The sequence below is a fragment of the Limnohabitans sp. Jir72 genome (assembly GCF_003063575.1).
Lineage (GTDB): Bacteria > Pseudomonadota > Gammaproteobacteria > Burkholderiales > Burkholderiaceae_C > Limnohabitans_A.
This window is the reverse complement of record NZ_NESC01000007.1, coordinates 1-56,927: the sequence shown is the minus strand read 5'-3', so window position 1 is coordinate 56,927 and position 56,927 is coordinate 1. Positions and strand designations below refer to the sequence as shown.

Sequence of the window (56,927 nt, the reverse complement as noted above, 5' to 3'; positions counted from 1 at the left end):
GGTGTCGGGTGGCCACACGCAGCTGATGCGGGTGGACGCGGTGGGCCGCTACGAGCTGCTGGGCGAGACGATCGACGACGCCGCAGGCGAAGCCTTTGACAAGTCGGCCAAGCTGATGGGCCTGCCTTATCCCGGTGGCCCGGGCCTGTCGCGCTTGGCCGAGCAGGGCAACCCGGCAGCCTACAAGTTGCCGCGCCCGCTGCTGCACAGCGGGGATCTGGATTTTTCGTTTGCGGGCCTGAAAACAGCGGTGCTCACGCAGAGTCAGAAAATCGGTGTCGCTGCTCACACCGAAGGTGCGCCCGAGCGGGCCGACTTGGCCGCATCGACGCAGGCGGCGATTGTGGAAGTGCTGGTCAAAAAATCGATGAACGCGCTCAAGGCCACAGGCATGAAGCGTCTGGTCGTGGCCGGTGGCGTGGGAGCCAACCGCGAGCTGCGCGCCCAACTCAATGCCGCCTGCGCCAAAGCCCAAGTGCGCGTGCATTACCCCGAGCTGCACCTGTGCACCGACAACGGCGCCATGATCGCCATGGCTGCGGCCATGCGTTTGCAGTCGGGCGCGCAAACAGCTGAGGCGCGTTACAGCTTCGACGTCAAGCCCCGCTGGCCTTTGCACGAACTGGTTGATTGATCCGGCCCTTGAAGTCTTGAGTTGTTGGCAAGGGATACATTCTTGTAGGAGCCCACCCTGTGGGCGATGGTTTGTAGGCCGTGTGCCACGCTGATCGCCCACAGGGGTGGGCTCTTACAAAAAATAAACGCATGGCTGACCCATACAGGGGCAATTCAATCTTTGAGGGTCGGATCCAGAAGCTGAGCCGTTACACTTCGCGGCTTTTGGCCCTAACCCGCATGGCGTGGGTTCTATTTCTCATATGCGTTTGTCTTACATTTTCAGTTGCGCGTTGCTGTCCCTGAGCGCGTTCATCTTGTTGTCTCCCACATGGGCCCAATCGCCGGCCCCCATCAAATTGGCCCTGATCGAAGGCCTGAGCGGCCCCTTCGCCAACACCGGTGAAGCCGTGGTGCGCAACATCGCCTGGGCGGTGGACCGTGTCAATGCGCGGGGTGGCGTCAAGACCCCGCAAGGCCAGCGCCCCATGGCGCTGGAGCGTTACGACAGCAAGGGCCAAAGCGAAGAGGCCTTGTCGGCACTCAAGTCGGCCATCGACGATGGCGCGCAAGTGGTCTTGCAGGGCAACTCGTCGGCCAACGCGGCGGCGCTGATCGATGCGATCAACAAACACAACGAGCGCGAGCCCGCCAAGCGCGTGCTGTTTTTGAATTACTCGGCCGTCGATCCGGCGCTGACCAACGAGAAGTGCAGCTTCTGGCATTTCCGATTTGATGCGCATGCCGACATGCGCATGAGCGCCTTGATGCAGGTCTTGCAGCAGGACAAGAAAGTCAAATCGGTCTACCTGATCGGGCAAGACTACAGCTTTGGCCAGGCTGTGCTGCGCGAAGCCAAGCGCCAGTTGGCCGACCAGCGCCCCGATGTGCAAGTTGTCGGCGACGAGCTGCACCCGATGGGCCGGGTGAAAGACTTTTTGCCCTATGCCGCCAAGATCAAGGCCAGCGGTGCGCAGGCCGTCATCACCGGCAACTGGGGCAACGACCTGACGCTCTTGGTCAAGGCCGCTCGTGAGGCTGGCTATGAAGGCAAGTTCTACACCTTTTATGGCAATGCCTTGGGTGCGCCTGCGGCCATTGGCGAGGCCGGTGTGGGCCGGGTGATCGCGGTGGCCGACTGGTTGCCCAACGTGTCAGGGGCGGCCAGCGAAGCGTTTTACAAGGCTTTCCGTCAACGCTTTACCAAGCCCTCTGAAGACTATGTGCACCTGCGCATGCAGCTCATGGTCGAGGCGCTGGCGCAAGCGGTCGAAAAGGCCGGCAGCACCGATCCGGTGGCGGTGGCCTGGGCGCTTGAAAAAGCCCGCGTCAGCATGGCCGGTCAAACCGGCACCATGCGCGCGCAGGACCACCAGTTCCAGCAGCCCCTGGTGGTGGGCGTCATGGCGCGCCAAGGCGCTGCGGGCGTGCCCTTTGATGTGGAAGGCTCCGGTTACGGCTTCAAGGTGATCCGCCAGATCAAGCCCGAGCAAGCCAGCATGCCCAGCGGCTGCAGCATGGTGCGGCCGGGTTCATGACAGGCCATTCCCGATCCTGTCGGGGTGGGCTCATAGGCAGCCCCGATGACACTCAAGCGTTAATTCGGCAAGGATTTCCCTAAAGACCTGAGCTGTTCAAGGGCCGCATCATGCAACTGAACGATGGCCTGATTTGTCCAGTCATGTTCAGGGTTTGACCCAATAGGAGTCCAACACACGCACAGATAGCATTCGGTAGCTGATTTCGTTAGTATGCTAACCATATAGCAACACTCGGAATCGTGGACAACCCATGTCGAGATGCCCCGAACCTGCGACCCTCAGGTTGTGGTGGGCACCGGCAGCTCACCGCAAGGCCTTTCACGTGCACCTCGCAGAAAACTACATCCATGGCCAATGGGTCAAGGACCATGCCCCCGCTCAGCGCGGCGATTCGATCAACCCCGCCACAGGCGAAAAAGCCGCGCAATTTGTAGCGGCCAGCGTGCAAGAGGTGGACGCCGCCATCGCCTGTGCTCGCCATGCTTTTGAAACCACGACTTGGGCGCAGCAACCCAAGTTGCGCTCGGATGTGCTGCGTGTGTTTGCTGACCGGCTGGAGCACAACAAAGCCCAAGTGGTGCAGACCCTGGTGCAACTCAATGGCAAGTTGCAGCGCGAGGCCGAAGGCGAAGTCATGGCCAGCATTTCCGAGCTGCGCTATTACGCGGGCTTGGCGCGCAACCTGTTTGGCCGCGTCATCGAGATGGAGCCCGAGGTGTATTCGCACATCGAGCGTGAAGCCATTGGTGTGGCCGCCATCATCGTGCCTTGGAATGCGCCTGTGACTTTGCTGGTGCGCTCCTTGGCCCCGGCGCTGGCGGCAGGCTGCACCGTGGTCATCAAGGCTGCGCACCAGACCGCGCTGGTGCACACCCAAGTCATGGCCTGTTTGGTGGCCGACGAGCGCATTCCGGCCGGTGTCATCAACTCTTTCATCGAGCAAGACATTGTGGCCACGCAGCACCTGTGCGCGCACCCCGAGGTCGATGTCATCAGCTTCACCGGTTCGACCCATGTGGGCAAACAAATCGCCTTGTCCACCGCCAAGAACCTGACCCGCCTGTCGCTGGAGCTGGGGGGCAAAGCCCCGGCCATCGTGCGATCGGACGCCGACCTGAGCGCCGCTGTGCGCGGCATTGTGGGTGGCGCTTGTGTCATGGCCGGGCAAATGTGCACCGCCATCAGCCGGGTGCTGGTGCATGAATCGGTGTCAGCAGATTTTTCGGCGCAACTGGCCCAAGCTTTGGCGCAGGTCAAAGTGGGGCCGGGCGACCAGCCCAGCTCGGGCATGGGCCCGCTGATCGATCAGCGCAACCAAGCCCGTTTGCTGGAAGAAGTCAGGGCTGCCGCTCAAGACTGCCGCGTGCTGCTGGCAGGGCATGTGCCCGATGACACGCCCCGTGGCGGCGCGTTCATCACGCCATCGCTCGTGGCCACGCAAGACCTGAACAGCCATTTTGTGCAGGACGAAATCTTCGGCCCCTTGCTCACGCTGGAAACCTTTGCCACCGACACCGAAGCGGTCGATCGGGCCAACGCCACGCGTTACGGCCTGGCCGCATCGGTCTGGACCCCGGACCACCGCGCCGCCCGCAAGATCGCCCGGCACATCAAGTTTGGCAATGTGTGGGTCAACGCCCACAACCGCTTGTTTGCCGAGATCGAAACCGGGGGCTACCGCCAAAGCGGTTTTGGTCGTTTGCACGGCGTCGAAGGCCTGAACGACTTCATGGAAACCAAGCATGTGTTCATGCCCTGCAACGATTGACCCCCACCGATGACCGATTCGACCACACCTGCGACACCACACACCACCGCCCGGTATTTTCTGGAGGGCTTGCAAGAGACGGGCATCCGTTACCTCTTTTCCAATTTGGGCACCGACCATGTGACCCTGATCGACGAGATGGCGCGTTTGCAAGCCGAGGGCCAGGCCATGCCCGAGGTGGTGCTCTGCCCGCATGAAAACGTGGCCATCCACATGGCCGGGGGTTATGCGGCGGTGACCGGTCAAGGGCAGGGCGTCATGGTGCATGTGGATGCGGGCACCGCCAACGCGGCCATGGGCATGCACAACCTGATGCGGGCGCGTTTGCCGGTGCTGCTGATGGCCGGCAAAGCCCCATACGCTCTGCATGGCGAAGTGCCCGGTGCCCGCGACAACTATGTGCACTACGTGCAAGACCCCTTCGACATCGCCTCGCTGGTGCGCCCCTACGTCAAGTGGGACTACAACCTGCCATCGGGCGTGGTGGCCAAAGAGGTGGTGCGGCGCGCCCACAGCGTCATGCACACCGAGCCTGCCGGTCCGGTCTACATGACGCTGCCCCGCGAAACCCTGGCCGAGACATGGCCACGTGAGCAGGTCAAGTCGTATTCCGCCGCCCGCTTTGGCGCGGTGCGCATGGGGGCCTTGCCTGCGGAGGCGACGCTGCAGATCGCCCGCGAGTTGATGGCCGCCGACAACCCGCTGGTCATCACCTCCTATTTGGGCCGCAAGCCCGAGGCGGTGCAGGCCCTGGAGGCGCTGGCCGAGCTGTGCGGCATCCGTGTGGTGGAGTTCAGTCCGAGCTGGTTGTGCATCTCGCGCGAATCGCCGTGCTTCTTTGGCTTTGACCCCACGCCGCTTTTGCCTGAGACCGATTGGGGCTTGCTGCTCGACATCGACGTGCCTTGGCTGCCGCACCAAACCCGCCCCCGCGAAGACACCCGCTGGGTGCACATCGACGTGGACCCGATCAAGAAAGACTTTCCGGCCTGGGGCTTTGCCAGCGATGTGCGCTGGCCCGCCGATTGTGCGCAGGCCCTGCGCGACCTGCACCAAGCCGTCACGGACTTGGCCGACGAGGCCTTTCACCAACGCGTGGCCGAGCGCATGGCCCGCTGGCCCGCACAGCGCCAGCAGCGCTTAGCGCGTGTGGCCGCCGCTGCACAAAACCCGGGCACTGAAGACGCCCTGAACCCGGCTTGGGTGTGTGCCCAGATTGGCCTGCAGTTGCGCCCCGACGACGTGGTCATCAACGAAGCCATCCGCAATTCGCCCGCAGTCTTGCAGCAAATTCCGCGCTCCCGCCCCATGAGTTTCCTCGGGGGCGCTGGCGGTGGCTTGGGTTACAGCGGCGGCATGGCGCTGGGCGTCAAGCTGACCCGGCCCAATGACCGCGTGGTGCACATCGAAGGCGATGGCGGTTTCCATTTCTCCACGCCCACGTCGGTGTATGCCGTGGCGCAAGCCCAAGGTCTGCCCATCCTCACGGTGGTGCTGGACAACGGCGGCTGGCAAGCTGTCAAGGAAGCGGTGTTGCGCGTGCACCCGGATGGGCCCGCAGCCCAGACCGGGGAATTTCAAGCCCGCCTGAAAGGCGAGCAGCGCCAGTTTGAACAAGTGGCCCAGGCCTTTGGTGCACACGGCGAGCGGGTCGCCCGACCTGAAGACTTGCCTGGCGCCATCACCCGTTGCCTGCAGGCACTGGATGAAGGCCGAGCCGCCTTGCTGGTGGCCTCGGTGGCCAAGATTTGAGGGTTCATTTTTCCCATGGAGGAGACAAAGCATGAAGACGAATAAATTTTTGGCAACACGGCGTCATTGGCTGGCCTGTGCGGCCTTGACCGGCCTGGCATTGACTCCGGCCTGGAGCGGCGCGCAATCGGCTTGGCCCAGCAAGCCGGTGCGCATTGTGGTGCCCTATGCGCCCGGTGGTGCCAATGACATTTTGGCGCGTGTGGTCGCCGAAAAACTGGCCCCAGCTTTGGGGCAGCCCGTGCTGATCGAGAACCGCGCCGGTGCCGGTGCGGCCGTGGGCACCGAGCATGTGGCCCGAGCCACGCCAGACGGTCACACCCTGCTGATGGCGGCCAGTGGACCGATCGCTTTCAATCCCGCCTTGGTGGCCAAGCTGTCTTACAACCCTTTGACCGATTTGGCCCCGATTTCATTGGTAGGTTCCTTCCCCATGATCTTGGCGGTGAACGACAGTTTCCCCGCTAAAAATTTGGCCGAGTTGGTGGCTTATTCCAAAGCACACGCCGACAAGACCAATTACTCGCACCCCTCGGCTTCCTTCCAGTTGGTGATGGAGTTGGTGAAGGCCAAAACCGGTTTGAAAGCATTGAATGTGCCTTACCAAGGCAGTGCCCCGTCCATCAACGCCGTGCTGACTCAGGAAGTTCAGATGACCTTGATCGATTCAGGCCCGATCGCCGCCTTGATCAAATCGGGCAAGCTGCGCGCCTTGGCCGTCACATCCGAGCAGCGCCTGGCCAGCTACCCGCAAGTGCCCACGCTCAAAGAGCAGGGCGTGGATCTTGCGGTCAACTTCTGGAGCGGCTTGCTGGCGCCAGCGGGCACGCCAGCGCCCATCATCAAGCGTTTGCAAGAAGAGATGGCCCGCATCATGGCCCTGCCGGATGTGGCCGAACGCATGGCCAAGCTGGACATCCGTCCCGTGGGCGGCAGCAGTGCCGACTTTGCCAAAACCATTGCCACCGAAATCCCTCTGTGGACCCAGGTGGCCAAAGACAACAACATCAAAGCGCAATGACGGCACCGAAACGCATCGCCATTGCCGGGGCGGGCATTGCCGGTTTGACCACGGCGCTGGCTTTGCTGCAACAGGGCTTCCAGGTCGATGTGTTCGAGCAAGCCTCGCAACTGGGCGAGTTGGGTGCGGGTTTGCAAATTTCGCCCAACGGTTCGCGCGTCTTGCTGGCGCTGGGTCTGGGCGAGGCTTTGCAAGCCTGTGTCAGCCCAGCCCGGGGCAAAGAAATCCGCATGTGGAACACCGGCCAGCGCTGGAAGCTGTTCGATTTGGGCGACGATTGCCTGGCCCGCTTTGGTGCCCCTTATTGGATGGTGCACCGGGGCGATTTGCACCGGGTGTTGCTGGACGCCTTTGAGGCGCGATCAGACCGGCCCGTGCGCCTGAACGCCCGGGTGGTCCAAGCCCGCAGCACCGACGCGGGGGTGTCTTTTGAGTTGAACGACGGCTCACAGCACAGCGCTGCAGCTTTGCTGGCCGCCGATGGGGTGCACTCGGTGCTGCGTGAACAGTTGTTGGGCGAAGACAAGGCGCAATTCACCGGCTTGCTGGCTTGGCGCGGTCTGGTGCCTGTTGAGCGCGTGTCTGAACACCTGCGAGCGCAGGTCGGCACCAATTGGGTCGGGCCAGGGGCGCACGTCATCACCTACCCGGTGCGCGGTGGGGCTTTGATGAACGTGGTGGGCATCATCGAGCGCGAAGGCTGGCGCAGCGAGTCCTGGACCGAGCCGGGCACGCACGCCGAGCTGCTGCAAGACTTTGGCCACTGGCATGCCGATGTGTGTGAGTTGATGTCGGCCATCGAGCAACCCTTCAAATGGGCTTTGCTGGGCCGTGCCCCACAAACCGGCTGGGCGCAGGGCAATATCTGCCTGCTCGGCGACGCCGCGCACCCCACCTTGCCGTTTTTGGCACAGGGGGCCAACATGGCGCTCGAAGACGCCGCCGTCATGGCGCGCTGCCTGGCCTTGGATGAGCCGACCGAACATGCCTTGGCTCGATTTGAAAAACTGCGTTGGCAGCGCACGGCCGACATCGTCAACCGTTCGCGCGACAACGCCCAGCGCTTTCACAACCCCCTGCTGTCGGACCCCGCCAAAGCGGTGGACTACGTCAGCAGCGAATGGGAACCCGAAAAAGTGCGCCGCCGCTATGACTGGCTGTTTGAATACGACCCCTTGAAAGTACCGCTATGAGTGTGAACGCCCCAGTGTTGGTGGTGGGCGCAGGCCCCGTGGGCATGACCTTGGCCCTGTGCCTGGCGCGTCGCGGCATCGCCTGCACCTTGGTCGAGATGCGGCCGGCCGATGCGCTGCCCGACGTCAAATGCAACCACATCTCGGCCCGCAGCATGGAGCTGTTTCGTGCCTTGGGCGTGTCCCAAGACCTGCGTGCTGCTGGCCTGCCCGACGATTACCCGCACGACGTGTCGTACCGCACCAGCGCCGTGGGGCAAGAAATTGCCCGCATCCACATACCCGGGCGCAGCACCCGCCTGACGGACCACAGCGGCCCCGACGGCGATTGGCCCACGCCCGAGCCACCGCACCGCATCAACCAGCGCTACATCGAGCCCATCTTGGCCGCGCATGTGGCCCGGCAAGCCTTGATCACCACGCTGTACCGGCACCAGGTGCTGGACTTTGAACAAACCGACGGCCAAGTGACGGTGCGCATTCAAAACCTGGACACGCCCGATGCGCCGCCGCTGCAACTGCAAGCGGCCTATCTTGTGGGTTGCGACGGTGGCCGCTCGGCGGTGCGCAAAGCCATTGGCGCCAAACTGGTGGGCGACGAGGTGGTGCAACGCGTGCAAAGCACCTGCATCCGCGCGCCTGGCCTGCTGGCGCGCCTGCAGGCCCCAGCCGCATGGGCCATGTTCACCGTCAACCCCCGGCGCAGCGGCAACATCTACGCCATCGACGGTCAAGAAGTCTGGCTCATCCACAACTACCTGCGCGACCACGAAACCGACTTTGACGCGGTGGACCGCGATTGGGCCATCCGCACCATCCTCGGCGTGGGCGAGGATTTTGAATACGAACAGATGAGCCGCGAAGACTGGATTGGCCGGCGCTTGGTCAGCGACAAGTTGCGCGAAGGCCGCGTCTTTTTGGCCGGTGATGCCGCGCACCTCTGGGTGCCTTATGCCGGTTACGGCATGAACGCGGGCCTGGCCGATGCGGCCAACCTGGCTTGGCACCTGTCGGCGCAAATCGAGGGCTGGGCAGCACCCGAAGCCTTGTCGGCCTACGAAAAAGAACGCCACCCGATCACCGAGCAGGTCTCACGCTTTGCCATGAACCACGCACACGCCATGAGCCAGCGCCGACGTGAGATTCCGCTGAACTTAGAAGAAGACAGCCCCGAGGGCCAAGCCGCCCGTGAGGCCTTTGGCCAAAACTTGTACGACCTGAACGTGCAGCAATACTGCTGCGCGGGCCTGAACTTTGGTTACTACTACGACCAGTCACCCGTCATGGTGTACGACGGCGACCAAGCGCCCGAGTACAGCATGGGCAGCTTCACCGCATCCACCGTGCCCGGCTGCCGTGCGCCGCATTTCTGGCTGGGTGAAGGTCAATCGGTCTACGACGCGCTGGGGCCTGCCTACACCTTGCTGTGCCTGAAGCCAGGGTTTGACGATGCGCTGCAGGCCCTGCAAGCCGCGGCCGAACGCCAAGGCATGCCGCTGCGGGTGCTCGATGTGTCGGGCGTGCAAGACCTGCCACCCGAATACCAACACCCCTTGCTCATGGTGCGCGCCGACGCCCACACGGTGTGGCGTGGGCATGGGCTGGACGACAGCTCGGCCCAGGCCTTGGTGGCCACCCTGTGCGGCCGCAACGCCATGGCTTGAGCGCAAGTCCTTGTGTCTACCGGTATTTGTAGGAGCCCACCCTGTGGGCGATGCCCGCAGGCCCACCACCTTCATTTGTAGGAGCCCACCCCGTGGGCGATGCCCGGTGGACCTCTACCTTCATTTGTAGGAGCCCACCCCGTGGGCGATGGCCGCAGGCCCACCCACCGAATCGCCTGCTGTCGGATTTTCAGTGGCCAGCCCTTGACCAAGCCACCCCTGCATCCAGCGGGTAAATCGGCCGACGCAGTTTTTTGAACTGCAGCTCGCTGTAGTCCGATGTGCAGGCCCCGGCCCCGGCGCATTCCACCGTGGCACCGGCAAGATGCCCCAGGCCAGCACGCCAGTGCACCCGGCTTTTGAGCACCACAAAACTCTTTTGTGTCGGGTCGATGCCCAAGCACAGCAGGGCGTTCACGTCAAAGGGCTCCACATGCCGCGAGATCAGCGCCACCTCCACATCGCCCGTGTCGATCACCACCGCCTGGCCCATGTTCTGCCGGGCACCTTGGCTCATGGGGCCTTTGTTGCGGTATTGGCCGTTCGAGATCAGCTTGACCACGCCGTTCAATTCAACAGGTTCGCTGCGGTGCGGCATGAGCGGCATGGCCATCTTGCCGCCGACTTGCAATCGCACCCGCGCCCCGATGCCTGCGGCCATGGCCTCTTGCACCGCCTGCGGGTCAAAAATCGCAAACACCGCCACGTTGCGCAAGCCTTGGCGCAGCACCTCGGCCAGCACGGCGGTGGTGTCCATGGTGCCGCCTGAGGCCGCGTTGTCGTAATGGTCGAGCAGCATGACCGGAAACTCGGTCAGCATTTTGGCGCGGGCTACCGACGCGGCCAGTGGCTCCAGCTCGTACACCCATTGAGCACGGCTGTCCCAGGCCATTTGCATCAGCTCGTCGCGCAGGCGCTGAGCCAGTGCGGGGTCGTTGTCGGTCACCACCACCACCGACATGCCGGCGTTTTCGATGTCGGCATGCGGAAAACCGGTGAACACGCTGGCGCACAAAGCGCCTTCGGCCTCCATTTGCCGGGCACGCGCCTGGATGGAGCGGTTGGGCTCGTCCAGCGAGCTTTGCCGCATGATGTGCGGGATCATGGGCAAGCGCCCCCAAGCCGTGGTGGGCTTGGCCTGCCCCTGGAGCAGCTTGATCAAGGCCGAGCCTGCCCGCACCCCGGTGCCGTACATGTCCACATGCGGGTAGGTCTGGTAGCCCGCCACGGTTTGCGCCAGCTCGACCATGTCGGCGTACACGTTGGCGTGCATGTCGTAGGCCACGCCGATGGGGGTGTTGGGATCGATGGCGCGGATGCGGCGCAGCAACTCACCTTCGCCGTCTTCGTGGCTTTCGCTCACCATCGCACCGTGCAGGTCCAGCAAAATGCCGTCAAAACCGCCCCGCGCCACGGCCTGCAATATCGCCTGGCTCATGGCCTCGTAGGCCTCGTCAAACACCAGCCCGCTGGGCGCGGCGTGCGCACCCAGGGCCAGCTCGAACTCTGCGCCCGCTTGCTCGGCCAAATCAATGAACGCCCCAGTGGCCGTGCCCGTGCCGCGAAACGCCGCAATGGCCGCGTCGCCTCGCGGGGGCGCTTCACCCGGGCCCAGCGCAAAGCGCTGCAGGTCGGTGGGCACCGGCGAGAAGGTGTTGGTCTCGTGCATCATCATCGCGATCAGCAAACGCATGGCAGGCTCTCCAGTTCAACAGCATTTGATGATGAACCCGTCGGCCTGCAGCCCACAGTCACCGAGGTGCCAGCGCGAAGGCGAATGTCCGTGTGTCCAGGTTGACGTGTTCGGTCGTCGGCAGGAGACTCGGTCTTGAACCGATGCCAAGGCAGCTCACCCTGTCGGCGATGGAATTGGACACCCCCTCAAAAACCTGCCGCTGGTCTGATTTTGTAGGAGCACACCCTGTGGGCGATGGGCGTGTACCTGTCTCAAAACCATCGCCCACGGGGTGGGCTCCTACAAGCCACGCTTCATTCGCAGTTCAAGCCATTTCTGGAGACCTTCCCATGTTCCCTTGCATCGACACGCTGAGCTCGGCTTCGGCCCACGAACGCGGCCAAATTTATGGCCAGCAGGCCAAGGACCGCATCCAGCACAGCGTCATCACCTATGCCCGATTGTTTGCCGCCTGTGGCATCGACTGGGCCAGCGCTTGCGAGCGCGCCATGCGCTTTGAGCAGGTGATTGCACAGGTCGATGCGGATCTGATGGCCGAGCTGCGCGGCATGGCCCAAGGCAGTGGCCAGAGCCTGGGCAGCTTGATGGCGCTGAACTGCCGCACCGAAATCTTGCCGTCCACGTTTTTCACGGACACGCCTCAATTGGCCCATGCCGCCCTGGCCGCCAACCGTGCAGCAGGCCTGCCCGACTGGTTGGCCGATGCGCCCTGGGACGACGCTTTGAAGGATGGCGAGTGCACCGCCATGGGCGTGACGGCGGCTGCCAGCCAGACAGGCCAAGCCTGGCTGGCGCAAAACTGGGACTGGATGGGCCGCCAGCGCCAAGCGCTGGTGGTGCTGCACTCCCAAGGCCCCAGCGGCCAAAGCATCACCACCCTGACCGAGGCCGGCATGCTGGCCAAGATCGGCATCAACCAATCGGGCTTTGCGCTGGGCCTGAACATCTTGCGCTCCAACCGCGACGGCACGCGCCTGGGCGTGCCGGTGCATGTGCTGCTGCGGCATTTGCTGGACTGCCGCTCAGTGGCGCACGCCCGCGAGCGTTTGCAGGCCCTGCAAACCGATTTGGGGCTGGGCTTTGGCGCGGCCTCCAACGTGCCCTGCGCCGACGCCGAGGGTCAGGTCGCCTGCTTTGAGGTCTCGCCTGCTGGCTGGGCCGAGGTCACGCCCACCGATGGCGTGGTGGTGCACACCAACCATTTTGTGTGCGAATCGCTGCTGGCTGAGCAAGCCCCCATGGGCCCGGGTTTGTCGAGCCACAACCGCCTGAGCACTGCAGGCCAACACGCTTTGAAAACCCCCATCGGTCGGGCTGATCTGGAGTGCTTCCTGCGCGACGAGTCCGACGGCTTTTTGTCCATCTGCCGCAGCCCCGACCCCAGCGTGCCACCCGAAAGCCGCGTCGAAAGCGTGGCGGGCATCGTCATGCAAACCCAGCCTCCGGCCATGTGGGTGGCTTGCGATGTGCCCAGCCGCGTGGCCTTTGAATCGGTGCCGCTGGCCAAGCCCGTGCAGCTTTGAAACAGGCCAGGCGAAACGTCGTTTTGCAGGAACTCACCTCATGGGCGATGCTCGGCGCAGGTGCTTGACGTGAAATCGCCCACAGGGGTGGGCTCCTACAGGGAGACGCCGGTTTTTTGTAGGAGCCCACCCCGTGGGCGATGGCCAGCGAAGGTGCTTGACGTGAAATCGCCCACAGGGGTGACGCGTAAAGGCAGACGCTGGTTTTTGTAGGAGCCCACCCCGTGGGCGATGGCCACCGCAGGTGCTTGACGTGAAATCGCCCACAGGGGTGACGCGTAAAGGCAGATGCTGGTTTTTGTAGGAGCCCACCCCGTGGGCGATGGCCAGCGAAGGTGCTTGACGTGAAATCGCCCACAGGGGTGACGCGTAAAGGCAGATGCTGGTTTTTGTAGGAGCCCACCCCGTGGGCGATGGCCAGCGAAGGTGCTTGACGTGAAATCGCCCACAGGGGTGACGCGTAAAGGCAGATGCTGGTTTTTGTAGGAGCCCACCCCGTGGGCGATGGCCAGCGAAGGTGCTTGACGTGAAATCGCCCACAGGGGTGACGCGTAAAGGCAGATGCTGGTTTTTGTAGGAGCCCACCCCGTGGGCGATGGTTTGCGGTCTCAGGCCCCCAAATGCCGCACGGCGTCTGACACCCGCATGCCCAGCTGCAGGCCATGCCCCAGAGCCAGCGCAATCGAGTCCAGCACAACCAGTGCGTGTTGCTTTACCGCGTTTCTCGCGCCACATCCTGCTCAAAGCTGGCCTGGCTCAAGGGGGCTTTTTCGGCCATCCAGCCGATGTAGACGGTTTGAAAATCGGCCACGATTTGCGCCAGCGGCATGTCGTCAAAGGTGCCGCGCTGGTTCACGTATTCCATGTGCCGGTTGCCTGCCTTGTCAAACGGGTGGTAGATCGAATCGTTTCGCCCATCAAACTCCAGCGGCAACAGGCCAAACTTGTCGCACAGCTCGATGTTGAAGGCCGGCGTGGCCTTGACCCATTGACCGTCCAGCCAGATGTCGGCATAGCCGTGCCAGATGAACACATCGGTCTGCATGGTTTGGCGCAAGCGCTCGGTGCTCAGGTGGTTGCGCACATCGGCATAACCCAGCCGGGCATGCAGGCCGGCGGCGCGGCAAGCCGCCGCCATCAAGGCTGCTTTGGGCACACACCAGCCCGAGCCCTGGGCAATGACTGAGCTGGCGCGCATGCCCTGGGGCGACAGGTCGATGCGGTACGGGTCGTAACGAAACTGGTCGCGCACCGCCAGATACAGCGCCGCAGCGCGTTCGCGGTCGTTGGCACCTTGCGCATGCTGGCGCGCCAAGGCGATCACATCGGGGTGGTCGCTGTCGATCAGGGTGGTGGCTGCCAAGGTGGCTGCCGAGGGCTGGGTGTTCATGGCTTTCACTGTAGCGCGGGCGGCAGCCCGGATGTGTCACGCTGGCTATAGTGCGCCAATTCATTCTGTATTTCGCTCACTGCCCAAGGATGCCCCGTATGACCCCCGAACAACTCTTGCAACACCACGACCAAGCCCTTTTGTGGGGCCAGGCCCCCGGTGTGGTGGGCGGCCCCGACACCGCAGCGGCCTACCAACAAGCCCTGGCCGTGCGCCAGTTGCGCCAGCAGCGCGGCGAAGTGCCCAAGGGCTACAAAATTGGTTTTACCAACCGCACGCTGTGGCAGCGCTACGAGGTGTTTGGCCCCATGTGGGGCACGGTCTGGGACACGGGTCTGGGCTTTGCCGAGCCCGCCGCATCGGGACCGGCCGAGGGCAGCATCGACCTGACCCCCACTTGCCAGCCCCGGCTGGAGCCTGAAATCGTCTTCGGCATGAAGGCCACGCCCCCAGCCAACGCCAGCCTGCAGCAATTGTTTGAAGCCATCGACTGGATCGCCCCCGGTTTTGAGGTTGTGCAGTCGCACTGCCTGGACTGGAAGTTCACCGCCACCGACACCATGGCCGACAGCGGCTTGCACGCCCGCCTGCTGGTGGGCCAGCGCCTGCCTGTTGAGCAACTGGCCGCCGATGCGCAGGCTTTGCACACCCTGCTGGCGCAGGCCCAGGTCACGCTGTTCAAGAACGGCCAGGCGGTGGAGCAGGGCAGTGGCACCAACGTGCTCGACAGCCCGCTCAACGCCTTGCACCACTTTTTGAAAGAACTGCGCCAATGCCCCGGCGCGGTGGACCTGCACGCGGGCGACGTGGTCACCACCGGCACCTGGACCGACGCCTGGCCCCTGCAAGCGGGTGAAAGCTGGCGGGCCGAGTTTTCTGCGCCATTGGGCAGCTTGAGCGCACAGATGTATTGAACCCCGGGCACCCGCCCAGTTTTGCACACCACCCACCATGCCTTTGCCCCGCCGCCGCCGAGACGACTTTGAAGAAAGTCGTGTCTACGAATACCCCCAGCACCTGCGTGAAGCCATCGAAGACGCGCCCACGGGCGCTGGCGTCTACACCTTCCACGGCCAAGAGGGGGACTTGCCGCTGTACATTGGCAAGAGCATCAACATCCGCGCTCGCCTGCTGTCGCACCTGCGCACGCCCGACGAGGCCCGCATGCTGCGCCAGACCCAACGCATCAGCCACATCCGCACGGCGGGGGAAATCGGCGCTTTGCTTTTAGAGGCGCAAATGATCAAGGCCCAACACCCGCTGTTCAATCAAAAACTGCGACGCAACAAACAGCTGTGCAGCCTGCGCGTGAGCGACGGGGTACCCGAGGTGGTGTATGCCAAAGACATCGACTTTGCAGCGCAGCCCGATTTGTACGGCTTGTTTGCCAGCCGCCATGCTGCACTCGATGCGCTGCGTGCCATCGCTGACCAAAACAAGCTGTGCTACGGACCGCTGGGTCTGGAAAAACTGCCCCCTGGCAAAGCCTGTTTCAGGGCGGCCATCCGCCAATGCGCCGGTGTGTGTCGGGGCGATGAAAGCCCACAGGCGCACCGCGAGCGCCTGTTCACCAGCCTGCTGGCGTTGCGGGTGGAGTGCTGGCCCTATCCGGGCGCGGTGGGCTTGGTCGAGTGCGACGCCGAGCTGACGCAAATCCATGTCGTCAAGCACTGGTGTTACCTGGGCAGCGCCCCCAAGCTTGAGGCGGCCCGTCAGCTCAGCCAATTGGCAAGTCAGGTGGCCGAGGGCTTTGATGCCGACGGCTACAAGATCCTGTGCAAGCCCTTGCTCACCGGGCGGGTGGAGATCGTGGACTTGTAGAAGGCGCGCTTGCACCAGACTGACTCGGCCAGGCCAGCGGGCTGCGGCAGAAGATGGCCACGCGATGGTTTGCGAATCAACCCGTGCATAGAACAAGCTGCCAAATGGTCTTCAGCCCTGAGCACCCTCCGTAACCGTCTCAAAGTGACCGGGCAGCACGATTTCGATCAACTCCAGATCTTCTGAATGGGCGATTTCGCGGTGGCGTATGCCGGGCGGTTGGTGCACGCAGGTGCCCGCTTCGAGTCGATGCTGGCCGTGGCCTTCGTATTCAAAAATGGCCCAACCTTGGAGCACATACACCACTTGCAATGACACCTTGTGGTGGTGCCATTCGCCCGTGGCTTGGGTGCCCTCGCGTGCCCGGATGACGTGCATGACGGCCATGCCTTGTGTGGCTTGTTGAATGCCCAGGTCGCGGTACTCAAAGTACTTGCGCAAGCCATCGTATTTGAATGCGCCATCTTTGGCGTGCTGGATGCTGAATGCCACGTCAATTCCTTTTGGTTGGAGGCGGATGGTGGATGCCGTCAGCTCAAGATGCCAGATCAATCACCACATTGCCAATCAGGCGGCCTTGCTCGACCGCCTCGTGGGCCAGGACAATGTCTTGAAGCTTGAATGTCGCGGCAATGGTGTGCTGCAAGGCATTGGCTTGCAGCAGGCCCGTCAGTTTGTCCAAGCACGCAGAGCGGTCTTGTGGGCTCAGGTCGTAGACCAAAAAGAACTTGAGCGTGATCGAGCTGTACAGCAGGGCACGAAAGGGAATCGGCACTTCCCCTGCGTTGTTGGATCCGTAGCAGACCACGGTGCCGTGGCTTTTCAAGGCACCCGTGCTCAGCAGCGCACTGGTGCCAGAAAAATCCATGTCGATGATCACATCGACGCCACGTCCTTGGGTGATGGCCTGGATGCGCTCGGCCACCGATTCGGTCTTGTAAAAAATCACATGCTGGCAACCTGCCGCGCGCGCGTGGGCCGCTTTGGCGTCAGAGCCAACCGTGCCAATCACCTTTGCGCCTTGCTGCGTGAGCAGTTGCGCAATGTAATGCCCAACGGCTGAAGACGCGCCGGTGACGAGCACCGTTTGCCCCTTCACGTCGCCAGCCAGGTGCACGGCCTGGACGGCCGTCAGGGCCGGAATGCCCAGGCAGGCTGCGGCCTCGTCGCCAATGTGTTCGGGCAAGGCCACGGCTTGTTGCTGGGGCAAGGCGATGTATTCGCAGGCGGTACCCAGGGGGCGTTGCCACTGACCATTCCAGACCCACACGCGCTCACCGATGCGGCTGGATGGGACGCCTTCGCCCACCGCCTCAATCACGCCTGCGCCATCGCTGTGCGGGATGATGATGGGGTCGGTGACCGGGCGCGCGGTGCGGGATTTGACGTCCGAGGGGTTGACCCCTGAGGTGTGAAGCTTGACAAGCACCTCACCCGCAGCGGGTTTGGGCGTGACTTGTTCTCCGAGGCAAAGCACGTCGCGTGCGCTGCCGTTTTGGCTGTACCAGGCTGCTTGCATGGGCTGTTCTCGTTCAGTGGGATAAAAGCTGTGATGCCTGCATGGCGCAGGGCACGGCGGGGTGGATGCTGGAGTGGAAAAAGGACATGCAGCCAGTATTGGGCAAGCCCTTGAGCTGGGCTGTCACCCAGTCGACCAGGCCAGGACAAGGCGGCGTTCAGTTTTTCAAACGTCGGCTTTTCCGGCTTTTTTCAAAAAAATCATGAGGTTTGGTTTGAACCCATTTGATAAAGCGCGCCATTTCCGTCTGCGCTTTCAAGGCGTTCACGCTCGGGTAATGCCGGGCCAGTTCGGTCGCGGTCAAAAGCGCATGGATCTGACGGTGGCAGATGCGGTGCAACACCACGGTCTCTGTCCCGCCGTGGGATTTCGGCACCAAGTGGTGCGCGTCTTGCTGGCGCGCAGGAATGGGGCGCTCGCAAAGCGGGCAGACCGCGTCGCCGCCGCTGGGGGCGGGCAGGGCGTCCAGTCGGGCTTGAATTTGTTTTTTCCGTATGCGCCCCGTCACAACGCTGACCTCTCATTGACCATGTCACAAGACTACAGCAATCTGCGCGCAGTGTGCACCGCTTTCTTGGCTGCGGGTCAATGGGCTGGGCACCTGTGGCTTTCGGCTCACCCTTCGTATCGATGGCGCACAGGGCGGTCAGGGGGCCAAGTCGATCAAGATTTCATTGCGCCGGTTCCAAGGCAGCGTGAAAGGGTCGTCGTAGCGGGCGATTTGGGCTGTGGGGCTCAGCTTGAGTTGGCGCGCCTGCGCCCAAGCCTTCAGCCGCTCGGTTTGCTCTTGAATGCTGGCCTGCGTGGTGAAGCCGCTGAAGCGCACCGCCACCGTCTCGTGCTCGGGCACGGGGCGCAACTCGATTTGCGGGTTGAGCGGCTGGGGCAGGGTCTGCACGCTCTCGGCGGATGGCATCACAAAATGCACACGCCAGCCCTCGGACTCGGGCATGACGGTGACGGGCGCGGTCATCGAAATTTTGCGCTGCGCGCCCAGCCCGGCTTGCAAGTTGTCGCCAAAAATGTAAGACGCGATGCGCCGAAAGCCGCTGCGGCTGGCCGCGTCAAAGTCCCCCTGGATTTGCGTTTGCGCCACCGTGAAGGCGGCGTAGCGGCGCACCTCAAAAGGCGGGTCTGAAACGAGCACGGTGTAACGCGGTTCTTCAACGGCCATGGCGACTCCACAAAAAAGGAACAGAACAGAAAAAAACCAGCGCATATAAGCTCGCTTGCAAACGGGGGGTGAGGGTATTTAAGCAAATGAAGGGGCCGGGCGTCGGTCCGCTGGCACACGCACTTCATGGGATTTGTTGCGCTGCGTGTTTCACTCTCAAAATTTCGACGGTTCGGGTCTCTGACAGCACGCGGTAAAACACGATGTCGTTCGGGTGCACCACCAGCTCGCGCAACCATTTTGGCAAACCCGGCCGACCCTGTCGGCCAAGCTGTGGGTGCTGTGCCAGCATTCCCGTCTTGTCGCGCAATTCTTGGCCAAAGCTGTGGGCTCGCGTGGGGTTGTCCTTGCCGATGTAGCGCACGATGGCGCGCAAGTCTTCGCTGGCCATCGGACGCCATTCGACGCGAAAAAGTGGCTGCGTCATGCGCGCTTGTTCTGAGTCAAGGCATCCAGCTCGGCGGCCATGTCGGCCATGACTTCATCATGGGCAATGCTCGGTCGCGGGTCATCCAGCGATGCTTGAATTTCGCTGGCCAGCCACTGGTTATAGGCGGCCGCTTCGTGTGCGCCGCGCATGGCCTTGGCCCTGCCTCGGTTGCCCGCAGTCGGTTCTTTGTCCGCCGGGTCGTAGTCGGTCGCGTCGAACTGGCCTACGGTGATGCCAATTTCACGCAACACATTGAACGCCGTCAAAGGGTTGCCAAAGCGGCGCGGCTCGGTGCTGCGGGCCTTTGACAGCAGAGCACCAGAGCCGCTGCGGGTGTCGATCTGAACCAGGAACACCCCGCCTTGCCCTTTCAAGATCACACCCGACACACCGCCGGCGTCGTTTGCAGCACGCAGCTGCTCCAGGGTGATGCTTTGCATGATGGGCTCCTTGTTCATTGCGCTTGAAAACAAGGTTGATTGTTCAGCTATTCAAGGATGCGTGCAATCGTCCGGAGGCTTGTTGAATCCCGTGACAGACAAGCCAAGCTGGAGTCATCGATGAACTTCCACGCCAAGGCCTTGCTGGGCTTTGTCGCTTTTCACGCCATCGTCACGGGCGATGGACCCGATCAACCCGCGCCATGGCCACTGCAGGGGTATTGCCCAGCCCCTTGGCCCCACTGCTAGACTCGCTCAGTGCCCCAAAAACAAGACCACCAAGCCCCTGATTCGCCCATCGACATCGTTTATCTGTGGGTTGACGGGAACGATTCGAATTGGCGCGCCAAGCGCCAGGCCGCATTGCGGCAGCTGCCCCACGACTCCAGCGCCGCGATGGCCCGCTACAGCAATGTGGAGGGCCGTTTTCGCGACAACCACGAGCTGCGTTACAGCTTGCGGGCCTTGGAAAAGTTTTTCCCCGATCACGGCCATGTGTACATCGTCACCGATGCCCAGGCCCCAGATTGGCTGCGCTCTTCGGATCGCCTGACGCTGGTGGACCACCGCGATTTGATGCCCGAGGCCTCGCTGCCTACTTTTGATTCGGGCCACATCGAGTCGTGGATTCACCACATCCCCGGTTTGTCTGAACGCTATTTTTATTTGAACGACGACGTGTTTTTTGGCGCGCCGGTGCGCCTGGATGACTGGTTCCATCCCGGTGGCTTTCATGTCACCTGGTCGGACGACCCGGAAGTCACCGACGAAGCCATGCGCACGGACGCCACCTCGCTGGAAAACGCTTGCCGCCTGTCCATCCAGTGGCTGAGCGACAAGGCCCGATCGGGTAAAGCCGCTTGGCGTGCGCAAGACCCGCTGTACCAAAACACCTTCCGCACCTTTGCGCATTCGCCCCGGCCCATGCTCAAGTCCATCTTGCTGGAGTTGGAGGACACGGCCCCCGAGTTGTTTGCTGCCGTGCGGTCCACCGTGTTTCGCAGTTGGGACAAGCCCACCATCGTCTCGGACTTTGTGCTGCGCTGGGCTTTGGCGCACGGCATGGCCAGCATCCGGCCTTATCGCCACCGGTATGTCTCGACGGGCGAGGCCGATCAAGACGCGCAACTGCAAGCGCTGGTGGCCGAATTTGGTGCGCTTGAATTTTTCTGCATCAACGACACCACCGACGATGCAAAGACCAACGACCCGCGTTTGCAGAACGTGCTCACGGTCTTGGAGTCGATCTTGCCCATCCCTTCAGCGTTTGAAAAACCTGCCGCCTTGCCGTCCAGCCTGTCGCGCTCAGAGGGCCTCAGCGCAGAGATTCACGCGTCAGAGGCGATGGCGGCAAAGGAAACGTCTCCTGCGCTTCGCTCAAAGCTTGCTTGAGCAGGGCGCCTGAACCCACGCTGTATTGGGCGTGGTGATCGCGCTGGGCCTTGATTTGCCGGGTCTGGTGTTTGGCTGTGCGGCCTCGAACCCGCATGCGCCAAACCCGAAATGAGCGCGTTTTGAGTGCCGTGCGCATCAATTCAATCACCGCTGGCTCGCTCAGACCAAACTGCGCGGCAATGGCCTCAAACGGCGTGTCGTCCTGCCAAGCCATGGCGATGATGGTGGACACATCGGCCTGTGCCAAGGCATCTGCTGGGGCTTGTTCTGAGGTCATGGGGTCTTGGTTTGAAACAATGGATTCTGAACCTGTGGGACGGACGGTGCGACTTCAAGGCAACAAGGCCGTGGTTTCTTGCCGCAGCATGCGCACCATCTCTTGCGCAGCCGGTGACAGGCTGCGGTGGCGTCGGGTGACCACGCCCAAGGGCCGCTGGATGTCTGGGCCCGTCAGGCGGCGGGTGACCACACCGCCCTGCTGCACAAAGGCGGCGGCCAGCTCGGGCAGGGCCGCCACGCCCAGGCCTGCCCTGACCATGGCGTGGATGGTGGCGATGTGCTCGACCTCGTAGCGTGGCTGAAAGGCGATGCGGTGCTCAATGAAGGCCGCATTGGCGTACTGGCGCACGCTGGCGGGCAGCGGCATCGAGATGTGGGTCAGCTCGGCCACCTGCAGCCAGTTCAAGGGGGTCTTGCCCTTGGCCAGGCGGTGGTTCAGGGGGATCAGCAAGACAAAGCCATCGGCCGACAGCGGCGTGTAGTCCAGGTCCGCATAGTCGGGGTTGGCCGCTGTCAAGGCAAAGTCCACCGTGCCCGCGCGCACCAGGTCAAAAGCGGGGCCGGACAAGGTGTCGTGTAACTGCAGCGCAATGTCTGGGTGTTGTTCGGCATAGCGGGCCATCACGCGGGGCACCACCGTGGCCGCCAACGAGGGCAGGGCCGCCAGGCTCACTTTGCCCGATTGGATTTGCGTGATGTGCTGCACGCGCTGCACGGCCTCATGGGTCTGGGCGTTGAGCAAGCGGGCTTGCTCCACAAACACCAGGCCTGCGGCCGTCAGGTGCACGCTGCGTGTGGTGCGGTCAAACAGGCGTGTGCCCAGGGCTTCTTCCAGGCGGGCGACCACGCCCGAGACCGCCGATTGCGACAAATGGACTTGCGCAGCCGTGCGCCTGAAACTGCCGGTTTCGGCCAGCACCAGAAAGATGTCCAGATCGCGGGGTGTCCAATTGATATGCATAACAGATCAGTTTATAGAAAAAAACGGCTGGACGAAGCAATGCACGCTTCCTAGACTCGCCTCATTCTTTTGACATCGTCAGGACCCATGATTTCTTCACACCCTTCACAATCGCGCAGCGTGGTCGTCGGCGGCGGCACCATGGGCATGGACGTGGCCATCGTGCTGGCCCGTGGTGGCAGCCAGGTCACCGTGATCGAACCCGATGCCGCCAAGCGCCAAGCACTGGCCGCGCATGTGCGCCACAACCTGGAGCCTTTGGGCATGGCGCATCGCACCGAGCGCGTGCAAGCCGTGGCCGACCTGGGCGATGTGAGCTGGCCCGGTGTGAGTGTGCTGATCGAGTGCATCCCGGAAAAACTGCCGCTCAAACAGGCCCTGTTTGCGCAACTGGCGCAGATGGCTGCACCCGAAACGCTGCTGTGCAGCAACAGCTCCAGCTTTCCGATCAGCGCCATCGCCGAGGGCTTGCCCACGGCCGAGCGCATGTTGGGCCTGCACTTTTTCATGCCCGCGCATTTGGTGCCTTTGGTGGAGGTGGTGTTGGGCCCCCAGTCCGACCTGCAGCAAGCCGAGCAACTGTGCGACTTCATGCGCGGCTGTGGCAGCGTGCCGGTGCTGGTGCGCAAGGACAAGCCCGGCTTTTTGGCCAACCGCATGCAGCATGCGCTGGCGCGCGAGGCCTTTGCCCTGATCGACGAAGGCGTGGCCTCGCCCGAAGACGTGGACGCGGCCGTGCGCTTTGGCTTTGGCTTTCGCTTCTTGGCCGCAGGTCCGGTCATGCAGCGCGACCATGCCGGTCTGGAAGTGCACACGGCGGCGGCGGCCAGCATGTACCCCAGCTTGGCGGTCAATGCCGAGCCTGCCCGCGTGTTGCAAGAGCGTGTGGCCCGGGGCGACTTGGGCATGAAGACCGGTCAGGGCTTTTTCAGCTGGACGCCCGAGACCCAAAAGGCCGAGCGCGAGCGCTACGACCGCTTGCTGCGCCAAGGGCTGGATTTGCTGGCCTCAGAGCTGCCGCCTCTTAATCCTCACGATTGATTCCCTCCAAATTGATTTTCAAACAAGGCAAACCCATGGCTGTTTTTTCTCATCCCCTGTTGATCACCGTCGCGCCCAACGGCGCCTACAAGCAGCGCCCTGACCACCCAGCCCTGCCCATCACCACCACCGAGCTGGGCCAAACCGCCAAGCTGTGCCTGGATGCCGGTGCGGCCATGATCCACATGCACATCCGCGACGCCGAAGGCCGCCACAGCCTGGACGTGCAGGGCTACCGCGATGCGCAGCAAGCGGTCAAGTCGGCGGTGGGCAACGAGCTCATCATCCAAATCACCAGCGAAGCCGCGCGTGTGTACAAAGCGCCCGAGCAAATCGCCATGGTCACCGCGCTCAAGCCCGAAGCCGTGTCGGTGGGCCTGCGCGAAGTGGACCAGCCCGAGATCGGCGAAGCCGGACTCGCCCAGTTTTTTGGCTGGTTGGCCAAAGAGCGCGTCATGACCCAGGTCATCGTGTACGACGTGGTCGACCTGCAGCGCTGGCAAGCCCTGCGCGCACAAGGCGTGATCCCCGATGCGCCTTGGTCGCTCTTGTTTGTGCTGGGCCGTTACTCGGTGGGCCAGACCTCCGAGGCCAAAGACCTCTTGCCCTTCGTCATGGCCCACACCGGTGCCGAGCCTTGGTCCATGTGCGCTTTTGGCGCGGGCGAACACGCTTGCGCCACCACCGCGGTGGCCCTGGGCGGCCATGCGCGGGTGGGTTTTGAAAACAACCTCTTGCTCAACAACGGGCAAGTCGCGCCCGACAACGCCGCACTGGTGCGTCAGATCGCCGATTCGGCCCGCGTGCTGGGCCGCAGCCTCTACACTGCCGAGCAAGCGCGTGAAGCGTTTTTGGCCGCTTGAGCCTTTCACATTCCACCAGGAGACACACCATGAAACGCAGCACCTTCGTTGCCACAATGTCCGCAGCATTGCTCTGCGTGGCTTTGCCCGCACTGGCCCAAGACAACTACCCCAGCAAAACCATCCGCTTTGTGGTGCCTTACCCACCGGGCGGCCCCACCGACCTGATGGCACGCATGCTGCAAAGTGAGTTGACCACCCGCCTGGGCGTCACGGTGATCGTGGACAACAAAGGCGGCGCGGGCGGCAACCTGGGCAGTGCCGAAGTGGCCAAGCAAGCCCCAGCCGACGGCTACACCTTGCTGCTGGCGGCCAGTGGCCCTATGGCGGTCAACCCCACGCTGTACCGCAGCATGCCTTTTGTGCCCATGACCGACCTGGCCCCGGTGATCCAGATTTCGTCATTCCCCTTGGTGCTCGAAGTGCACCCCAGCGTGCCGGTCAACAACGTCAAGGAGCTGGTGGCTTTGGCGCAAAAGCCTGACAGCAAACTCGCCTTTGCGTCGGCAGGCAATGGCACGCCTCAGCATTTGGCGGGTGAAATTTTCAACACCCAGGTCAACACCAACATCTCGCACATCCCTTACCGCGGCGCGGGCCCTGCGCTCAACGACTTGATCGGTGGTCAGGTGCAGGTGATGTTTGACATCTTGGGCAGTTCTTTGCCCCACATCCAAGGCGGCAAGCTCAAGCCGCTGGCCGTGACCTCGGCCAAGCGCCACCCCTCACTGCCCAATGTGCCGACCATGATGGAAGCGGGCATTGCCGGTTATGAAATCACCGGCTGGCACGGCATTGCGGTGCGTGCAGGAACACCTGCGCCCATCATCAACAAACTCAACACCACCTTGAACGCCATCTTCAGCGAGCCGGAATTCAAGAAAAAATGGGAAGCCATCGGCACGCCTGTGGTGGGCGGCACGGCGGCTCAGTTTGGCGAGTTGATCCGCAAAGAGTCCATCCGCTTGGGCCAAGTCGTCAAGAAAGCGGGCGTCACGCTGGACTGATCGGCGTATGCTAAAAAACCCGGCCGCGTGGCCGGGTGATGCGCACACAGCCCGATTGACGGGCAGGGTTCAGACCCCGCCTTGCGGATGGGTGGGGTCGATCCAGAGCACGGTCTCTGGTTTTTCGGCGGGCTCGATGTCCATGTTGACCGCCACCGCTTGCCCATCGCTGCGGCACAGCACGCACTCCAGGGTTTCGTCTGCGCTGGCATTGATTTCCTGGTGCGGCACAAAAGGCGGCACGTAAATGAAATCACCTGGGCCTGCTTCGGCGGTGAACTCCAGCGCATTGCCCCAGCGCATGCGGGCACGGCCTTTGACCACATAGATCACGCTTTCCAAAGGCCCATGGTGGTGGGCACCTGTTTTGGCATTGGGGTGGATGTGCACTGTGCCAGCCCACAGCTTTTGCGCGCCAACGCGGGCAAAGTTGATGGCCGCTTTGCGGTCCATGCCGGGGGTGGACGGCACGTTGCCGTCCAGTTGGTCGCCTGGCACCACACGCACGCCATCGTGCTTCCAGTCGGTGTGTGGGTGATCGTGTTTGTCGTGGTGGTCGTGTGTCATGGTGTGGAGCCTTGTGGTGCCAGGGTCATTTGCCCTGCCAGCTTGGGGGCCGGTGGACTTGGAACAGCTGCTCTGGGCCGATGCTGAAATAGTCCGCCGGGCCGCCCGCGCGCAAAACGTGCTGGGCGTTGGCGGTGTCGTAAATGCCGTCTTTGAGCAAGCGCTCGTCGATGTGCACGCCCACCACTTGGCCAAAAATCATCCAAGTGTCGACCTCTTGCCCATCGATGTCTTGCATGCGCAGGATTTGCGTGCACTTGCACTCGAAGCTCACCGGGCTTTCGGCCACCCGGGGCACGCTCACGATGCGCGAGGCCACGGGGGTCAGGCCCGCCACATCAAATTCGCTGACCTCGGGTGGCAGCGCATCACAAGTTTTGTTCATCGCTTCGGTCAGGGGCCGGGTCACCAGGTTCCAGACAAACTCGCCCGTGGCCTCGATGTTGTTGAGCGTGTCTTTGCGCCGGATGCTGGAAAAACCAATCAGGGGCGGCACGTAATTGAAGGCGCTGAAGAAACTGTAGGGTGCCAGATTGAGCCCCCCGTTGGCATTGCGGCTCGATACCCAGCCTATCGGGCGCGGGCCCACGATCGAGTTGAAGGGGTCGTGTTTCAGGCCGTGGCCCAAGCGGGGTTCGTAAAAGTGCACCATGCCTTGACTTTAAACCCGATTGCACACGCCGCAGTCGTGCACAAGACAGGATTCAGACTGTTGTTGGGGTGCAACAAAATAATCGAAAAATCGAAAAATCGTTTAGATTTAACGACTTACTTGACGTTTATGATGAATTTAATGAAAATCGCAAAACGGACACGCCGTGGGTGATATCCGCATCAACCTTAAAAGGAATCGAAATGAAAACTTTGAGTAATATGAGTGCCCGATTGCATGCCATGGTTGCGGCCAAGCCACAAAAGGGTGCCACCATGATTGAGTACGTGCTTTTGGTGGCTTTGATTGGTGTTGTTGTTGCAGTCGCTTTGCCTGACTTGACGACAGCGATTACAAATAAATTCACAACGATCAAGACGTCCATTGGTGTGTAAAGAGTCATAAGCGTGAAGCAGCTTTCATTGACCGCCATGGCCCTCTTGTTGGGGGCTTTGGCGACTTTTTTTGTGGCGCGAGGTCTGGGCTTGGTGGGGCGCGCTGCTTCTGCGTCCGAGGTGACCTTGGTCGTGGCTGCTTCCACCATCTATTCGGGTCAGCCCATCGAATCTGCTCAGCTCAAGCTGCTGGCTTGGCCTAAAGAAGGCGTTCCCGAGCAGTCATTCACCAAATCTTCCTTGGTTGCAGGACGCATTGCCAAGCAGACCATTTACCCTGGTGAACTCCTGCTCGAGCCCAAGCTCGCAGGCATTGACTCCAGGGGCGGTCTGGCGGCGGCCATTGAATCGGGCAAACGGGCGATTTCCGTGCGAGTGAACGACGTGGTGGGTGTGGCCGGTTTTGCCCTGCCAGGCAGCTATGTCGATGTGCTGGTCAGCGCCAAAGATGCCGCCAATATGCCTTTTTCAACGACGGTGTTGAACCGGATCAAAGTCTTGGCCGTGGCCCAAGAGACCGAGGCCGATCCAGCCAAAGCCAAGGTGGTCAACGCCGTGACCCTGGAGCTGACCCCCGTTGAAGCAGAAAAGCTGGACTTGGCGCGCAGCATTGGTGCCTTGTCGCTGGTGCTTCGCAGTGAAAACGATGCGGTAGACGTAGCTTCTTCGGGCACACGATTGGATGACATCTTGCGGTCCGGCAATCGCCCCAGCGCCAGAGTTGTTGGCAAATCTGTTTCTGCGCCAGCTGCACCTGACACCGTGACTTCCATCCGCGGTATCGCCAAACGCCAGGAGCAACCTTGATGTCGAAACTGGCAACGCCCTTGTTTCATACCGCCATTGCCCGAGTGATGGCGTTTTCGTTTGTGGCCTGCGCGGCCTCGGTGAACGCACTGGAGACCAGTGTCACCCCCGCCCACAAAGCACCCACCCACACGGTGGTCAAAGTGCAGCCCAAAGAGCTGGTCAAAGCGGCACATCCGCTGGCCAGCAAGGCCAAAGCACCTGTCACTTTGCTGACGGCTCAGTCTGCCGTCGTCAAGACCGCCTTGCCTGTCAACCGCTTGCCAGTGGTGCTGGACATCGCTGCCGGGCGGGCCCATGTGCTGGTCTTGCCTTTTGCAGCCAGTCGGGTGGCGGTGGGCAACCCGCTGGTGGCCGACTTCACCTTGGTCAAGTCCAACGAGTTGTACATCCTGGGCAAAAGTGTCGGTGCCACCAACCTGATCTTGTGGGACAAATCGGGTGATTCTCGAACCATCAACCTCACTGTGGGTGCCAACCTGGGTGTGTTCGCTGACGTACTTAACCGAGTGCTGCCCCAAGAAAAAGACATCAAACTCACCAGCGCCTCGGGCTCGATCGTGCTCAGCGGCGTGGTGTCCGATGCCATCGCCGCCGACTCGGTGGTGAACTTGGCTTATGCGTTCTTGCGCGAGTTGCAGCCCGGCCCTGGCGTGACGGGGCAAAACGCGTCCTCTGCCAATAACCAGCAGGGCTTTGCAGGCAATGCGCCGGGCAGTTTTGCCGCCAACACCTCGGGCAGTGTTGCGCCCACATATGGCGGTGCATCGCCTGCAGGCGCTCAAGCCATGGGCAATGCACAACCCAGAGCACAGGTCATCAACCTGATGCGCATACGCGATGCCCAGCAAGTCATGCTGGAAGTCAAAATTGCTGAGATCTCCAAGACGCTGCTCGACAAATTGGGCGTCAAGGGCGTTGACCGCGATGGCTTGATGCGCTGGAACATCATGCCCAACGTGGTGGGCGGTGCATCCGATGGCAGCTTGGGTCTTTTGCTGGGCCGCGGCACCACAGGCAAGGGTGCCTTGCTCGAGGCCAACAAAAACGATGGCTTGGTCAAAATTTTGGCCGAGCCGACCATCGTGGCCATGAGCGGCCATGAGGGCAAGTTCCTGGTGGGTGGCAAGGTGTTCATCCCGATCACGCAGAACACCGGCGGCAGCTCCACCGTCACGCTGGACGAGCGTGAGTTTGGTGTGGGTCTCAAATTTGTGCCCACCGTGCTCGATGCCGGTCGTGTCAGCTTGCGCGTGGCCTCCGAGGTTTCCGAGATTTCTAAAGAGCCATTGGTCATGTCGGTGGGTAGCAGCACGTCCATTTTGCCGGCCATCACCACCCGCAACGTGTCTACCACGGTGCAGTTGCGCGACAACCAAAGCCTGGTCATTGGGGGCTTGATGCGCAACAACATCACCGAATCCATCAAGGCTTTTCCGCTGCTCAGTGAGATCCCGATTTTGGGTGCGCTGTTTCGCAGCAGCGAATTCAATTCTGAGCTGACCGAACTGGTCGTCGTGGTCAGCCCGCGCATGGTCAAAGCCACAGACCAGGCTCCGGCACTGCCAACAGACCAGTTTGTGCCACCTTCCAGAGCCCAGTTCTTGCTCGAAGGCAAGCAAGAAGGCACTCCGGCAGCGGGCAAGCCAGCAATCAAAAAATAAGGGAGCCCAGCATGAAGAAAAACAAGGCTTTGGCTGTTGACCTCCGCCAAGCTTCACAGGCAGTGCGCAGCGTTCAACTCGGCCTGAGCAGTGTTGCATTGCTGCTCCTGTGCGCGTGTGGCTCAACAACACCCGTGCTGGATGCGCAATTTGGCTCAGCCTTGACGCAAGCCAAATTGGCGCAAACGATCACGCCAGCGGCCCCAGTGAGCGCAGAGGCCAGCAAACAAGGCACAGGTCAGCCCAGCGCCACAGAAAGTTTGCGTGGGCTGGAGTTGCACAACACAGGACGGTCTGCCCCTTCTGCGCCCACGGCGAAATGAAGCACCCATCCACCTCCCGCCAGCGTGGTGTTTTCACGGTCATCACAGCGATCGGGGCCGTGTTGTTGGTGGTGATTTTGGGCTTTGTGGTGGATGGCAGCCGTCTGATGGTGATCCAGGCTGAGCTGCAAAACGCCACCGATGCTTGTGCGCTGGCGGCTGCGGCTGAGCTCAACGGGTTGACTGGTGCCACCTACAGGGCTGCAGCTGCGGGTAGCCAAGTCGGAGGCGCGTTGAACAAGAAGAATTTTCAAGCTGTATCCGTCGACATTTCTCCAACAACCGACATCACGTTCAGCACCAGTTTGAACGGTACTTACTTTGCAGCTTCGGCGTCTTCGACGAATTACAAATTTGTGCAATGCACTGCGACGCACAACGGATGGATCAATGTATTCATGGGCTTGGTGGGCCTGGCCGATGATGTGCCTGTGGCCAGTTCTAAAGCTGGCTTGCAGCAAACAAGCAAAGTGTGTGTGTTGCCGCTGGCTTGGAGTGGTGCGTCACTGAGAGTTGCCAATTTGGAAACATCTTTGTCATCAAAAACAGCAAGTCAGTACAGCGATTTGATCACTGGTGGTGGTTCCTGTGGGATTTCCACCGATAAACGGATCGTCAGCGTCGATCTCACAAACAGTTTGAATACGACGCTGACCTCTGCGTTGACATCTCGGTACAACAACGATCCCAGCTTCGGAACAGGCGTGGGGCGATCCAGCAGACGTTTTCTGGCTGTTCCCAGCGTCGATGCATCTGCCAAGATTTCCAGTTGGGTTTGTTTAGAGTTGGGTGCAGGCGGGAGCATCACCTATCGGGGTGATATCAATGGTCCTACAGTTCCGTTTCCGAACAACAACACCTGCATCGCATCTGGCATAGCCGGTACAGGTGCTATTGGACCTTTTACCCCTGTGTTGGTGAGGTGAACATGTCCATCGTTTGCCAATCCTGGACTGTCCAGCGCATGAGGCGATCCAATCGCCGAAACCAAGGCGGTGCCGCTTTGGTTGAACTCGCGATCGTTCTGGTTTTGTTCATGGTGCCGCTCTTGTTGGGAATCATTGAAGTCGGGCGTTTGATCTACACCTACAAGACGCTCATCCATCAGGCCCACCACACGGCCCGATATTTGTCGGTGCAGGTGCCCGGAGAAAATCACGCTGCGGCCAAGTGCCTTTTCAAAACAGGCAAATTGCAAAACACGTGCGTGGACTCGGATTCCTTGTTCTCAGGTTTCAACGATGTCACATTTGAATTGACCATTGAGGACGCTTCCAATTCGGCAGCGAAAAAAGGCATCTCTACTGGCAATGCCACCTATCCCGCCAATGTGAATGTGGTCACGATCACAGCCAACAAATACCCATACACCTTCATTTTTTCTGATTTGTTCAATGCGCCTGCCATGGTTTTTGGGCCAATCAGTTCGACCTACAGGCAGGTGAACTGACATGAAGGCCAAGCGACAACGTGGCGCAGTCCTGATCGAGTTCACCTTGAGCTTCCTGCTTTTTTGGTTGATTTTTTTCGCCATTGTGGAATTTGGCCGAACCATGTTGGCATGGAATGCCGCCGGTGAGGCCACGCGACTGGCCGCCAGGTACGCCAGCATTTGCACCAGCGAGTCCGTGATTCAGAAAACCTCCATCGCCAACAAGGTGGTTTATTTGCTCCAACTCACAGGGCAGGCTTATTACGCCGATCCCAATGCACCGGGTGTAGAGAGCGACCTCACGGCACAACCCGATTGGTTGAAACTGGAATATTTCCCCGCAGGCTGTACCGACAGCAACTGTGAACAGGTGCGGGCCAGCTTGTCGGGTGTGAACCTCAAACTCCAATTTGCTTGGGTGACATTGGATTGGGCGTTGCCTGCTAATCCTGTCACGGTCCTGCGCGAAGGCATGAGCAGGAAGAACGTTTTTCCACCCAGCAACAACAACACTTATTGCTATTAAGAATTCCCCATGCACATCCTGATCTACGCCTGCCCCGACTGGCTCGTGCCATCGGCGTTCACACCCCACAAACATGACCGTGTCTCGTTTGTCAGCGGCAGTCTGGCCGACATGGCAGACACGGTGGTCGTGCGCAACCCGGATGTGTTGTTGGTCGCTGGTTTTCTGGATGCAGCCCCCTTGCTGGCGCAGCTTGAACAAGTGTGTGCGCAGCTGGCCCAAACCGCCGTTTTGCCAGTGTGCGTCAGCCCAGAGCCAGAATTTTTGCTGCGCCTGATGCAGATGGGTGTGCGCGAAGTTTTGCCAGTGGACGCTGTTCAGTGGGGGGGCGCGCTGGACCGTGCACGCGCCCGCATTCAATCGTCGCAAAACGGCACAGCCCCCAAGCGCGCATCACTCAAAATTGGGTTCATCTCTGCCAAAGGTGGCGATGGCAGCACCAGCCTTGCGGTCAACATGGCCGCCGCCTTGGCCAAGGACGCTGCCAGCAAGGTCTTGCTGATCGACTTGTCTTTGCCCTTTGGGGATGCCGATGTGTACCTCACCAGCAAGCCGGTTGACGCCGATTTGGCGGATTTTTGCAACGAAGTCAGCCGCCTCGACGATGCCTTGCTCGCTTCCATGGTCACGCAGATCACCAGCAACCTGCATTTCATGGCCTCGCCCACTTCCTTTGAAAAGATCATGGCCATCGACCCGGCGCATGTGGAGCAGTTGCTGGCCTTCGTGGCCACGCAATACAGCTTCGTCCTGATCGACATGGGCAGCAGTGTCGCGCCCGTCAGCTTGCGCCTGTGGGAGCAACTGGACCAGGCCGTGATCGTGTCATCGGTCTCGATGCCTTCTTTGCGTCGCCTCAACCAGATCCGGCAGTTGTGGGAAAACCTGGGCCTGAGCGTGGCCAAGCTCAACTTTGCAATGAACCGCGTGTCTGGCAAGCCCGACATGGAGTTGACGCAATTTGAGCGCATTTACCCGCAAAAACCTTTGCGCCTGTTGCCTGCCGATGTGCTCGGCATGAAAGCCTCGGTGGTGCAGGGCACCTCCTTGGTGGACATGCAGCCCCGATCTGACTATGCCCGCGCAGTATCGGCCTGGGCCGCTGAATGGTTGGGCCAACCCTTGAAAGACAAATCGCTATGGCAACGCTTAAGGAAAAAATAAGCGCCTGGAGCTACAGCGCCCCCGGCACCCTTGCAGTCAACGAAGGCAGTGCAGTCGTCAAGCCATTGGCCTTGGCGTCTGATGCAAGCTCGCCCCTGCAGCTTGCAAAGCCTGCGGCCGACACCCAGCCAGTGACGGCAGTGCCCGCCGTTTCGGGCAGCTATTACGCCCTCAAAACGAGGCTGCACCAGTCACTGATTGCCAAGATTGACCTGGCCGCAGCAGAAACCATGCCGCCCGATCAGTTGCGCACACAACTGCGCGAGGTCTTGCTGGGTTTGATTTCGGACGAAGCGATCCCGATGAACGAGCATGAGCGTCGTTCGTTGGTCGCTGATTTGCAGCACGAGGTGCTGGGCTTGGGGCCCTTGGAGCCTTTGTTGGCCGATCCCGATATTTCGGAAATCATGGTCAATGGCTTCGATACCGTTTTCGTCGAAAAGCGTGGCCGCATCGAGCGTGCGCCGATTCGGTTCAACGACGACACGCATTTGCTCAAGATCATCGACAAGATCGTCTCTCGGGTGGGGCGTCGGGTTGACGAGTCCAGCCCCATGGTCGACGCACGTCTGCCTGACGGTTCGCGGGTCAACGCCATCATTGCCCCCGTGGCGTTGGACGGTCCGGCACTGTCGATCCGCCGTTTTGCGGTCAAGCCTTTGAAGATGTCGGATTTGATCGATCGGCGCACCCTCACGCCCGGCATGGCCGAGTTGTTGGCGGGTTTGGTCAAGGCCAAAACCAACATCCTGATTTCTGGCGGCACAGGCTCTGGCAAGACGACCTTGCTGAACATTTTGTCCAGCTACATCCCTGAGCACGAACGCATCATCACCATCGAAGACACGGCCGAGTTGCAGATGCAGCAAAGCCATGTGGTGCGCCTGGAAACGCGCCCGGCCAACTCGGAAGGTCGGGGCGAAATTTCCATGCGCTCGCTGGTGAAAAACAGCTTGCGCATGCGCCCTGACCGCATCGTGCTGGGCGAGGTGCGCGGCGGCGAGGTGATCGACATGCTGCAGGCCATGAACACCGGTCACGATGGCTCCTTGACCACCGTGCACGCCAACACGCCGCGTGATGCCTTGGCGCGACTGGAGAATTTGGTTGGGCTTGGCGGCGTGACCTTGCCGGTCAAGCCCCTGCGGCAGCAGATTGCATCGGCCATCAATGTGATCGTGCAGGCCACACGCCTGAGCGACGGCAGCCGAAAAATCACCAGCATCCATGAAATCACGGGTATGGAGGGGGATGTGATTTCTTCGCAAGAAATTTTCCACTACGAGCGCACTGGCGTGGCCACCGATGGCGCGGTGCTGGGGCGCTTCAAACCGACGGGCATCCGCCCCTTGTTGGCCGATCGCCTCAAGGTCAGCGGTGTTGGGCTCAGTGACGACATGTTCAACCCCCTGACGGCCACCGAATGAGTGCTCTGATGATTCATGATCTGGCCCCTTGGGCGCTGCTGGCGGTCACGTTTGTGCTGGTGGTGGCGGGCGTGGTGGTGCTGGCCAGCATGTGGTCCCGGCAGTTTGGGCAACAAAGCCGGGCGCTGCGTCAACGGGTTGCCGCTTTTTTGCGCAACTCCTCTGGGGTAACGCTGGATGAGCGTTTGCTCAAGACCACAGCGGGCTACCAAAACAGTGAACTGCAAGCCTTGTTTCAGAAGCTACCAGGTTTTGATCGCTTGTCTGAATTGCTGATGCGCACCCAGTCCAGCCAATCGCCGCTGGGCTTTTTGGGCATGGTGCTGGTGATTGGGGTCATTGGTTTTTTGGGCGCATGGCTGGTGCTGAACCTGCGTGGGCAGTCAGCCATGTTGTTGGCCTCTGGCCTGGCCTTGCTGCCTTTGCTGATGCATGTGCGCAAGGACGCTCGTCAACGGCGCAAATTTGAAGAGCTGTTTCCCGAAGCGCTGGATTACTTGTCGCGGGCTTTGCGCTCTGGCCAGGGCCTGTCATCAGGCTTGGGCATGGTGGGGCAGGAGTTTGCCGACCCGATTGGGCGCGAGTTCAAGAAGACGGTCGATGAGATCAACTTTGGCTTGCCCTTTGCCGACGCCATGAACAACATGGCGCAGCGCGTCAAAAGCCCCGACCTGGACTTTTTTGTGGTCGCCATCGTCATCCAGCGCGAGACGGGGGGCAACTTGGCCGAGTTGCTGGGCGGCTTGGCCAAGACCGTGCGCGAGCGCATCAGGCTGGCGGGCAAGATCCGCATCATCTCTGCCGAGGGGCGGTTTTCGGGTGTGGTGCTGGGCACTTTGCCTTTCATTCTGGCGGGTGTGCTGACCCTGTTCAATCCCAAATACATGGACAGTTTGTGGGGCTCGCCGGAGGGTTTGCGCATCGTCACTGTGGGACTTTTCATGATGCTGTTGGGCGGCATTTGGCTTTGGAAAATCGTGCAGGTGAGGGTGTGACGTCATGATGAATTGGGACACGTCTACCCTGTTGGGTCTGGTTTTCAGTCTGTTGGTGTTCGCTGCCGTGGTGGTGGCGGTATTTGCCTTCAACCGCTTTGTGGAACAACGCAAAGCACAAAACCGATTCAAGGATTTGATGGGCACCGTCAAGCCTTCGGTCTTGCCGCAAGTGCAGGTGCCCAAGGCTTCGCGCTGGATGGACTCGCTCTACAAGCTGTCCTTGCCCACCGAAGGCTGGGGCGAATCTGCCATTCGCCTGAAGTTCTTGCGCGCCGGTTTTCGGCAAAGCGATGCCCCCCGGATTTACTACGCGGTCAAAAGTATTTTGGTGCTGCTGGTGCCCATCCTGGTGTCGGTGGCCTTGATGCTGTTGCAACCCGATTTGCCCAGCAACAAACTGGCTTTGTATGCCGTCTTGACGGCAGCATTGGGCTATTACGGGCCCGACGCGTATTTGCATTGGCGCACCCAAGCGCGGCGCGACACCATGCAGCGGGGGCTGCCCGATCTGGTGGACTTGCTGGTGGTGGCACTGGAGTCGGGCATGGGGCTGGATGCCGCCATCACCCGTGTGGCCAAAGAGCTGGCGCGCAGCAACCCCATGTTGGCCGAAGAGTTTTATTTGGCGGGTCTCGAAGTGCGCGCCGGTGCGGGGCGCATGGTGGCCCTCAAAAATCTGGCTTTGCGCATGAATCTCGAAGACCTGAGCGGGCTGGTGACCATGCTCAACCAGTCTGAGCGCTTTGGCACCAGTCTGGGTGAATCCTTGCGCGTGCAGTCCGAGGTGATGCGCCTCAAGCGCGGACAGCGTGCTGAAGAGATCGCCGCCAAGATCCCCGTCAAGATGCTTTTCCCGCTCATCTTCTTCATCTTTCCGTCCATCATGGTGGTTCTGGTGGGGCCTGGCTGGCTTCAGATTTCTGCGGCATTCGGATTCAAATGAACATGGCATGGACGCAGCTTGCGGGCGCTTTGGGTTTGGGGGGGCTGGCAGGGCTGGCCTCGTCGGTGCTGGTCACCTGGCTGCCCCAGAACATCCTGAATGAAGAGGCCCAATGGCTGGCCCATGTGCAAAACGAGCCATGGCAAGCCGTGGCCCCGCATGGCCTGCGAGCCTGCGCAGCGCATGCGGCTGCGCGCTGGCGGGCCACGCTGGGGTTTGCGGCGGTGGGTGCGGGCATGGTGGCGTGGCTGGTGCTGACTCAAGGCGCTTCATGGTCGACCCTCATGTGGGCTGTGTGGTTGTGGACCCTGTTGACCGCCGCCGCCATTGACCTGAAGACCCAACTGCTGCCCGACAAGCTGACCCAGCCATTGTTGTGGCTCGGGCTGTTGTTGCAAACCCAGCAGAGTCTGGCCACTGTGGGCCTGGAAAACGCCGTGTGGGGCGCTGCGTGCGGCTACCTGATCTTGTGGGCCATGGACCAGCTTTACATGCGCTGGCGAGGCATCAGCGGCGTGGGGCAGGGCGACATGAAACTGCTGGCCGCCATAGGCGCTTGGCTAGGGCCGCAAGCTGTGCCCAATGTGCTGCTGTTGGCCGCATCGACTGCGCTGATCGGTCAGCTGGCTTGGCGTTTTCGCCCATCAGCATCACCAGCATCGGACACACCTGAATTCGCCTTTGGGCCTTGGATCGTTTTGGCCGCAGTGGCTTATTTATTTTGGTAATGCACAGGCGCTGAATCTCTTCGCGCTTGAATTGATTTGCAGTGAATGACAGGCATAAAAAAACGCCACTTGAAGAAGTGGCGTTTTTCATTGGGCAGCAATATTTAGACGGGAAGCACTGGGGCTGGTGTCCAGTTGGTCGCACCCACGAAGTTGCTGGAACTGAAGTCGCCAATTGGAGCATTCGCGAATACTGCCATATAGGGACTAGGATCCATCGAGTAATGACTCAATGTAGCCGTTGTTGTTGTATCAGCAACATTCACTACAGGTGAGTAAGTGACGGTATAGATATTGTTAAAAACTTGCGGCACGATGAGATTGGTGGTATCAAAACCAAGCATGTGAGTTAAATTCTCAGCTTGTGTAGGATCCAGTTCAAAAACAACCGCATTGTTCAATAAATATGTATCTATTTTGTCAGCTGTTTGAGTGGGCGTATCACCAATTTGGTAGAAAGAATTCAAGAAGTCTGAGAGATTGGTTGAATCAACATACGTAAATGAATTAATAAATGGGTCGCCCACTGTAACACCGAGATCAATTTGACTGCCTTCATGATCGAAGAAACCAACGACTGTATCGCTGCCATTTGAGATATCGAGATGTGGTTTCAAATCAATTGTATTTTGATTGCCACCAATCACAAGCAAATCATCACCAGCACCACCAATCAAGACGTTGTTGTCGCCGTGACTGAAAATAAGGTCATTACCACCCATACCGTTCAGGATTTCGCCGTCGTGGCCTTCAAGGCCAGCCAACACATCTTCGCAATCAGTAGCAATCAAATTCCCGTTGACATCGTGATTGGTGATCAGGCGATAGAAGCCCGCTTCATCACGATTCACCGTATTCAAAGAAGGATCGATCGTGCTGTCATACAGATTCAAGAGATAGCCGTCGAATGTGGCTTGTTCTTGGAACTGCACATATTCAACCGATGTGCTGGTGTCAGTGCCAAATTGATCCACAACGGTCGTGACAGTGTGCGTGACAGACAAATCGACATTTTGGAAATCAATTTCTGCAACCAGGTTGTGACCAACAGGTGCGCCGTCAGAGCAAACCTCTGTGACATCCTGATGCGTGAAATTGAGTTCTGTAATGACGTGCGAGCCAGTGATATCGGCATGCAGTTTGTCAAGATCACGAACGCCATCAACGATATTTTGCTCATGGATCACGATCTGGGTCACACCATGCTCGTCAGTGGGCGAGTTATTGACCATGTACGAAATCGAATGATTGGTATTGGCGTCAAGCATGCCGAAAGTCGGCAGCGTGCGGTCAATGACGACTTCAACAGGATCGCTAACCAGTACGCCATCCGACACAACAACGTGCAATGTTTGATCAATGCAAAAAGGCACAGGTTCGCTTTGGTCAGCGCTGTCAAGGCGGTAAATTTTGCCTGTAGCTGAGTCGATCCAGAATCCTGCACATGTATCGGTTGTAGAGCCGTCAACCAAGAAGTAGTACTGGAAAACCGTGTGCGCAGCAGGATCATCCGCATCGGTTGGGCTCCATGTATGGCTCTGCATGTCAACTGCAAGTTTGTCGTCTGCATTGACTGGCAGCTTGAAAGTGACAGGACCAGTTTGGTTTGTGTCGTATTTCAGCACCGGAGCATGGGAACCTACTGGAGGTGGTTCTGGTGGAGGTGCGGGTGGCGTAGGCGCAGGATCGCTGCCTTTGTTCGGCACCAGAGCCACCGTAGGCAACAAAGCCAAAGGCGATATCACCGCCGCTGCACCCGCAGCACCTGCTGCGCCAGCGGCCGCTGCACCTGCAGCGCCCGCACCCGCCGCTGCGCCACCAGCTGCACCAGCGGCCGCGCCGCCGGCTGCACCACCTGCGCCGCCAGCACCGCCCAAAACCACTTCGGTCACTTCAGCTTGTGCCATCACCCACTCAGGCGAATCGGTCACAGTGCCTTGGCCTGTGACGAACGTTTCGTCTTCCGTCTTCATCCATTTGCTGCTTTTGCTGCTGGGCAGTGTTTGCTGCAAGCGCGTCAGGGCTTCCAGGTCTGCGCCTGACAGCTCAACGAAGCCTGCTGGTGCTTTGGCTGCGAGCATGCGTGCGGCCGCATTGGTGTTTTGCGCTGCAGCGCCAACGGGTGAGGTGATTGGTTTTGTCATGGTTGATTTCTTCGAAGGATTGAGAAGTTAGGCTGTGCCGCAAGGCCCCAATCAGTTGGAACGCACGCAGTAGTAGCCACCACCTGCAAAAGGTTTGCCATCGATGTTTTCGGCTCTGGCGTGGTAGCCGCGGGCCTCAAATTTGTATTTTTCAGTGTTCAGTGATGCGCACACTGCTTGACCATTTGTTTTCAACTCGCTCGGCACCGGGCCAAAGGCACCGGGCTTGTCCCATGTGCGCACGTCATCTTTGATGGTGATGCGTGGCGGCACATCGGCTTGTTTGTCACCAATGGAAGGCGTTGAGCAAGCAGCCAACAACGCGAAAGGCAGGCAAAGAGCAACGAGTTTTTTCATTTTTAATGGTGAGAGTTGTTCAAAAGCCAAATTATAACAAGTACATTGGATTCAACAAAATAATTATTGAGCGTTGTGAAAATGTCAAATTTATCGCTCGCCCAATGATTCGTTCAGTGTCTTGATCATGGGTTTGAGCAGGTATTTCAAAACGGTGTTGCCACCGGTCTTGATCTCGATGGTGGCCGTCATGCCGGGCTGCAGCTGCAAGTTTTCGTTGGGACGGCGGTTGAAGCGTGGTGACTCTGTGCGGACCTGAACCCGGTAATACGCCTGTTCGCCTTGCTTGACGTCTTCGCTCAAGGTGTCGGCGCTGATGTAGGTCAGCTTGCCATTCAAGGAGCCGTAGATCGTGTAGTCGTAGGCGTCGATCTTGATGACCACGTCTTGGTCGGGTTTCAAAAAGGCCACGTCAGAGGGTTTGACTCTGGCCTCTACAATCAAGGCATCGTCCACCGGCACGATCTGCATCAACTCGTCGCCGGGGCGCAACACACCACCACGGGTGGTCACGCGCACGTTTTTCACCGTGCCGTTGACGGGGGCCCGCAGTTCGGTGTTGTCCAGCAGGTTTTTGCGCTGAATCAGTGTTTCTTTGGCACCTGCCAGGTCTTCTTCCAGTTTGTTCAGCTCGGATTGGCTGTCTTGCTGGTATTTGTTTTTGCGGTTGGTGATTTGGCCTTCTTGCTCGGCCACCATGCGTTCCAGGCGCAGCACTTCGGCCATGCTCACGTCACCGGTTTTCAGCAAGGGGCGTGTCATGTCCAGTTCTCGCTGGGCCAGGACTTTCATTTTCTCGATGGCTCGGATCTCTTGCTCCAGGCCTTCGCGGCGTTTGGCCAGCAAATCCAGCTGGTTTTGCCGGAATTCCGCGAATTGAAGGGTTTCTTTTTTGAAGATGGGTTCGCCACCGAACACTTCAGAGCGCAGGCGCGCCACGGCGGCGCTCAGGCCTGCAACCTTGAATTCGGCTTCGCGGTAGCTGGCCTCGGCCTTGGTTTGGTCAAATCGAACCAGCAAGTCGCCGCGGTTGACCTCGGCACCTTCGCGCACCCGCAACTGTTCGATCACACCGCCGTCGGGGGCTTGGATGATTTGGGTCCGGCTGCTGGGGATGATTTGGCCTTGTGCCCGCGTGATTTGGTCGATTTGGGCAAAAAATGCCCAAGCCACAAAGAGCCCGACCACCAGAACACTGCCCCAGACGCCCAGGCGCAGCATCAGCGCTGATTCACCTTGTGGCTGGTTGTAGGAATGAATTTTTTTGCTCATGTTCAGGATGTTGGATTGACGGGAGGGCGGCTCAGCGCGGCACCAGCGGTGTTCGCTGTGGCTTGTCGTTGCTGTTGGGCCTGTAGTTGTGAATCGCGCAGGCGTTTCAACACCTCATCGCGGGGGCCATCGGCGACCACTTTGCCCTTGTCCAGGATGATGATTCGGCTGAAGTGGCGCAGCATGCCGGGCTTGTGGGTGACGACCACCAAGGTGGTGTCTTTGGGGCGGGTGCCAAACACGCGCTCTGCCACCAGCTCTTCCAGCTGCGGGTCCATCGAGGCGGTGGGTTCGTCCAGCAGCATGATGCGCGGTTGCGCCAGCACCAGGCGGGTCAGTCCCACCAATTGACGTTGGCCGCCAGACAAGCCTCGACCGCCCTCGGAGATCTCGATGCCCAGACCTTTGGGGTGGCCGCTGAGGAGGCGGTCCAATCCGGTGGTGCGTGCGGCCAGCATGATTTGCTCATCGGTGGGCGAGGGCAGGCCCAGCGCCAGGTTTTCGCGCAATGTGCCTTGGAACAAACGCACATCCTGCGGCAAATAACCGATGTGCTCGCGCACAAACTCGGGCGCGAGGTTGTTCATGTCGATGCTGTCCAACAGCACGCGACCTTCGGCGGCTTTGTACAAGCCCGACAAGACCTTGATCAGCGAGGTTTTGCCCGAACCCACCGAGCCCAGCACGGCCACGCGTTCACCGGCCGAGATGCGCAAATCGTCCAGGGTCAGTGCGGGGGCGTCCGGTCCGTAGCCAAACTTCAATTTCTGCACGTTCAGATTGCCCGAGCATTGGCCTGGAACCATGCGGCGCTCACCGGCTTGGCTGTCCGGTTGCATGGCCATGATGCCGTCCAGGCCGCGCAGTGCGGTTTGCGCTTGTTGCCATTGCACCAGCAGGCCCGAGATCTGGGCAATCGGGCTCAGGGCGCGGCCGCTGATGATGGTGCAAGCGATCAGCCCACCCACGGTGAGGTCGCCTTTGTTGATGGCAAACACACCCGCTGCGATCAGACCGACATAGCTCAGTTGTTGCAGGGTTTGTGTCAAATTGCTGGACAGGTTGGTGATGTTTTTGATCGCCATTTCGTCGCGACCGAGCAAGTGGGTCAAGGCGCGCCAACGGTCCAACATCTTCCATTCGGCACCTGCAGCCTTGATGGATTCGATCCCATCAATGGCCTCGATCAGCAAACCGCTCTTGCGGTTGGACTCTTGCATGTGCACTTCGGTGAGCTTGGCCAAACGGGCGCGAAAGCCTAAGCCCGCCACGATCGAAATCGGGATGAAGATCAGCGGCACCACCGCGACAGGACCAGCGATGATGGCAATGACAACCACGAACATCAGCGCAAACGGTGCATCTGCAAAGATGAACAGCGTGGACGATGTCATGAAATTGCGCACCATCTCGAAATGACGGATTTGCGCTGCAAAGGTGCCCACGGTGCGGGGGCGTTGGTCCATGCGAATGGCCAAGGCGTGCCCAAAAAACACGCCCGACAATTCTTCGTCAATGGCTTTGCAGGCGCTTTCAATCAAGCGGTTGCGCACTTGGCGCATGGCCAGTTCCAGCAAAATGGCCATCAACACGCCGATGGTCAACACCCACAGCGTGGCAAAGCCCTGCGTTGGCACGACGCGGTCATAAATCTGCATGCTGTAAAACGACGAGCCCAGTGCGATCACGTTCACCGTCAGGGTGGTCACTGCGCCTTCGACAAAGCTGCGCCAGCGCTTGAAGATGGCATGGCGAAACCATTGCCGTGCCGTGCGCCGTTGAGCCTTGTGGGTGCCGCTGCCCAACTCGTCAGTGCCGGATGCGTTGTCGCGTTCCCTGGCCAAGGGTTCGTCGGTGCGCAAGACCAGCACGCGCCCCCTGCTGGCGTCCATGGGGCTCAGGTTGACCGAGTTGCCCTGCGGGTCCACACAAGTGAGGGCACCCGTCGAGACCATGCCGCACACAATCAAGAGATTGGCTTCACCGGGCTCGGTGCGTTCTTGTGAAACCCAAAGCGCGGGCGCGTCGTTGGGCGAAAGTGGAAACTGCGCATCGAAAATATCCGACGCTGGAAAGCGTGCCCGCCACAACTCGATGGCTTTTTCAGGCACCGCCAAATTCGCCAGAGGGGCACCGTCCAGCGTCTCGGACATCATCGCAAAGCGATGCCAAGGCACTGCGTGGCCCTGCATCGAGGCCAAGCGGGTCAGGGCTTGCGAAAGTGGGTCAGCCGGGTTTGCTGTGGGGTTGAGCGTTTCAGATGGGGAAGAGATCATTGTTTGGCAGCGTCAAGCGAAACACCCAGAGATTGCGGACTCAAGTCGCCGGTGGACAAATTCACGCGCAAGGCAGAGCGCAAGATGCCCCATTCGGCATCGGCTTGTGCATAGCGGGCTTGCGCAACTTCACGCTGTGCGTTGAGCACATCGATCCATGTCTTGCGGCCCACGGCGTATTGGCGAATGGTCGAGTCAAAGACTTCAGTGGTGGCTGCGACTTGGTTGCTCAAGTCTTTCAATTGCATTTGCTGTGATTTCAGATCAGCCCAATCGGCCGTGACCGCTTCCAGCGCATCGCGCTCTGCAGCCTCGCGCGAGGCGCGCAGGCTCTCGAGTTTGGCCAGTGCTTCCTTGATCTGAGACTGGGCCACCAGACCTGCGCCTGTCTGGTAGTCCAAGGCCAAGTAGGTTTGCGTGTTGCTGATGAATCCGCCCGTGTTGCGGTCCACACGCAGCTTGATCTGGGGCCACATGCCGCTGCTGCGCGATTCAATGTCGGCCTTCGAGACGGCCTCTTCTTCGGTCAGGCGACGCAGTGCGGGCGAGTAGTCCAATGCTTTTTGACGGACAGTCAACTCGCTCATGTCGTTCAGGTTGGGTGTCGCCGGTGTCTGGATGTTGGTGACCGCTTGACCCAGCGCCAGGGTCAGGCTGGAGCGAGAGCGATCGGCCAGCGCGCTGAGTTGGTTCAACTCGGCACGCGCCTGCGACAGTCGGGCATTGGCCATGGTGCCATCGCTGGTGGGGCTGATCTGGCTTTCCACGCGCCTGCCAATCAGGGCGGCCAGACGTTCGTGCTCTTGCACGTTCGACTGTGCCACCTGTTGGCGAGTTTGGGTGCGCCCGAGATCGGTGAACGCATTGATCACCCGTCCCATGATTTCTTGCTGCGATACCGTCACCGATGCGCCAGATGAGCGGATGCTGGCCTCTGCGCCTTCAATGTCCGCGCTGATGCGCCCGGCATTCCACAGCGGTTGTTCCACGCGCAGGGACGATGTGGCATTGCCATAAACGTCCTTGCCTGTTTGCGCTTGGAAGTTGGGGTAGCGTTGGCGCTGTGCGGCATCCAGCCTTGCTGCTGCCGCGGCCACATCGTTGCGACGGCTGGTCACAGTGGGGTGCGAGCTGATGGCGATGCGCAGTGCATCCTCCAACGCCAGGGGTGGGGCGCTGCTTTGGGCCAGCACCGCAGAGCCGCCCAACAAACTGACCAAAGCCAGAGACAGCGAGGCAATGCGACGTTGGAATGGGATCGCGTGGTGGATGGTGTGTGTCATGTAGAAGACCCTGGTAAAGACCTTGATAAATTTGGTGTTATCAGTTTGCTCAATCGAATGAATCAAAGATCACAATTTCGGCCATTCTATTCGATAAACGAGAAAACATAAAAATACGTTAATTAAAACAAATGAATTGATTTTGAGTTTTCTTCACCTATTTTGACGCTGTATTGGGGCTGCTTGCGGGCGCTCGCTTGAAAAGTGCAAGTGCTGATGCCGCGAGACCATGGATGGCCGTGACAAAAAAGATGGTTACAAATGCCGTTGAAATGTATAATTTTCCAAATCTGACAAATTCAATGCTGCTTGCCTTGATTTATGTCAATTAACGAAAGAAATCTTTTTGGGCTGTAAACAATGAAAATTTTGATTCGATCCGCCACTTTGTTGGCCTGTTTGCTTGCGGGTTCGGTGATGGCGGCGACGCCTTCTGCCGGAGATGGGGGTGCCAAAAACGGCAAATCCAATAATTCTTCTGGCAATCGCTTGCCGGGTGGGTCGGAGCACATTCCTGCGGGTCTGGGTACGAATACCCCGCCAGCACAGGCCAACCGCACACACCACGCGCGACGCCAGGATGCTTTGCAGCACGCCCAAACCGTGATCGTTTCGCGTGAGCAATTGAGAGAACAAGCGGCCAGCAGCGTGGCACCTTGATGCCGCACCTGAGCTTAAAAAAATACCAACCACTGAGTACCAAACCATGAAGTACCTGTTTTCCATGAAGTCCAGGTGGCCGCAAATGGCGGCCCTTGGACTGATGCTGGGCGTGCTATCGACCAGCGTCAGCGCGCAGCAGGCGGGGTGTACCTACCCGCCCAACCCTGCGTACAACAACACTTTGCCGATTTCGCCAACGAATCCGCAATTTTTGGTCACGCCCTACAACGGAACCTGGACGCCCCCGCTTGGCGCTGCCGGTTACAACCCGGGTGTCAACTACTGCATTCCCAACTTCTCGGTGAGCCCGCCGCTCAAGAAGTTTGTGGACGCAGTGTCTGGTGTGGGGCCGTTGAACGCCAACAAGCTTGGGCAATACATTCCCTTGGCCAAGCCCGATACGACCACATTCCCCGGCAACGACTACTACGAGATCGGCCTGAAGCAGTACACCGAGCAAATGCACTCGAACTTGCCTACAGGTGTTGCGGCCACCAAGCTGCGGGGCTTTTACCAAAAGAATGGTACCGATCCCAGTAACCATTACCTTGGCCCGATGATCATGGCCAAGCGTGGCAAGGCAGTGCGGCTCAAATTCTTCAACGAGCTGAATCTCTCGAGCGCCCTTAATGGTTATTTGCCTTTGCCGATGGACCGCAACCTGATGGGTGCGGGCATGGGGCCATTGGCCGCCGATGGGGTCACGCCTTGTGACCCGATGGTCACCAACACCTGTGCCAATTATTCAGACAACCGTGCGGTCATTCACCTGCACGGCGGCTTGACGCCTTGGATCAGTGATGGCACCCCGCACCAGTGGATCACGCCTGCAGGCGAACCCGCTGTGTACAAGAAGGGTGACAGTTTCCAGAACGTGCCGGACATGATCGGTACAGGTCCTGGCCAATTCACGCCTGCACCCAACGACGGCATTGGCACGTACTATTACACCAACAACCAAAGCGGTCGTTTGCTGTTCTACCACGACCACTCCTTGGGCTTGACGCGTTTGAACGTCTACGCCGGCATGGCCGCACCGTACCTGATTGTGGACCCGGTGGAGGACCTGTTGATGACAGGCGGCACATCGGGATCGTTCACGATCCCGGCTGGCGTTTTGCCTGACCAATCAAACCTGCTGAGTAGCACAACCGGCAGCGTCGCCGAATACAAATACGGTATTCCGCTGGTGATCCAGGACAAAGCATTCGTCAACGGCGACATCAACGGCACCGGGGCCAACGGCACCGCCACGCCTGGTGGGCTGCCCACCAACGGCGCAACAGCGGGCATGCCTGCCACCAAGGACTCTGATCCTTTGTGGTTCAAGCACGTCAACAACTCCAAGCACGGCGACCTGTGGTTGCCGCACGAGTATTTGCCCAACGAAGACCCCTTCAACACTTGGTATGACCCGGCTACCAACAGCTACGGTGCCAACCCGATGGGTCGCTGGGACTACGCGCCGTGGATGAACCCGCCCGCAGTGCCCATGAACGATGTGTTGCCATCGCCCACGGCGATTCCCGAGACCTATGGTGACACCATGCTGGTCAACGGCACGGCTTTCCCGTACATGGAATTGCCATCGACAGCGGCGCGCTTTCGCGTGCTGAACGCGAGCAACGACCGTTTCTTGAACTTGCAGATGTATTACGCATCGACCAAGGATGGCGTGCTTTGCCGAGGCGACTTGCCCAATCCGGTGACTGACCTGTCATTGTGTACAGAAGTCTCGATGATTCCGGCCATGGACTACAAGGCGTATGCCGGTCTGACCGTGAGCGTCGGCAACATGACGATCGATACGGCCTCAATGCCTGCGTCTTGGCCAACAGATGGTCGCGCCGGTGGTGTGCCTTACTGGGCGCACAGCGGTCCCGACATCTTGCAAATTGGCAACGAAGCGGGTTTCCTCGCGCAGGTGGCTCAGTGGCCTTCGCAGCCCGTGGACTTTGACCACAACACGCGCAGCGTGACCTTGAACGGCATCACCAGCCGTTCATTGATGCTGCCTTCTGCCGTTCGTGCAGACGTGGTGGTGGACTTCTCCAGCGTGCCTGCTGGCTCGGCGCTGATCATGTACAACGATGCGCCAGCGCCCATGCCTTTGTGGGACAACCGCAACGACTACTACACCAACGACGGCGATCAAACCGACGGCGGCGGTGCACCCAACACAGAGCCAGGCTACGGTCCGAACACACGCACAGTGATGCAGTTTCGCATCACGGGCGCGCCAGCAACGGCTTCGGCATTCACTTTGGCCAAACTGAAGTCTGAATTGCCCAAGGCATTCCTGCTGGCCCAAAAGCCACCGCATGTGCCGCAGACCTTCTACCCGAACGCGCTGGGCGTTGTGCCCAACACTGCAGTGACCAACGTTTACGCCAACGTGATGGACGAGTCGCTGAACATCTCGGGCACAAAACAGACGGTCAATCGCGTGGTTGTGACCGCGCCAGGCCAAAGCTACAACAAAGCACCGACAGTCAAATTGTCTGGCGGCGCTTGCGTGGATGCCAACCTCAAGCCAGCATTCCCAACGGCCACCGCATCGCTGGACGGCCTGACGGGCGTGAACTTGGTGACCGGCGGTACAGGCTACACAACGATCCCCACAGTCACCATCACCCCCGCAGTGGGCGGTGGCGGTGCGGGTGCCACAGCCGTGGCCACAGTGACCGGCGGCATCGTCACCGGCGTGTATGTGACCAACCCGGGTTCGGGCTACTTGTTGGCACCGACCGTGACCATCACGGGCGGCGGCGGCACGGGTGCCACAGCCACCTCCAACGTGATCACCGGCTCGGTCGGCTCGATCACACTGGGCGCTAATGCTGGCACCATCAATTGCCTGAGCGCACCTTTGGTGACCTTGGTGGCTGGCAAAGGCAACCCTGGAACGGGTGCGACTGCTGTGACCACGCTGACCGGTGCCTTGGTGCTGGACGGCAAGAACCTGATTGAAGGTTTTGACCGTGAATACGGCCGCATGGACGCGATGCTGGGCTCTACGCCCAACCCGCTGACCCCTGTCATGGGCGCAGGCCCTGTGGTGGGTGTGGCGTACTACGTGGACCCACCGACAGAGGTGTTGACGGGCAACACGACGTACCTGTGGCGCATCATGCACATTGGTGTGGACTCGCACGCGATCCACTTTCACTTGTTCGATGTGCAGCTGATCAACCGTGTGGACTGGACAGGCGTGATCAAGCCGCCATTTGCAGACGAATTTGGTTGGAAAGAAACAGTCCGTACCAATCCGTTTGAAGACATCATTGTGGCGCTCAAGCCCTCGGCAACGGACATGGCATTGCCATTCACGATTCCTAACAGCTTGCGTTTGCTGGATCCGACAGTGCCAGCGGGCTCGACGGGTATCTTCAGCCCCGTGGCACCGCCACCGGGTGTGGCCGCAGTGGCGCAAACGACCAACGTGGTCAACAGCTTCGGCTGGGAATACGTGTGGCACTGCCACTTGCTGGGTCACGAAGAGAACGACATGATGCGCCCCATCGTGTTCTATCCGGAGATGCCAACAGGGGGTCTGAATCCTCAGTCGCTGACCTTTGCGGCAGCGGCAGTGGGTTCGACCAGCGCGGCGCAGACGGTCACGCTGACCAACTCGGGTGTGATGCCATTGGCCATCAGCGCCATCAGCTTCACGTCCAACACGGGTGCTCAAAACGACTTCCAGCGCAACCCAACACCAGCTCCTGGTACAGGCGGCTCCTGCCCAACGTCCGGTAATTTGGCTTCGGGTGCAAGTTGCACGATCAGTGTGCTTTTCAAACCGTCCACATCAGGTGCTATCACCGGTACTTTGACGGTGACCGACAACAGCATGGGCCGTGCAGGTACCCAGCAAAATGTGTCCTTGACCGGTGCAGGTCTGGCCCCAGCGGTCACGCTGTCGACCACTGCCCTGAACTTTGGTACCGTGAGCATCAACGGCACATCGCCTGCACAGGTGGTGACACTGACCAACTCCGGTGGTGCGCCACTGGGCAACATCGCGATCACTTCGAGCTTGGCTGACTACGCTGTGGTGGCAGGTGCTGGCACCTGTCCTGTGGCACCAGCCACACTCGCAGCAGGTGCAGCTTGTAACATCTATGTGACACTCAAGCCTGCTTCTGCTGGCACCCGAGCTGGCACCTTGACCATTGCAAGTGCAGCCGGTCCTCAAACCGTGTCCTTGACCGGTGTGGGTGCTGTGGTGTCTAACGCCAGCTTCTCTGTCTCGGCAGTGAACTTTGGTAACAACAGGCTGGGTGCGGTTGCGGCCACTCAATTGGTCACTGTGACCAACAACGGTGGTGCCAATACAACACTGAATGTGGCTGTGCCGACAACTGCTGCGCCATTCTCTGTGTCGGGCTCTGTTTGTGCATTGGCTCAAAACGCCTCTTGTTCCTTCACCGTGAGTTTGAACACCAACGCGGTGGGCACTTATGCTCAAAACTTGCAGTTCACCACGGACACCGGCGGTAACGCCAACACGGTCCAGTTGATTGCATTGAGCGGTGTTGTTGCTGTGCCACAAGCGCAGTTGACAACCGCTGCTGCGACATTCGGCCCAGCTGCTGTGAACTCGACGACCACAACAACGGCTACCCTGACCAACACCGGTGTGGTTCCTTTGGCATTCACCTCCATTGCCATGAACTATGCATCGGGTACCAATGGTGTCTTGACGCAAGCCAACACCTGCGTTTCACCACTGGCTGCGGGCGCTTCTTGCCCGATCACGGTGTCGTATAAGCCTACGGTCGGTTTGTCTACGGACAAAGCCAACTTGGTGGTGACCGATGACAACGGTGGCACTCCAGGTACAACACAAACCATGGCATACACCGGCACTTCTGCAGCGCCAGTGCCAATGGCTGGTTTGGTGGGTACTTTGAACTTCGGTGCGGGTGTGGTGGCTTCGGGCGCCAAATCAACACTGGTCGCCACCTTGACCAACAGCGGCGCAGCTGCTCTGACGATTGCCAGCATCGCGACCGCTCCTGCAGCCGGTGCCTACACCGTTCTTGCTAAAACATGCGGTGCGACCTTGGCAGTTGCTGCAAGCTGTACCGTGACTGTGCAGTTTGCGCCAACGGCAGCCAAAACCGCTTACACAGGCACCTTGACGGTGACCGACAACAGCGGCGGCGTTGCCAACTCCAAGCAAACGCTGACGATCTCTGGAACTTCTAAATAAGTAAACCAGCCTGATATGCCGCCTTCAGATCTTCTGAAGGCGGCATTATTTTTAGCCCTTGATAAATACCATGATCAAACGCAATTTAAAAAGTAACCGATCTCGTCACCGTGGCTTTACTTTGCTTGAGCTGTTGGTGGTGATGGTCATCATTGGTTTGCTGGTCGGTTATGTTGGACCACGCTATTTTTCTCAAATTGGAAAATCAGAAACCAAAGCAGCCCGAGCGCAAATTGACGCTCTGGAAAAGGCTTTGGATCAATACCGCATAGATACGGGGCATTACCCTTCCAGCGATCAGGGATTGGCCGTGTTGAATGAACGCCCTGCCAATGAAGTGAATTGGGCGGGACCTTATTTGAAGAGAGCTGTCCCTATGGACCCTTGGGGTCGTCCTTATCTTTACAAAATGCCAGGGGAACATGGCGAAATTGATTTGTCCAGCCTTGGAAAAGACGGACAACCTGGGGGTCAGGGAGATGCTGCTGACGTCAGCAATTGGTGATTCACCGCGGATTTGCCAAGAGATGTATTTGCGATTTGCCTTATTTTTAATGGTTGACGTGCTGATGCTTGTGCCAACAGCATGGGCTGATTCCTATGCGTACAACGATGTATCGACGGGGGTTATCCATTTGACCGATCGTCCCTTGTCAAACGATTACGAGTTGTTGTTGAAGTCACCGGCAGAACTGGTGTCAGGCAACGAGACGAAATTGAATCAGTCGAAAATGTTTTTGAGCCGTGGCGTTCGAAGAAAAGAATTGGAAGGCCTTGTGGCTGCCGCCAGCCATCAGTCAGGTGTTCAGCCAGAGCTGTTGCATGCCGTCATTTCTGTGGAGTCTGATTACGACCAGAACGCCATGTCATCCAAAGGTGCTTTGGGTTTGATGCAATTGATGCCTGAAACGGCTCGACGTTATGGTGTGTCCAATCGTCGCGACCCGGCTGAAAATCTGATGGGCGGTGCACGTTATTTGGCTTATTTGCTGGCTATTTTCAACCAAAACGTGAAGCTGGCTGTGGCTGCCTACAACGCTGGTGAAAACGCCGTGATCAAGTATGGTTATCAAATTCCGCCATATAAAGAAACAGAAAATTATGTTAAAAAAGTATCTGTTTTATATGAGCAATATCGCAAATCATTGATTCAATGATACTCATTTTTCAAAATTAACTGATCTCAAAGAATTCTTTTCAAAATGTCTAAGAAAATTATCAATGCTGCTTTGTTGTCACTCGCTGCCCAAGCAGGTGTGGCTGCCACTGCTTGGGACCCGGTCAGTGCTGGTTTTTACAATCCTCAGACCTCCTCACAAGTTGTTTTCAAGTTTTTTGAAAACTGGAAGTCGATCATGACAGCACCCGATTGCAGTGCTGCGGCCATCGATAACAAGACCGCATCCAAGCACGGCATGAAAGGTTTGCGCCTTGGGGATATTTGTTTGATGCCTGCTGACATTCGCATGCAAGCCATGCGCACCATTTTGACAGCGATGACAGCCGATCAAAAGCGCTTGCAAGACGCACAAAAGCAAGCGATTTCGGACGGGAAACTCAAAGAGTGGGAGTCCGAGCTGAATCAAAAACACGTCAAAATGCTGAAACAGGGCGGGGGTGTGGGTTGGATCACCGAAGAAATCGCAGTGGCACCCGATGACAAGATTGCTTTTGAAATCTCGACGTTTGTCCCGGCCAGCAAGAGGGCTTATCTTTCATGGATCAGGCGGACTTACTGCGCTGCTGCAGAAGAGTCGCTGAACACCGATGGGCCGTTCTACGCCGCATTGTTGTCTGAATATGGGCAACCGACCGAGACCATCTCTGAGGGACAATTTCGCGCTCAGCAATATGAATTGAAAATGGCCGAAGCGACCAAATTGGCTGACAAACAAGAGACCCTGGCTAAAACAGCCGAGGAAATCGCTGCAGTGAAGTTGCTTCGTGATGAAATCAAACTGCTCGATCAGATCAAAGAATCGGAAAAAAATAAACCAAGCGGCGCCAACAATCCACCCATGGCACATCAATGGAAATTTGATTCTTACATCGTTTCCATCAATCGCTCAGGTGAATGTGAGGGCAAACGTCCACGTTTCGTGTTCCGACTTTCAGTGCATGGTGCTAAAAACTCTCTTTTTTCTGATTTGAGCAAATCCAGTTTGGCTGCGGTCAAGAAAATCAAACAAGCTGAATCTCCTAAAAAATAAACCGCGATTTAAAGACCACATCGATTCAATCGATCTGACATGAACTTCAATGTCAAAGTGATCAATCACCAAGGCCAAATCACGTTTGTTGATGTGGTGGCGACAACACGCGAACAAGCGCAGGAGCTGGCCCAGCGTGACGGCTTTAAGGTGTTGTCCATTCAGGTGTCGCGCGCCTTCAAGTGGCCTGAATTCAAACTGTCACAGAATTTCATGCTGTCTGTATTCAGCAAGGAGTTACTCGCCTTGTTGAATGCAGGCATGAGCCAAGTGGAGTCTCTGGAGACCTTGATCGACGAGAAGTCTTCTCAGGACACCAAGCGCATGCTCAAGGACATTCTCAATACGCTGTATGAGGGCCGGACATTGTCTAAAGCCTTGGAGTCCTACCCGGATCATTTCCCTAAACTTTATGTCGAATTGATCCGTGCGAGTGAGAAGACAGGCAGTATCACGGACACCATCAGTGAATACATCAAATATCAGGAAAAAATCGATACCCTGCGCAAAAAAGTCATCAATACTTCCATTTATCCGGCTATTTTGATGATCTCGGGCTTTCTGGTATTTTCTTTCTTGATGTTTTATGTCGTGCCAAAGTTCAGTGAAATCTACCAGGACATGGGACGAGATCTGCCTTTCTTTTCCAGAATGTTGATGGAATGGGGCGCATGGCTTGGCGAGAATTCAGCTTTGTTTTTGACCTTTTTCACAGGACTTGTGATCTTGATGGTTCGCCAAATGAGAAAGCATGGCTTTCTGTCGTCGATATTGCAGTTGTTCAGCAAAATTCCCATGGTGGGTGAGCAGGTTCGTGTGCACCAATTGGCCTTGTTTTACAGAACGATCAGTATTTTGCTGAAAGCAGGTATCAATATTGTTCCGGCCATGGTTTTGCTGGAAGGTATTTTGAAGACCGATATGTTGCACAGCGAGCGCAAAGCCCGGCAAGCCATTTCTGAGGGTAAATCGGTTTCTGTATCGATGCAGGATGCCGGATTGACAACACCCGTAGGCTACAAATTATTGCGTGTGGGTGAGAAGACAGGCAACCTGGATGAGCTCACAGAACACATTGCGGACTTTTACGATGAAGATGTCTCGCGTTGGCTTGATTGGTTCACCAGACTGTTTGAACCCTTGTTGATGGCCGTGATTGGCATTGTCATCGGCGGCATTGTTGTTGTGATGTATTTCCCGATTTTCGATATTGCAGGCAACCTGCAATGAACCTGATGTGCATCAAATGACTGTATTGACATCCCTTGAAATTCGACAAGCACGGAATGCTGCCCAGCAATCCGGGCGTCCGATCATCGAAATCATGGCCGATTCGATGAAGAAGGATTCCTACCAGGCCTTACAAGATCTGGCACTTTTATTTGATTATCCAGTCATGGATAACTCGAATATGAATTTGATGGATCCGGCGTTCGATTTGCTGGATTATCCAACCGCTAGCCAATTGGCCGCTTTGCTGTTCAGAGAAAAGAATGGTCAAGGCTTGATTGCATTGATTTCTGATCCGTTCAACGAACAAGTACAGCGCAGGTTGGAATCGATTGCGGGTCATGCGGTTGCCTGGTATCTGGCGCATCCTGCAGATATTGCTGCATTCTTGGCTTTGCATGAAGAGAGCATGCGCGCATTGGATGCAGATTTTGACAACGAAACGTCAAATCAGGATGCAGGCAGCAAGGTAGAGGAATTGTCGATTCTCTCCATCAGTGAAGACACGAGTCCAGTGGTCAAGTTGGTCCACTCTACGCTTTACGATGCATTGAAACAGGGCACCAGCGATATTCACCTTGAATGTACCGGCAGCGGTTTGACCATCAAATACCGCATTGACGGTGTTTTGATACCTGTGAGTTCGGTGCAAGGTGTTCATATTGCTGAACAAATCATATCGAGGATTAAAGTGGTATCTGAGCTGGATATCAGTGAAACACGAACGCCGCAAGATGGTCGTATGCGTGTTTCTATGCGCGGTCGAGAAATTGACCTGCGTGTCTCGATCATGCCCAGTATCCATGGTGAAGATGCCGTACTTCGAATTCTGGACAAGAAAAACCTTTCAGAAGAGGGCGGTGGCCTGAACTTCACCACATTGGGCTTTGATGATCAGTCCATTTCTGTGATGAGGAAAATGTCCAAAGAGCCTTACGGCATGTTGTTGGTGACTGGACCTACGGGTAGCGGCAAAACTACCACACTGTATGCCGCGATATCAGAAATCAATACAGGCCAAGACAAAATCATCACGATTGAAGATCCTGTTGAATATCAACTGCCAGGTATTTTGCAAATCCCTGTCAATGAGCGAAAAGGTTTGACTTTCGCGAGAGGTTTGCGCTCGATCTTGCGTCATGATCCAGACAAAATCATGGTGGGTGAAATTCGTGATCCGGAAACGGCCCAAATTGCGATTCAATCAGCGTTGACTGGACACCTTGTTTTGACCACAGTGCATGCCAACAATGTATTGGATGTGATTGGTCGATTCATGCACATGGGCATTGATCTTTACAGTTTTGTATCTGCCGTCAATTGCATCATGGCGCAAAGGTTGGTGCGTATCATTTGCCCCCACTGCAAACAAGCCCATCGGCCTGATGATGAAACATTGACGGCTTCCGGTCTTGATCCTCTGAACGTTTCAGATTTCTCATTTTTTGTTGGCAGAGGCTGTGGGCATTGCAGGGGAACAGGTTTCAAAGGGCGCAAAGCGGTGTCTGAAATCATGATTCTGACCGATGAGATCCGCGAGATGATCATTGCACGTTCGCCATCGAGGCAAATTCGTGATTTGGCCCGAAATAATGGCACCGTTTTTCTGCGCGAGGCGGCGCTTGCGCTGGTCCGCACCGGACAAACGACACTGGGAGAGATCAATCGTGTCACATTTGTTTCCTGAAAAGGTCACGGTTTGGCTGTCGATTGACAGCATGACTTTCATCAAGTCGAGCCGCAAAAAAACACAAGAAAATTCATGTGTGCTGGTCATGCCCTTTGATCAAAATGATGCGCTGAAAAGCATTGATCGAGCCTTGGACCAATACAAAGAGAAACATTCTCGAGCAGCCAGATTGACAGTGGTGGTGTCGAATGTTTTTGTTCAGTATTTGTTGCTTGAATCACAGTCAGAAATCAAGTCCTTTGAAGAAGAGCGTGTGTATGTTGAATACAAATACCGTCAAGTGTTTGATCAACTTGCAAGTACTTTGGAGTTCAGTTGGGATACCGGTTTGAATTCTCGCTCGATTTTTTCGAGTGCAATTCCTGAAAAATTAATTTCTTCTCTTAAGGACAGTTGCAAGCGTCATGGATTTGGACTTGATTCGGTTCAGCCATACCTGATGGTTCTGTTCAACAGAGTTTTTAATAAACCGGAAAATAAAACACGCTGTGCCGTGATAGAAGGAGGCCAGTTCATTTATTTTGAAATTGTGAACGGCCAGTTCTTGCGCTTGCATCAAAGGTATTGTCCTGAAGATTTAAATGCACATATTGATGTATTACTTCAGCGTGAAAACTTGCTGAGCCATGTAGAGCAGGACAGTTCAAAGATGGTGGTTTTTACAAGCTCTAATAATTTAAAGATCAGCCATTCATTGGCGAGTGTACATTACTTCACGCCAGAGAATTTAATAATGCACAAAAAGAGTCATGATCTGACTGTTAAATGAAATCATGAAATCATTGCAACTGGATTTTTTGCGTGGGCAAAAGAAGACGAACACCATGGAATGGGTCGTCTTGGCTTTTCTTTCGATCTTCACAGTATCTTCGTGTATTTATGGTTTTGGCTTGCTTGAAAATGTGAAGCTGTCAGAGGCCAAAATTGAAAGCATGGCTTCGATGACGGCCAAAGAACGCCGTAAAAATGTGGAGTTTTACGACAAGCCAGCTCAAATTGCTGAGGCTTTGAAGATCGGTGAACGTGTATCAAAACAGTTGAACACGCCCTGGGATAAATTGTTTTCAAGCATTGAATTTTCTCAATTCAAGGATGTGGCTGTTCTGGAAATCAGCCCTGATGCAGCAGCATCCAAAGTCAGGATAAGCGGTGAAGTGAGAGATCAAGATGCTTTGCAAGACTACACAAAATCTTTCTGGAAAAATCAGAATTTTTCTGGTGCTTACTTGATCCGTCAGAAGATCAACGATAAGACGCCTGAGAACCCCATTCAATTTTCATTGGATCTTGTCTGGAGCGGTGCAAAACATGAATAAGATCATCATTTCTGATCTCAAATTGATGTGGATGCGCAGCAGTCATGGCGCGCGTCTGATTGCACTTTTCCTGATTTTAAATATTCTGCTTGTCTTGTTTTTTGTGATTCCATTGTATGAGAATAAAAATCAATTGGAATTAAAAATTTCTCAACTGAAAGTCACGGCTGACAAACCGCCTGTCCTTAATGTTGTCACTCAATCTGATCCACTTGAGCAATTGGCAGAATTTGAGGCTGGCTTTCCACTTGAAAAAACCATTCCTGACATTCTTGGTCAAATCAATGATATCTTGTTGCAGTCAGGTTTGAAAATATCTGAAGCTGAATATCGTATCGTTGATTTTCCTCAAAGCCGTTTGAAGGCTTATCAAATCACCATGCCGATTCGAGGACGCTATACTCAAATTATTGACGCCTCATTGATGATTCTTAATCAAATTCCAAGTATTTCATTGAATAATATTTCCTTTCAAAGGAAATTGATTTCCGATGGTCAAACTGAAGCAATTTTCTCTATGACTTTATACTTGAGGCGTATATAAGTAAAGCA

54 protein-coding genes (1 of these 54 running past the window's edge) are annotated in these 56,927 nt (G+C 58.3%); 37 read left to right on the top strand and 17 right to left on the bottom strand.

Annotated features, from left to right (window positions below):
- From tsaD to B9Z52_RS11015, 7 genes are all read left to right on the top strand, one after another.
- Window positions 1-634: the 3' portion of a tRNA (adenosine(37)-N6)-threonylcarbamoyltransferase complex transferase subunit TsaD gene (gene tsaD / locus B9Z52_RS11045; protein WP_108413913.1), read on the top strand. Its footprint begins 413 nt before the window's first position; 634 of the gene's 1,047 nt are visible here — the last part of the coding sequence; its start codon lies off the left edge, out of view; the stop codon is at window positions 632-634.
- Between the two features lie 244 nt (window positions 635-878).
- Window positions 879-2,153, top strand: a complete 1,275-nt coding sequence (locus B9Z52_RS11040; protein WP_108413912.1) for a branched-chain amino acid ABC transporter substrate-binding protein — start codon at window positions 879-881, stop codon at window positions 2,151-2,153.
- A gap of 325 nt (window positions 2,154-2,478) precedes the next feature.
- Window positions 2,479-3,924, top strand: coding sequence for an aldehyde dehydrogenase family protein (locus B9Z52_RS11035; RefSeq protein WP_108413911.1), 1,446 nt, complete (start codon window positions 2,479-2,481; stop codon window positions 3,922-3,924).
- A gap of 9 nt (window positions 3,925-3,933) precedes the next feature.
- Window positions 3,934-5,676, top strand: a complete 1,743-nt coding sequence (locus B9Z52_RS11030) for a thiamine pyrophosphate-requiring protein (RefSeq protein ID WP_108413910.1) — start codon at window positions 3,934-3,936, stop codon at window positions 5,674-5,676.
- A gap of 31 nt (window positions 5,677-5,707) precedes the next feature.
- Complete coding sequence (locus tag B9Z52_RS11025; protein WP_158270547.1) at window positions 5,708-6,697, top strand: tripartite tricarboxylate transporter substrate binding protein; 990 nt, start codon at window positions 5,708-5,710, stop codon at window positions 6,695-6,697.
- On the top strand, window positions 6,694-7,890 hold the full coding sequence (locus B9Z52_RS11020) for an FAD-dependent monooxygenase (protein WP_108413908.1): 1,197 nt from the start codon (window positions 6,694-6,696) through the stop codon (window positions 7,888-7,890). Before B9Z52_RS11025 ends, B9Z52_RS11020 begins: the two co-directional genes overlap by 4 nt.
- Window positions 7,887-9,554: an FAD-dependent oxidoreductase gene (locus B9Z52_RS11015; RefSeq protein WP_108413907.1), complete on the top strand. Its 1,668-nt coding sequence runs from the start codon at window positions 7,887-7,889 to the stop codon at window positions 9,552-9,554. The genes B9Z52_RS11020 and B9Z52_RS11015 overlap by 4 nt, the downstream gene beginning before the upstream one ends.
- Before the next feature lie 190 nt (window positions 9,555-9,744).
- Here B9Z52_RS11015 and B9Z52_RS11010 read toward each other — a convergent pair whose 3' ends face one another.
- Entirely contained in the window at window positions 9,745-11,247 is a 1,503-nt protein-coding gene (locus B9Z52_RS11010; protein ID WP_108413906.1) for a M81 family metallopeptidase, read from the bottom strand.
- Between the two features lie 332 nt (window positions 11,248-11,579).
- Here B9Z52_RS11010 and B9Z52_RS11005 point away from each other — a divergent pair, with 332 nt between their 5' ends.
- Complete coding sequence (locus B9Z52_RS11005) at window positions 11,580-12,773, top strand: C45 family peptidase (protein WP_158270546.1); 1,194 nt, start codon at window positions 11,580-11,582, stop codon at window positions 12,771-12,773.
- Between the two features lie 712 nt (window positions 12,774-13,485).
- Here the strand turns inward: B9Z52_RS11005 and B9Z52_RS11000 are convergent.
- Entirely contained in the window at window positions 13,486-14,163 is a 678-nt protein-coding gene (locus B9Z52_RS11000) for a transglutaminase family protein (RefSeq protein ID WP_108413904.1), read from the bottom strand.
- A gap of 98 nt (window positions 14,164-14,261) precedes the next feature.
- Here B9Z52_RS11000 and B9Z52_RS10995 point away from each other — a divergent pair, with 98 nt between their 5' ends.
- Both B9Z52_RS10995 and cho read left to right on the top strand, forming a co-directional pair.
- Window positions 14,262-15,077 carry a 2-keto-4-pentenoate hydratase gene (locus B9Z52_RS10995; RefSeq protein ID WP_108413903.1) on the top strand — a complete coding sequence of 272 codons (816 nt, stop codon included), beginning with the start codon at window positions 14,262-14,264 and terminating at the stop codon, window positions 15,075-15,077.
- Window positions 15,078-15,114: 37 nt separating this feature from the next.
- Window positions 15,115-15,984: an excinuclease Cho gene (cho, locus tag B9Z52_RS10990; protein WP_108413902.1), complete on the top strand. Its 870-nt coding sequence runs from the start codon at window positions 15,115-15,117 to the stop codon at window positions 15,982-15,984.
- Window positions 15,985-16,095: 111 nt separating this feature from the next.
- Here the strand turns inward: cho and B9Z52_RS10985 are convergent, their stop codons facing one another.
- The 6 genes from B9Z52_RS10985 to B9Z52_RS10960 all read right to left on the bottom strand — a co-directional run bounded on the left by B9Z52_RS10985 (window position 16,096) and on the right by B9Z52_RS10960 (window position 19,547).
- A complete protein-coding gene (locus tag B9Z52_RS10985) occupies window positions 16,096-16,476 on the bottom strand; it encodes a cupin domain-containing protein (protein WP_233251929.1) in 381 nt (126 codons plus the stop codon).
- Window positions 16,477-16,519: 43 nt separating this feature from the next.
- A complete protein-coding gene (locus B9Z52_RS10980; RefSeq protein ID WP_108413901.1) occupies window positions 16,520-17,503 on the bottom strand; it encodes an NADPH:quinone reductase in 984 nt (327 codons plus the stop codon).
- Between the two features lie 157 nt (window positions 17,504-17,660).
- Window positions 17,661-17,846: a hypothetical protein gene (locus B9Z52_RS18145; RefSeq protein WP_233251928.1), complete on the bottom strand. Its 186-nt coding sequence runs from the start codon at window positions 17,844-17,846 to the stop codon at window positions 17,661-17,663.
- Window positions 17,847-18,149: 303 nt separating this feature from the next.
- A complete protein-coding gene (locus tag B9Z52_RS10970; protein ID WP_158270545.1) occupies window positions 18,150-18,677 on the bottom strand; it encodes a heme-binding protein in 528 nt (175 codons plus the stop codon).
- Window positions 18,678-18,801: 124 nt separating this feature from the next.
- On the bottom strand, window positions 18,802-19,104 hold the full coding sequence (locus tag B9Z52_RS10965; RefSeq protein WP_108413899.1) for a type II toxin-antitoxin system RelE/ParE family toxin: 303 nt from the start codon (window positions 19,102-19,104) through the stop codon (window positions 18,802-18,804).
- Window positions 19,101-19,547 (bottom strand): hypothetical protein, encoded by a 447-nt coding sequence (locus B9Z52_RS10960; protein WP_108414093.1) that lies wholly within the window; start codon window positions 19,545-19,547, stop codon window positions 19,101-19,103. Before B9Z52_RS10960 ends, B9Z52_RS10965 begins: the two co-directional genes overlap by 4 nt.
- A 120-nt stretch (window positions 19,548-19,667) precedes the next feature.
- Here B9Z52_RS10960 and B9Z52_RS18220 point away from each other — a divergent pair, with 120 nt between their 5' ends.
- Window positions 19,668-19,796 carry a hypothetical protein gene (locus tag B9Z52_RS18220; protein ID WP_255417817.1) on the top strand — a complete coding sequence of 43 codons (129 nt, stop codon included), beginning with the start codon at window positions 19,668-19,670 and terminating at the stop codon, window positions 19,794-19,796.
- A 9-nt stretch (window positions 19,797-19,805) separates the two neighbouring features.
- Window positions 19,806-20,939, top strand: coding sequence for a Stealth CR1 domain-containing protein (locus B9Z52_RS10955; RefSeq protein ID WP_233251927.1), 1,134 nt, complete (start codon window positions 19,806-19,808; stop codon window positions 20,937-20,939).
- On the opposite strand, the gene B9Z52_RS10950 is transcribed toward B9Z52_RS10955, so the two are convergent.
- Both B9Z52_RS10950 and B9Z52_RS10945 read right to left on the bottom strand, forming a co-directional pair.
- Window positions 20,863-21,219: a TIGR03643 family protein gene (locus B9Z52_RS10950; protein ID WP_108413898.1), complete on the bottom strand. Its 357-nt coding sequence runs from the start codon at window positions 21,217-21,219 to the stop codon at window positions 20,863-20,865. The genes B9Z52_RS10955 and B9Z52_RS10950 overlap by 77 nt on opposite strands.
- A gap of 54 nt (window positions 21,220-21,273) precedes the next feature.
- Window positions 21,274-22,182, bottom strand: a complete 909-nt coding sequence (locus B9Z52_RS10945; RefSeq protein ID WP_108413897.1) for a LysR family transcriptional regulator — start codon at window positions 22,180-22,182, stop codon at window positions 21,274-21,276.
- Window positions 22,183-22,269: 87 nt separating this feature from the next.
- Between B9Z52_RS10945 and B9Z52_RS10940 the strand changes: the two genes are divergently transcribed.
- The 3 genes from B9Z52_RS10940 to B9Z52_RS10930 are packed head-to-tail and all read left to right on the top strand — an operon-like array spanning window position 22,270 to window position 25,093.
- Window positions 22,270-23,223, top strand: coding sequence for a 3-hydroxyacyl-CoA dehydrogenase family protein (locus B9Z52_RS10940; protein ID WP_108413896.1), 954 nt, complete (start codon window positions 22,270-22,272; stop codon window positions 23,221-23,223).
- A 35-nt stretch (window positions 23,224-23,258) separates the two neighbouring features.
- A complete protein-coding gene (locus tag B9Z52_RS10935) occupies window positions 23,259-24,086 on the top strand; it encodes a 3-keto-5-aminohexanoate cleavage protein (protein WP_108414092.1) in 828 nt (275 codons plus the stop codon).
- Window positions 24,087-24,115: 29 nt separating this feature from the next.
- Window positions 24,116-25,093: a tripartite tricarboxylate transporter substrate binding protein gene (locus tag B9Z52_RS10930; protein WP_108413895.1), complete on the top strand. Its 978-nt coding sequence runs from the start codon at window positions 24,116-24,118 to the stop codon at window positions 25,091-25,093.
- Between the two features lie 69 nt (window positions 25,094-25,162).
- Here the strand turns inward: B9Z52_RS10930 and B9Z52_RS10925 are convergent, their stop codons facing one another.
- On the bottom strand, window positions 25,163-25,660 hold the full coding sequence (locus B9Z52_RS10925) for a cupin domain-containing protein (protein WP_108413894.1): 498 nt from the start codon (window positions 25,658-25,660) through the stop codon (window positions 25,163-25,165).
- A 25-nt stretch (window positions 25,661-25,685) separates the two neighbouring features.
- Complete coding sequence (locus B9Z52_RS10920; protein ID WP_108413893.1) at window positions 25,686-26,312, bottom strand: flavin reductase family protein; 627 nt, start codon at window positions 26,310-26,312, stop codon at window positions 25,686-25,688.
- Between the two features lie 203 nt (window positions 26,313-26,515).
- Between B9Z52_RS10920 and B9Z52_RS17645 the strand changes: the two genes are divergently transcribed.
- The 12 genes from B9Z52_RS17645 to B9Z52_RS10860 are packed head-to-tail and all read left to right on the top strand — an operon-like array spanning window position 26,516 to window position 36,719.
- Window positions 26,516-26,707 carry a Flp family type IVb pilin gene (locus B9Z52_RS17645; protein WP_146182840.1) on the top strand — a complete coding sequence of 64 codons (192 nt, stop codon included), beginning with the start codon at window positions 26,516-26,518 and terminating at the stop codon, window positions 26,705-26,707.
- Between the two features lie 12 nt (window positions 26,708-26,719).
- The gene (gene cpaB, locus B9Z52_RS10910) at window positions 26,720-27,514 is read left to right on the top strand and encodes a Flp pilus assembly protein CpaB (protein ID WP_146182839.1); all 795 of its coding nucleotides are present in this window, start codon (window positions 26,720-26,722) and stop codon (window positions 27,512-27,514) included.
- The gene (locus tag B9Z52_RS10905; RefSeq protein WP_146182838.1) at window positions 27,514-29,178 is read left to right on the top strand and encodes a type II and III secretion system protein family protein; all 1,665 of its coding nucleotides are present in this window, start codon (window positions 27,514-27,516) and stop codon (window positions 29,176-29,178) included. Before cpaB ends, B9Z52_RS10905 begins: the two co-directional genes overlap by 1 nt.
- Before the next feature lie 11 nt (window positions 29,179-29,189).
- Window positions 29,190-29,501 carry a hypothetical protein gene (locus B9Z52_RS10900; protein ID WP_108413889.1) on the top strand — a complete coding sequence of 104 codons (312 nt, stop codon included), beginning with the start codon at window positions 29,190-29,192 and terminating at the stop codon, window positions 29,499-29,501.
- Window positions 29,498-30,427, top strand: coding sequence for a TadE/TadG family type IV pilus assembly protein (locus B9Z52_RS10895; protein ID WP_108413888.1), 930 nt, complete (start codon window positions 29,498-29,500; stop codon window positions 30,425-30,427). Before B9Z52_RS10900 ends, B9Z52_RS10895 begins: the two co-directional genes overlap by 4 nt.
- Window positions 30,428-30,465: 38 nt before the next feature.
- A complete protein-coding gene (locus tag B9Z52_RS10890) occupies window positions 30,466-30,951 on the top strand; it encodes a TadE/TadG family type IV pilus assembly protein (protein ID WP_158270544.1) in 486 nt (161 codons plus the stop codon).
- A gap of 1 nt (window position 30,952) precedes the next feature.
- Entirely contained in the window at window positions 30,953-31,459 is a 507-nt protein-coding gene (locus tag B9Z52_RS10885) for a TadE/TadG family type IV pilus assembly protein (protein ID WP_108413886.1), read from the top strand.
- Window positions 31,460-31,468: 9 nt separating this feature from the next.
- Window positions 31,469-32,623 (top strand): AAA family ATPase, encoded by a 1,155-nt coding sequence (locus B9Z52_RS10880; protein ID WP_108413885.1) that lies wholly within the window; start codon window positions 31,469-31,471, stop codon window positions 32,621-32,623.
- Complete coding sequence (locus tag B9Z52_RS10875; RefSeq protein WP_108413884.1) at window positions 32,599-34,050, top strand: CpaF family protein; 1,452 nt, start codon at window positions 32,599-32,601, stop codon at window positions 34,048-34,050. The genes B9Z52_RS10880 and B9Z52_RS10875 overlap by 25 nt, the downstream gene beginning before the upstream one ends.
- Window positions 34,047-35,045 carry a type II secretion system F family protein gene (locus tag B9Z52_RS10870; protein ID WP_108413883.1) on the top strand — a complete coding sequence of 333 codons (999 nt, stop codon included), beginning with the start codon at window positions 34,047-34,049 and terminating at the stop codon, window positions 35,043-35,045. Before B9Z52_RS10875 ends, B9Z52_RS10870 begins: the two co-directional genes overlap by 4 nt.
- A 4-nt stretch (window positions 35,046-35,049) precedes the next feature.
- Window positions 35,050-35,991, top strand: a complete 942-nt coding sequence (locus tag B9Z52_RS10865) for a type II secretion system F family protein (RefSeq protein ID WP_199222082.1) — start codon at window positions 35,050-35,052, stop codon at window positions 35,989-35,991.
- A gap of 2 nt (window positions 35,992-35,993) precedes the next feature.
- Entirely contained in the window at window positions 35,994-36,719 is a 726-nt protein-coding gene (locus B9Z52_RS10860; RefSeq protein ID WP_158270543.1) for an A24 family peptidase, read from the top strand.
- Between the two features lie 104 nt (window positions 36,720-36,823).
- On the opposite strand, the gene B9Z52_RS17640 is transcribed toward B9Z52_RS10860, so the two are convergent.
- From B9Z52_RS17640 to B9Z52_RS10830, 5 genes are read right to left on the bottom strand one after another with little or no spacing between them, the layout of a single operon-like run.
- Complete coding sequence (locus tag B9Z52_RS17640; RefSeq protein WP_158270542.1) at window positions 36,824-38,863, bottom strand: hypothetical protein; 2,040 nt, start codon at window positions 38,861-38,863, stop codon at window positions 36,824-36,826.
- 51 nt (window positions 38,864-38,914) lie between these two features.
- Window positions 38,915-39,250 carry a hypothetical protein gene (locus B9Z52_RS10845; RefSeq protein ID WP_146182836.1) on the bottom strand — a complete coding sequence of 112 codons (336 nt, stop codon included), beginning with the start codon at window positions 39,248-39,250 and terminating at the stop codon, window positions 38,915-38,917.
- A 60-nt stretch (window positions 39,251-39,310) separates the two neighbouring features.
- Complete coding sequence (locus B9Z52_RS10840) at window positions 39,311-40,492, bottom strand: HlyD family type I secretion periplasmic adaptor subunit (RefSeq protein WP_233251926.1); 1,182 nt, start codon at window positions 40,490-40,492, stop codon at window positions 39,311-39,313.
- 2 nt (window positions 40,493-40,494) lie between these two features.
- Window positions 40,495-42,768, bottom strand: coding sequence for an ATP-binding cassette domain-containing protein (locus B9Z52_RS10835; RefSeq protein WP_108413879.1), 2,274 nt, complete (start codon window positions 42,766-42,768; stop codon window positions 40,495-40,497).
- Entirely contained in the window at window positions 42,765-44,051 is a 1,287-nt protein-coding gene (locus B9Z52_RS10830) for a TolC family protein (RefSeq protein WP_108413878.1), read from the bottom strand. The genes B9Z52_RS10835 and B9Z52_RS10830 overlap by 4 nt, the downstream gene beginning before the upstream one ends.
- A gap of 360 nt (window positions 44,052-44,411) precedes the next feature.
- On the opposite strand from B9Z52_RS10830, the gene B9Z52_RS10825 reads away from it, so the two are divergent.
- The 10 genes from B9Z52_RS10825 (at window position 44,412) to B9Z52_RS10780 (ending at window position 56,919) form a co-directional block, all read left to right on the top strand.
- Window positions 44,412-44,711: a hypothetical protein gene (locus B9Z52_RS10825; protein WP_108413877.1), complete on the top strand. Its 300-nt coding sequence runs from the start codon at window positions 44,412-44,414 to the stop codon at window positions 44,709-44,711.
- Between the two features lie 46 nt (window positions 44,712-44,757).
- Window positions 44,758-49,929, top strand: a complete 5,172-nt coding sequence (locus B9Z52_RS10820; protein ID WP_108413876.1) for a choice-of-anchor D domain-containing protein — start codon at window positions 44,758-44,760, stop codon at window positions 49,927-49,929.
- A gap of 70 nt (window positions 49,930-49,999) precedes the next feature.
- Complete coding sequence (gene gspG / locus B9Z52_RS10815) at window positions 50,000-50,434, top strand: type II secretion system major pseudopilin GspG (RefSeq protein ID WP_108413875.1); 435 nt, start codon at window positions 50,000-50,002, stop codon at window positions 50,432-50,434.
- Window positions 50,376-51,086: a lytic transglycosylase domain-containing protein gene (locus B9Z52_RS10810; protein WP_233251925.1), complete on the top strand. Its 711-nt coding sequence runs from the start codon at window positions 50,376-50,378 to the stop codon at window positions 51,084-51,086. The genes gspG and B9Z52_RS10810 overlap by 59 nt, the downstream gene beginning before the upstream one ends.
- A 45-nt stretch (window positions 51,087-51,131) precedes the next feature.
- Complete coding sequence (locus B9Z52_RS10805) at window positions 51,132-52,139, top strand: hypothetical protein (protein ID WP_108413874.1); 1,008 nt, start codon at window positions 51,132-51,134, stop codon at window positions 52,137-52,139.
- Between the two features lie 39 nt (window positions 52,140-52,178).
- Complete coding sequence (locus B9Z52_RS10800) at window positions 52,179-53,369, top strand: type II secretion system F family protein (RefSeq protein ID WP_108413873.1); 1,191 nt, start codon at window positions 52,179-52,181, stop codon at window positions 53,367-53,369.
- A gap of 16 nt (window positions 53,370-53,385) precedes the next feature.
- A complete protein-coding gene (locus tag B9Z52_RS10795) occupies window positions 53,386-55,056 on the top strand; it encodes a GspE/PulE family protein (protein WP_108413872.1) in 1,671 nt (556 codons plus the stop codon).
- A gap of 31 nt (window positions 55,057-55,087) precedes the next feature.
- A complete protein-coding gene (locus B9Z52_RS10790) occupies window positions 55,088-55,828 on the top strand; it encodes a hypothetical protein (protein WP_108413871.1) in 741 nt (246 codons plus the stop codon).
- Window positions 55,829-55,832: 4 nt separating this feature from the next.
- Window positions 55,833-56,375 (top strand): hypothetical protein, encoded by a 543-nt coding sequence (locus B9Z52_RS10785; RefSeq protein ID WP_108413870.1) that lies wholly within the window; start codon window positions 55,833-55,835, stop codon window positions 56,373-56,375.
- The gene (locus tag B9Z52_RS10780; protein ID WP_108413869.1) at window positions 56,368-56,919 is read left to right on the top strand and encodes a hypothetical protein; all 552 of its coding nucleotides are present in this window, start codon (window positions 56,368-56,370) and stop codon (window positions 56,917-56,919) included. Before B9Z52_RS10785 ends, B9Z52_RS10780 begins: the two co-directional genes overlap by 8 nt.
- Window positions 56,920-56,927 lie beyond the last annotated feature (8 nt).

Bases quoted from the DNA above. Each gene is read 5' to 3' on its own strand.
- B9Z52_RS11040 (WP_108413912.1), top strand. From the start codon at position 879: ATGCGTTTGTCTTACATTTTCAGTTGCGCGTTGCTGTCCCTGAGCGCG.
- B9Z52_RS11030 (WP_108413910.1), top strand. From the start codon at position 3,934: ATGACCGATTCGACCACACCTGCGACACCACACACCACCGCCCGGTAT.
- B9Z52_RS11025 (WP_158270547.1), top strand. From the start codon at position 5,708: ATGAAGACGAATAAATTTTTGGCAACACGGCGTCATTGGCTGGCCTGT.
- B9Z52_RS11020 (WP_108413908.1), top strand. From the start codon at position 6,694: ATGACGGCACCGAAACGCATCGCCATTGCCGGGGCGGGCATTGCCGGT.
- B9Z52_RS11015 (WP_108413907.1), top strand. From the start codon at position 7,887: ATGAGTGTGAACGCCCCAGTGTTGGTGGTGGGCGCAGGCCCCGTGGGC.
- B9Z52_RS11010 (WP_108413906.1), bottom strand. From the start codon at position 11,247: ATGCGTTTGCTGATCGCGATGATGATGCACGAGACCAACACCTTCTCG.
- B9Z52_RS11005 (WP_158270546.1), top strand. From the start codon at position 11,580: ATGTTCCCTTGCATCGACACGCTGAGCTCGGCTTCGGCCCACGAACGC.
- B9Z52_RS11000 (WP_108413904.1), bottom strand. From the start codon at position 14,163: ATGAACACCCAGCCCTCGGCAGCCACCTTGGCAGCCACCACCCTGATC.
- B9Z52_RS10995 (WP_108413903.1), top strand. From the start codon at position 14,262: ATGACCCCCGAACAACTCTTGCAACACCACGACCAAGCCCTTTTGTGG.
- cho (WP_108413902.1), top strand. From the start codon at position 15,115: ATGCCTTTGCCCCGCCGCCGCCGAGACGACTTTGAAGAAAGTCGTGTC.
- B9Z52_RS10980 (WP_108413901.1), bottom strand. From the start codon at position 17,503: ATGCAAGCAGCCTGGTACAGCCAAAACGGCAGCGCACGCGACGTGCTT.
- B9Z52_RS10970 (WP_158270545.1), bottom strand. From the start codon at position 18,677: ATGGCCGTTGAAGAACCGCGTTACACCGTGCTCGTTTCAGACCCGCCT.
- B9Z52_RS10965 (WP_108413899.1), bottom strand. From the start codon at position 19,104: ATGACGCAGCCACTTTTTCGCGTCGAATGGCGTCCGATGGCCAGCGAA.
- B9Z52_RS10960 (WP_108414093.1), bottom strand. From the start codon at position 19,547: ATGCAAAGCATCACCCTGGAGCAGCTGCGTGCTGCAAACGACGCCGGC.
- B9Z52_RS18220 (WP_255417817.1), top strand. From the start codon at position 19,668: ATGAACTTCCACGCCAAGGCCTTGCTGGGCTTTGTCGCTTTTCACGCC.
- B9Z52_RS10950 (WP_108413898.1), bottom strand. From the start codon at position 21,219: ATGACCTCAGAACAAGCCCCAGCAGATGCCTTGGCACAGGCCGATGTG.
- B9Z52_RS10945 (WP_108413897.1), bottom strand. From the start codon at position 22,182: ATGCATATCAATTGGACACCCCGCGATCTGGACATCTTTCTGGTGCTG.
- B9Z52_RS10940 (WP_108413896.1), top strand. From the start codon at position 22,270: ATGATTTCTTCACACCCTTCACAATCGCGCAGCGTGGTCGTCGGCGGC.
- B9Z52_RS10935 (WP_108414092.1), top strand. From the start codon at position 23,259: ATGGCTGTTTTTTCTCATCCCCTGTTGATCACCGTCGCGCCCAACGGC.
- B9Z52_RS10930 (WP_108413895.1), top strand. From the start codon at position 24,116: ATGAAACGCAGCACCTTCGTTGCCACAATGTCCGCAGCATTGCTCTGC.
- B9Z52_RS10925 (WP_108413894.1), bottom strand. From the start codon at position 25,660: ATGACACACGACCACCACGACAAACACGATCACCCACACACCGACTGG.
- B9Z52_RS10920 (WP_108413893.1), bottom strand. From the start codon at position 26,312: ATGGTGCACTTTTACGAACCCCGCTTGGGCCACGGCCTGAAACACGAC.
- B9Z52_RS17645 (WP_146182840.1), top strand. From the start codon at position 26,516: ATGAAAACTTTGAGTAATATGAGTGCCCGATTGCATGCCATGGTTGCG.
- B9Z52_RS10905 (WP_146182838.1), top strand. From the start codon at position 27,514: ATGTCGAAACTGGCAACGCCCTTGTTTCATACCGCCATTGCCCGAGTG.
- B9Z52_RS10900 (WP_108413889.1), top strand. From the start codon at position 29,190: ATGAAGAAAAACAAGGCTTTGGCTGTTGACCTCCGCCAAGCTTCACAG.
- B9Z52_RS10895 (WP_108413888.1), top strand. From the start codon at position 29,498: ATGAAGCACCCATCCACCTCCCGCCAGCGTGGTGTTTTCACGGTCATC.
- B9Z52_RS10890 (WP_158270544.1), top strand. From the start codon at position 30,466: ATGAGGCGATCCAATCGCCGAAACCAAGGCGGTGCCGCTTTGGTTGAA.
- B9Z52_RS10885 (WP_108413886.1), top strand. From the start codon at position 30,953: ATGAAGGCCAAGCGACAACGTGGCGCAGTCCTGATCGAGTTCACCTTG.
- B9Z52_RS10880 (WP_108413885.1), top strand. From the start codon at position 31,469: ATGCACATCCTGATCTACGCCTGCCCCGACTGGCTCGTGCCATCGGCG.
- B9Z52_RS10875 (WP_108413884.1), top strand. From the start codon at position 32,599: ATGGCAACGCTTAAGGAAAAAATAAGCGCCTGGAGCTACAGCGCCCCC.
- B9Z52_RS10870 (WP_108413883.1), top strand. From the start codon at position 34,047: ATGAGTGCTCTGATGATTCATGATCTGGCCCCTTGGGCGCTGCTGGCG.
- B9Z52_RS10865 (WP_199222082.1), top strand. From the start codon at position 35,050: ATGATGAATTGGGACACGTCTACCCTGTTGGGTCTGGTTTTCAGTCTG.
- B9Z52_RS10860 (WP_158270543.1), top strand. From the start codon at position 35,994: ATGGCATGGACGCAGCTTGCGGGCGCTTTGGGTTTGGGGGGGCTGGCA.
- B9Z52_RS17640 (WP_158270542.1), bottom strand. From the start codon at position 38,863: ATGACAAAACCAATCACCTCACCCGTTGGCGCTGCAGCGCAAAACACC.
- B9Z52_RS10840 (WP_233251926.1), bottom strand. From the start codon at position 40,492: ATGAGCAAAAAAATTCATTCCTACAACCAGCCACAAGGTGAATCAGCG.
- B9Z52_RS10835 (WP_108413879.1), bottom strand. From the start codon at position 42,768: ATGATCTCTTCCCCATCTGAAACGCTCAACCCCACAGCAAACCCGGCT.
- B9Z52_RS10830 (WP_108413878.1), bottom strand. From the start codon at position 44,051: ATGACACACACCATCCACCACGCGATCCCATTCCAACGTCGCATTGCC.
- B9Z52_RS10825 (WP_108413877.1), top strand. From the start codon at position 44,412: ATGAAAATTTTGATTCGATCCGCCACTTTGTTGGCCTGTTTGCTTGCG.
- B9Z52_RS10820 (WP_108413876.1), top strand. From the start codon at position 44,758: ATGAAGTACCTGTTTTCCATGAAGTCCAGGTGGCCGCAAATGGCGGCC.
- gspG (WP_108413875.1), top strand. From the start codon at position 50,000: ATGATCAAACGCAATTTAAAAAGTAACCGATCTCGTCACCGTGGCTTT.
- B9Z52_RS10805 (WP_108413874.1), top strand. From the start codon at position 51,132: ATGTCTAAGAAAATTATCAATGCTGCTTTGTTGTCACTCGCTGCCCAA.
- B9Z52_RS10800 (WP_108413873.1), top strand. From the start codon at position 52,179: ATGAACTTCAATGTCAAAGTGATCAATCACCAAGGCCAAATCACGTTT.
- B9Z52_RS10795 (WP_108413872.1), top strand. From the start codon at position 53,386: ATGACTGTATTGACATCCCTTGAAATTCGACAAGCACGGAATGCTGCC.
- B9Z52_RS10790 (WP_108413871.1), top strand. From the start codon at position 55,088: ATGACTTTCATCAAGTCGAGCCGCAAAAAAACACAAGAAAATTCATGT.
- B9Z52_RS10785 (WP_108413870.1), top strand. From the start codon at position 55,833: ATGAAATCATTGCAACTGGATTTTTTGCGTGGGCAAAAGAAGACGAAC.
- B9Z52_RS10780 (WP_108413869.1), top strand. From the start codon at position 56,368: ATGAATAAGATCATCATTTCTGATCTCAAATTGATGTGGATGCGCAGC.